The 56216-nt window shown below is 63.2% G+C and carries 56 protein-coding genes (2 of these 56 running past the window's edge); 13 read left to right on the top strand and 43 right to left on the bottom strand.

The genetic code is table 11. The features are described 5' to 3' along the window. Nucleotides 1-231: the 3' portion of a lysine--tRNA ligase gene (gene lysS, locus AT984_RS02040; protein WP_058718684.1), read on the top strand. Its footprint begins 1293 nt before the window's first position; the window shows 231 of its 1524 coding nt (coding positions 1294-1524); its start codon lies off the left edge, out of view; the stop codon is at nt 229-231. Between the two features lie 131 nt (nt 232-362). Here the strand turns inward: lysS and AT984_RS02035 are convergent, their stop codons facing one another. From AT984_RS02035 to AT984_RS02010, 6 genes are all read right to left on the bottom strand, one after another. Beyond that, nucleotides 363-1157: an enoyl-CoA hydratase gene (locus AT984_RS02035; protein WP_058718683.1), complete on the bottom strand. Its 795-nt coding sequence runs from the start codon at nt 1155-1157 to the stop codon at nt 363-365. 36 nt (nt 1158-1193) lie between these two features. Next, complete coding sequence (locus AT984_RS02030) at nt 1194-2225, bottom strand: DUF3108 domain-containing protein (protein WP_197418219.1); 1032 nt, start codon at nt 2223-2225, stop codon at nt 1194-1196. A 32-nt stretch (nt 2226-2257) separates the two neighbouring features. Beyond that, nucleotides 2258-4036: a M61 family metallopeptidase gene (locus AT984_RS02025; RefSeq protein ID WP_058718681.1), complete on the bottom strand. Its 1779-nt coding sequence runs from the start codon at nt 4034-4036 to the stop codon at nt 2258-2260. A gap of 3 nt (nt 4037-4039) precedes the next feature. Further along, complete coding sequence (locus AT984_RS02020) at nt 4040-4510, bottom strand: DUF3429 domain-containing protein (protein ID WP_058722021.1); 471 nt, start codon at nt 4508-4510, stop codon at nt 4040-4042. 82 nt (nt 4511-4592) lie between these two features. After that, nucleotides 4593-5318: a DsbC family protein gene (locus tag AT984_RS02015; protein ID WP_058718680.1), complete on the bottom strand. Its 726-nt coding sequence runs from the start codon at nt 5316-5318 to the stop codon at nt 4593-4595. Between the two features lie 53 nt (nt 5319-5371). Continuing rightward, nucleotides 5372-6481: an FAD-dependent monooxygenase gene (locus AT984_RS02010; RefSeq protein ID WP_058718679.1), complete on the bottom strand. Its 1110-nt coding sequence runs from the start codon at nt 6479-6481 to the stop codon at nt 5372-5374. A gap of 114 nt (nt 6482-6595) precedes the next feature. Between AT984_RS02010 and ychF the strand changes: the two genes are divergently transcribed. Beyond that, the gene (ychF, locus tag AT984_RS02005) at nt 6596-7687 is read left to right on the top strand and encodes a redox-regulated ATPase YchF (RefSeq protein WP_058718678.1); all 1092 of its coding nucleotides are present in this window, start codon (nt 6596-6598) and stop codon (nt 7685-7687) included. Between the two features lie 59 nt (nt 7688-7746). Here ychF and AT984_RS02000 read toward each other — a convergent pair whose 3' ends face one another. Continuing rightward, complete coding sequence (locus AT984_RS02000; protein ID WP_058718677.1) at nt 7747-8652, bottom strand: TIGR01777 family oxidoreductase; 906 nt, start codon at nt 8650-8652, stop codon at nt 7747-7749. Between the two features lie 49 nt (nt 8653-8701). After that, nucleotides 8702-9211: a lipocalin family protein gene (locus AT984_RS01995; protein ID WP_082679709.1), complete on the bottom strand. Its 510-nt coding sequence runs from the start codon at nt 9209-9211 to the stop codon at nt 8702-8704. A 514-nt stretch (nt 9212-9725) separates the two neighbouring features. On the opposite strand from AT984_RS01995, the gene AT984_RS01990 reads away from it, so the two are divergent. Continuing rightward, nucleotides 9726-10235, top strand: a complete 510-nt coding sequence (locus tag AT984_RS01990; RefSeq protein ID WP_058718676.1) for a chemotaxis protein CheW — start codon at nt 9726-9728, stop codon at nt 10233-10235. Nucleotides 10236-10430: 195 nt separating this feature from the next. Further along, the gene (rpoH, locus tag AT984_RS01985) at nt 10431-11357 is read left to right on the top strand and encodes an RNA polymerase sigma factor RpoH (protein ID WP_058718675.1); all 927 of its coding nucleotides are present in this window, start codon (nt 10431-10433) and stop codon (nt 11355-11357) included. A 106-nt stretch (nt 11358-11463) separates the two neighbouring features. On the opposite strand, the gene AT984_RS01980 is transcribed toward rpoH, so the two are convergent. From AT984_RS01980 to AT984_RS01960, 5 genes are read right to left on the bottom strand one after another with little or no spacing between them, the layout of a single operon-like run. Further along, on the bottom strand, nt 11464-12093 hold the full coding sequence (locus AT984_RS01980) for an SCO family protein (protein ID WP_058718674.1): 630 nt from the start codon (nt 12091-12093) through the stop codon (nt 11464-11466). Next, a complete protein-coding gene (gene cyoE, locus AT984_RS01975; protein WP_058718673.1) occupies nt 12094-13017 on the bottom strand; it encodes a heme o synthase in 924 nt (307 codons plus the stop codon). 43 nt (nt 13018-13060) lie between these two features. Continuing rightward, entirely contained in the window at nt 13061-14185 is a 1125-nt protein-coding gene (locus AT984_RS01970; protein WP_082679708.1) for a COX15/CtaA family protein, read from the bottom strand. A 7-nt stretch (nt 14186-14192) separates the two neighbouring features. Beyond that, nucleotides 14193-14855 carry an SCO family protein gene (locus AT984_RS01965; protein WP_231741502.1) on the bottom strand — a complete coding sequence of 221 codons (663 nt, stop codon included), beginning with the start codon at nt 14853-14855 and terminating at the stop codon, nt 14193-14195. Next, complete coding sequence (locus AT984_RS01960) at nt 14845-15594, bottom strand: SURF1 family protein (RefSeq protein WP_058718671.1); 750 nt, start codon at nt 15592-15594, stop codon at nt 14845-14847. Before AT984_RS01960 ends, AT984_RS01965 begins: the two co-directional genes overlap by 11 nt. Nucleotides 15595-15660: 66 nt before the next feature. On the opposite strand from AT984_RS01960, the gene AT984_RS01955 reads away from it, so the two are divergent. Next, entirely contained in the window at nt 15661-15900 is a 240-nt protein-coding gene (locus AT984_RS01955) for a DUF2909 domain-containing protein (protein ID WP_058718670.1), read from the top strand. Nucleotides 15901-15987: 87 nt separating this feature from the next. Here AT984_RS01955 and AT984_RS01950 read toward each other — a convergent pair whose 3' ends face one another. The 7 genes from AT984_RS01950 to AT984_RS01925 all read right to left on the bottom strand — a co-directional run bounded on the left by AT984_RS01950 (nt 15988) and on the right by AT984_RS01925 (nt 22047). Beyond that, entirely contained in the window at nt 15988-16872 is an 885-nt protein-coding gene (locus tag AT984_RS01950) for a cytochrome c oxidase subunit 3 (RefSeq protein ID WP_058718669.1), read from the bottom strand. A 60-nt stretch (nt 16873-16932) separates the two neighbouring features. Beyond that, nucleotides 16933-17115 (bottom strand): DUF2970 domain-containing protein, encoded by a 183-nt coding sequence (locus AT984_RS01945; protein ID WP_058722018.1) that lies wholly within the window; start codon nt 17113-17115, stop codon nt 16933-16935. A 74-nt stretch (nt 17116-17189) separates the two neighbouring features. Continuing rightward, the gene (locus AT984_RS01940) at nt 17190-17825 is read right to left on the bottom strand and encodes a cytochrome c oxidase assembly protein (protein ID WP_058718668.1); all 636 of its coding nucleotides are present in this window, start codon (nt 17823-17825) and stop codon (nt 17190-17192) included. A gap of 9 nt (nt 17826-17834) precedes the next feature. Then, on the bottom strand, nt 17835-17951 hold the full coding sequence (locus AT984_RS23380; RefSeq protein WP_231741501.1) for a cytochrome oxidase small assembly protein: 117 nt from the start codon (nt 17949-17951) through the stop codon (nt 17835-17837). 4 nt (nt 17952-17955) lie between these two features. Continuing rightward, on the bottom strand, nt 17956-19602 hold the full coding sequence (ctaD, locus tag AT984_RS01935; protein WP_058718667.1) for a cytochrome c oxidase subunit I: 1647 nt from the start codon (nt 19600-19602) through the stop codon (nt 17956-17958). 127 nt (nt 19603-19729) lie between these two features. Beyond that, entirely contained in the window at nt 19730-20935 is a 1206-nt protein-coding gene (gene coxB / locus AT984_RS01930) for a cytochrome c oxidase subunit II (RefSeq protein WP_082679707.1), read from the bottom strand. A 260-nt stretch (nt 20936-21195) separates the two neighbouring features. After that, entirely contained in the window at nt 21196-22047 is an 852-nt protein-coding gene (locus AT984_RS01925) for a methyltransferase domain-containing protein (protein ID WP_058718666.1), read from the bottom strand. A 314-nt stretch (nt 22048-22361) separates the two neighbouring features. On the opposite strand from AT984_RS01925, the gene AT984_RS01920 reads away from it, so the two are divergent. Next, complete coding sequence (locus AT984_RS01920; RefSeq protein ID WP_231741500.1) at nt 22362-22931, top strand: ComF family protein; 570 nt, start codon at nt 22362-22364, stop codon at nt 22929-22931. A gap of 21 nt (nt 22932-22952) precedes the next feature. Further along, nucleotides 22953-23423 carry a tRNA (uridine(34)/cytosine(34)/5-carboxymethylaminomethyluridine(34)-2'-O)-methyltransferase TrmL gene (gene trmL / locus AT984_RS01915; RefSeq protein WP_058718664.1) on the top strand — a complete coding sequence of 157 codons (471 nt, stop codon included), beginning with the start codon at nt 22953-22955 and terminating at the stop codon, nt 23421-23423. 36 nt (nt 23424-23459) lie between these two features. Here the strand turns inward: trmL and AT984_RS01910 are convergent, their stop codons facing one another. The 8 genes from AT984_RS01910 to AT984_RS01875 all read right to left on the bottom strand — a co-directional run bounded on the left by AT984_RS01910 (nt 23460) and on the right by AT984_RS01875 (nt 30367). Next, entirely contained in the window at nt 23460-24440 is a 981-nt protein-coding gene (locus tag AT984_RS01910) for a Bug family tripartite tricarboxylate transporter substrate binding protein (RefSeq protein ID WP_058718663.1), read from the bottom strand. A 9-nt stretch (nt 24441-24449) separates the two neighbouring features. Then, nucleotides 24450-25472: an NAD(P)H-dependent glycerol-3-phosphate dehydrogenase gene (locus AT984_RS01905; protein WP_058718662.1), complete on the bottom strand. Its 1023-nt coding sequence runs from the start codon at nt 25470-25472 to the stop codon at nt 24450-24452. Nucleotides 25473-25549: 77 nt separating this feature from the next. Next, nucleotides 25550-26011, bottom strand: coding sequence for a protein-export chaperone SecB (gene secB / locus AT984_RS01900; RefSeq protein WP_058718661.1), 462 nt, complete (start codon nt 26009-26011; stop codon nt 25550-25552). Nucleotides 26012-26155: 144 nt separating this feature from the next. After that, nucleotides 26156-26416 carry a glutaredoxin 3 gene (gene grxC, locus AT984_RS01895; protein WP_058722016.1) on the bottom strand — a complete coding sequence of 87 codons (261 nt, stop codon included), beginning with the start codon at nt 26414-26416 and terminating at the stop codon, nt 26156-26158. Between the two features lie 119 nt (nt 26417-26535). Continuing rightward, entirely contained in the window at nt 26536-26946 is a 411-nt protein-coding gene (locus AT984_RS01890) for a rhodanese-like domain-containing protein (RefSeq protein WP_058718660.1), read from the bottom strand. Nucleotides 26947-27108: 162 nt separating this feature from the next. Further along, nucleotides 27109-28620: a methyl-accepting chemotaxis protein gene (locus tag AT984_RS23815; RefSeq protein ID WP_058718659.1), complete on the bottom strand. Its 1512-nt coding sequence runs from the start codon at nt 28618-28620 to the stop codon at nt 27109-27111. Between the two features lie 60 nt (nt 28621-28680). After that, complete coding sequence (locus AT984_RS01880) at nt 28681-29106, bottom strand: hypothetical protein (protein WP_058718658.1); 426 nt, start codon at nt 29104-29106, stop codon at nt 28681-28683. A 28-nt stretch (nt 29107-29134) separates the two neighbouring features. After that, nucleotides 29135-30367, bottom strand: coding sequence for a porin (locus AT984_RS01875; RefSeq protein ID WP_156421853.1), 1233 nt, complete (start codon nt 30365-30367; stop codon nt 29135-29137). A 253-nt stretch (nt 30368-30620) separates the two neighbouring features. Here AT984_RS01875 and gpmA point away from each other — a divergent pair, with 253 nt between their 5' ends. Beyond that, nucleotides 30621-31364 carry a 2,3-diphosphoglycerate-dependent phosphoglycerate mutase gene (gpmA, locus tag AT984_RS01870; RefSeq protein ID WP_058718656.1) on the top strand — a complete coding sequence of 248 codons (744 nt, stop codon included), beginning with the start codon at nt 30621-30623 and terminating at the stop codon, nt 31362-31364. Nucleotides 31365-31456: 92 nt separating this feature from the next. Here gpmA and AT984_RS01865 read toward each other — a convergent pair whose 3' ends face one another. Genes AT984_RS01865 through AT984_RS01835 form a run of 7 tightly spaced genes read right to left on the bottom strand, consistent with a single transcriptional unit; the run spans nt 31457 to nt 36892 of the window. Continuing rightward, nucleotides 31457-32344, bottom strand: a complete 888-nt coding sequence (locus AT984_RS01865; protein ID WP_058718655.1) for a ribose-phosphate diphosphokinase — start codon at nt 32342-32344, stop codon at nt 31457-31459. Nucleotides 32345-32361: 17 nt separating this feature from the next. After that, nucleotides 32362-33099 carry a lysophospholipid acyltransferase family protein gene (locus AT984_RS01860; RefSeq protein ID WP_058718654.1) on the bottom strand — a complete coding sequence of 246 codons (738 nt, stop codon included), beginning with the start codon at nt 33097-33099 and terminating at the stop codon, nt 32362-32364. 5 nt (nt 33100-33104) lie between these two features. Continuing rightward, nucleotides 33105-34439, bottom strand: coding sequence for a dihydroorotase (locus tag AT984_RS01855; RefSeq protein ID WP_058718653.1), 1335 nt, complete (start codon nt 34437-34439; stop codon nt 33105-33107). Then, nucleotides 34436-35398 carry an aspartate carbamoyltransferase catalytic subunit gene (locus tag AT984_RS01850; RefSeq protein ID WP_058718652.1) on the bottom strand — a complete coding sequence of 321 codons (963 nt, stop codon included), beginning with the start codon at nt 35396-35398 and terminating at the stop codon, nt 34436-34438. Before AT984_RS01850 ends, AT984_RS01855 begins: the two co-directional genes overlap by 4 nt. Before the next feature lie 11 nt (nt 35399-35409). Further along, nucleotides 35410-35910 carry a bifunctional pyr operon transcriptional regulator/uracil phosphoribosyltransferase PyrR gene (gene pyrR / locus AT984_RS01845; RefSeq protein WP_058718651.1) on the bottom strand — a complete coding sequence of 167 codons (501 nt, stop codon included), beginning with the start codon at nt 35908-35910 and terminating at the stop codon, nt 35410-35412. Further along, the gene (gene ruvX, locus AT984_RS01840) at nt 35907-36314 is read right to left on the bottom strand and encodes a Holliday junction resolvase RuvX (protein ID WP_058722015.1); all 408 of its coding nucleotides are present in this window, start codon (nt 36312-36314) and stop codon (nt 35907-35909) included. Before ruvX ends, pyrR begins: the two co-directional genes overlap by 4 nt. Beyond that, nucleotides 36314-36892 (bottom strand): YqgE/AlgH family protein, encoded by a 579-nt coding sequence (locus AT984_RS01835; RefSeq protein WP_058718650.1) that lies wholly within the window; start codon nt 36890-36892, stop codon nt 36314-36316. Before AT984_RS01835 ends, ruvX begins: the two co-directional genes overlap by 1 nt. A gap of 33 nt (nt 36893-36925) precedes the next feature. On the opposite strand from AT984_RS01835, the gene AT984_RS01830 reads away from it, so the two are divergent. Then, nucleotides 36926-38392: a cryptochrome/photolyase family protein gene (locus AT984_RS01830; protein WP_058718649.1), complete on the top strand. Its 1467-nt coding sequence runs from the start codon at nt 36926-36928 to the stop codon at nt 38390-38392. On the opposite strand, the gene AT984_RS01825 is transcribed toward AT984_RS01830, so the two are convergent. The 8 genes from AT984_RS01825 to AT984_RS01790 form a co-directional block, all read right to left on the bottom strand. Beyond that, a complete protein-coding gene (locus AT984_RS01825) occupies nt 38364-39437 on the bottom strand; it encodes an alpha/beta hydrolase family protein (RefSeq protein WP_082679705.1) in 1074 nt (357 codons plus the stop codon). The two genes, AT984_RS01830 and AT984_RS01825, sit on opposite strands and share 29 nt — an antisense overlap. Before the next feature lie 148 nt (nt 39438-39585). Continuing rightward, on the bottom strand, nt 39586-40623 hold the full coding sequence (locus AT984_RS01820; protein ID WP_058718647.1) for a GGDEF domain-containing protein: 1038 nt from the start codon (nt 40621-40623) through the stop codon (nt 39586-39588). Nucleotides 40624-40760: 137 nt separating this feature from the next. Beyond that, nucleotides 40761-47312: a hybrid sensor histidine kinase/response regulator gene (locus tag AT984_RS01815; protein ID WP_231741499.1), complete on the bottom strand. Its 6552-nt coding sequence runs from the start codon at nt 47310-47312 to the stop codon at nt 40761-40763. 23 nt (nt 47313-47335) lie between these two features. Next, nucleotides 47336-49672, bottom strand: coding sequence for a methyl-accepting chemotaxis protein (locus AT984_RS01810; protein WP_058718645.1), 2337 nt, complete (start codon nt 49670-49672; stop codon nt 47336-47338). 177 nt (nt 49673-49849) lie between these two features. Continuing rightward, the gene (locus AT984_RS01805; protein ID WP_058718644.1) at nt 49850-50428 is read right to left on the bottom strand and encodes a chemotaxis protein CheW; all 579 of its coding nucleotides are present in this window, start codon (nt 50426-50428) and stop codon (nt 49850-49852) included. Further along, nucleotides 50425-50796 carry a response regulator gene (locus AT984_RS01800; RefSeq protein ID WP_058718643.1) on the bottom strand — a complete coding sequence of 124 codons (372 nt, stop codon included), beginning with the start codon at nt 50794-50796 and terminating at the stop codon, nt 50425-50427. The genes AT984_RS01805 and AT984_RS01800 overlap by 4 nt, the downstream gene beginning before the upstream one ends. Before the next feature lie 69 nt (nt 50797-50865). After that, nucleotides 50866-51285 (bottom strand): response regulator, encoded by a 420-nt coding sequence (locus AT984_RS01795; RefSeq protein WP_058718642.1) that lies wholly within the window; start codon nt 51283-51285, stop codon nt 50866-50868. 102 nt (nt 51286-51387) lie between these two features. Continuing rightward, nucleotides 51388-51540: a rubredoxin gene (locus tag AT984_RS01790; protein WP_058722014.1), complete on the bottom strand. Its 153-nt coding sequence runs from the start codon at nt 51538-51540 to the stop codon at nt 51388-51390. Nucleotides 51541-51784: 244 nt separating this feature from the next. On the opposite strand from AT984_RS01790, the gene thiD reads away from it, so the two are divergent. The 4 genes from thiD to mpl form a co-directional block, all read left to right on the top strand. Continuing rightward, complete coding sequence (thiD, locus tag AT984_RS01785) at nt 51785-52777, top strand: bifunctional hydroxymethylpyrimidine kinase/phosphomethylpyrimidine kinase (RefSeq protein WP_058718641.1); 993 nt, start codon at nt 51785-51787, stop codon at nt 52775-52777. Between the two features lie 83 nt (nt 52778-52860). Continuing rightward, a complete protein-coding gene (gene hemL, locus AT984_RS01780) occupies nt 52861-54147 on the top strand; it encodes a glutamate-1-semialdehyde 2,1-aminomutase (protein WP_058718640.1) in 1287 nt (428 codons plus the stop codon). 20 nt (nt 54148-54167) lie between these two features. Beyond that, a complete protein-coding gene (locus AT984_RS01775) occupies nt 54168-54842 on the top strand; it encodes an HAD family hydrolase (protein WP_058718639.1) in 675 nt (224 codons plus the stop codon). Nucleotides 54843-54879: 37 nt separating this feature from the next. Next, nucleotides 54880-56216: the 5' portion of a UDP-N-acetylmuramate:L-alanyl-gamma-D-glutamyl-meso-diaminopimelate ligase gene (gene mpl, locus AT984_RS01770; RefSeq protein ID WP_058718638.1), read on the top strand. Its footprint extends 37 nt past the window's final position; only the first 1337 of its 1374 coding nucleotides appear in the window; it begins with the start codon at nt 54880-54882; its stop codon lies off the right edge, out of view.

The following is a 56216-nucleotide window of genomic DNA, read 5'->3' as shown; positions in this document are numbered from 1 at the left end:
TTGAACGACGCCGAAGACCAGGCCGCGCGCTTCCAATCGCAAGTGGCCAATAAGGACGCCGGCGACGAAGAAGCCATGTTCTATGACGCCGACTTCATCCGCGCACTGGAATACGGCATGCCCCCCACCGGCGGCTGCGGCATCGGCATTGACCGCTTGATGATGTTGATCACCGACAGCCCGTCGATTCGCGACGTGATTCTGTTCCCGGCCTTGCGCCGCGAGGCTTAAGCCCTTCAATGCCCGCCGACCCCGAGTGGCTCGGGGGGCTGGCGCAGCGAGGTAAAGGAGGAGGCGAAGCCGGGGGACACGAGCTGAGCCTGCCGCCCGAGTCGCTCGGCCGCGGCAGACTAGCCCGGCCTTTAACGCTTACCGTGCTTGAACACCGGCGCACGCTTGTTCAAGAAGGCATCCATGCCTTCGCGCTGATCGTCGGTGCCGAACATGGCGTGGAAGACGCGGCGCTCTGAGCTGACGCTTTCCTTCAAGCCGCTCTCGAAGCTGCGATTCACCAACTCTTTGATCAGCTGCAGCGCCGGGGCGCTGAAACCGTTGATGGTTTCGGCGGCGGCCAGGGCCTCCTCAATCAGCTTGTCCGCCGGCACCACACGCGACACCAAGCCGCTGCGCTCGGCCTCAGTGGCATCCATCATGCGGGAGGTCAGCAGCAGGTCCATGGCCTTGCTTTTGCCCACCGCGCGCGGCAGGCGCTGGGTACCGCCGGCACCGGGGATGACGCCGAGCTTGATCTCGGGCTGGCCAAACTTGGCGCTGTCGGCAGCGATGATGAAATCGCACATCATGGCCAGCTCACAGCCGCCGCCGAGGGCGAATCCGGCCACGGCCGCGATCACCGGCTTTTTCACATGCAGGATGGTTTCCCAGTTGCGCGTGATCATGTCGGTGCGCACGGCGCTTTGGAAATCTTGCTGCATCAGCGTGGGGATGTCGGCCCCGGCCGCGAAGGCGCGCTCCGAGCCGGTCAGCACGATGCAGCCGATGCAGTCGTCGCCATCAAAGGCCAGCAAGGCATCGCCCAACTCGTCAAACAGCGGGTCGCTCAAGGCATTGAGTTGCTTGGGGCGATTCAGCGTGATCAGTCCGGTCTTGCGCGGGCCTTCGCCGTGCACGCTGGTGATGATGCATTCGTAGCTCATGAAAAAACTCCTTTTGCGATGGGTAGGTCGGTCAGCTTAGTGAGAGGAAGTATCGGCGGCAGCCTGCAGCGCCGGGCTTTTCAACATCAGGTCAACAAAGGTCTGCGCATCTTGCCGAATACGGAGCCGCACCGGCAGATATTGCAGGCTGGGCGCCAGCCAGACTTCGGCCGTCATATCGCCGCCGGTGGCCAAGGCACTGGGGCGCAGATGCCAGGTGTTCAGCGGCCCCATGGGGGTCTGCAATTCCACTTGCCCGATGACCTCGTAACGCCAGCGGTACTGGCGCCGCGGCAGGGCCAGCGGAATCTCCACCACCAAGCCCGGGCGCAGCGTCTCACGGCCGGTGAGGAAGAGCCAGGTCAGCTGCACAAACTGGCTGGCGGCGTCTTGCACACCAGCGGGCGCGACTTCGCTGCGGCCATCGGCCAGGGTCACCTGGCCAAGGTCGAATTGCACTGTGGCGCGTCGCCGCTGGCTGAGCACCACGCGGGTGTCTTCGTCATAGCGCTTGGGCGCAATGCCGGCACCGTCCAAAAAGCCATCGCTGCTCATGCGGCGCACCATCAAGGGCGCGATGCTGGGGCCCACGCTGACATCCAGATGCATTTGGTAATGGCTGCCCTGGCGCAGCCACTCCACCTGCGCCTCGCCGTAAACGGCACCGCGGTAGTTGCCGGTGAGGTCGTAGCTGAGCCGGGTTGAGGGCGGCCATTCGGGCGCAACTTCATCAGACTGCGCCTCATTCAGCGCCAGCTCTGGCGCTGGCGCGACTTCCTCGGCATTCAAAACCTCAGCAGGCGCAGGCAGGGGCTGAAGTGCGGGGCCTGCCGCCAAGGGCTCGGTCTGCCAGACCTTGGGCGCGGCGCTGCGCCGGCTGTGGGACCGGGCTTGCTCGACGGGCTTGACCGGCGGTGGCGCCAATTCAAGCGGCTTCAACTCACGCACAAAACTGGTCTGCAGGCGTGGCGGCATGGGCGTGGCTTGCTGCCAGAAATCGACCAGCGTGCGCAACTCAAGACTCAGCCAGACATGCATCAGCACGACCGGCAGGGCAAGGATGTCCAAGCCCCAGCGGCGAAAAAAAACTGCCCGGTTCTTCAGGCCGCCAGCCATGCCCGGCGCAGGGCGGTGACCCGCACAGCGGCCTTGTCCGCAGGGCTCAGCAGCACCGCCGCCCCTGCTACCTTGCTGGCAGCCGACAAGGCCGGCAGGTCCAGGCTCAGCTCCAGCACGCGTTGATCACGGGCGATCAGCAAGCGCAGCTTGAGCTGCTGCGGCGCCAAGCTCAGCAAGGCATCTTCCAGGCGACGCAAGCGCCAGCCATTGCAGGCCAGCAATTCATCACCCGGACTCAGACCCGCTTGCTGCGCGAGCGAATCGGCCAGCACCTGCTTGATCTGCACGCCGGCAACGGCCGATTCGCTGACCCGCAGTCCCAGGCGTTGGGCCAAGGTGGGCTTGTCACTGCTCCACTGCACGCCGAAGCGTTCCAGCAAGAAGGGCAAGGGCAGATCGCCGGTGCCATGCACCCAGTGGGCGGCTTCCCGACTCAGCTCTGGGCCACCCAAGTCGGCCAGCAGCGCCATGATCTGCGACTCATCGATGCCGCCACCCTGGCTTTGCTGCCACAGGCCGCGCATCAACGCATCCAGGCTGGAAACCGGCCCCGCGCCACCGCTGCCACTGCGCAGGCTCAGATCCAGCGCCAGCGCCAGCAAGGCACCCTTGCCGTAATAGCTGATGGTGGCGTTCGGCGTGTTTTCGTCCGGCCGGTAGTACTTGGTCCAGGCATCAAAGCTGGCTTGCGCCAGGCTCTGCACCATGCGCCCTGGCGTTGCCAGCACGCCGCTGACGGTGGCGGCCAGCAGCTTGAGGTAACGGGTCTCGTCGATCAGGCCGCTGCGCACCAGCATCAGGTCGTCGTAATAAGACGTGAAGCCCTCGAAGAACCACAGCAGCTCGGTGTAGTTCTCCTGCGCGTAGTCCAGGCGCATGAACTCAGCCGGCTTCATGCGCTTGACGTTCCAGGTGTGGAAATACTCGTGGCTGATCAAGCCCAGCAGTTGCACATAGCCATCGCTGGTTTCTGCTTGACCCAGACGCGGCAAATTGCGGCGCGGGGCGATCAGGGCCGTGCTGGCGCGATGTTCCAGCCCGCCGTAGCCTTCGTCCACGCAATTGAGCAAGAAGACATAACGCCCAAACGGCAGGGCTTCGACCCGCTTGGCCGCCGGGCCGTGCCAGAACTCGATCTGAGCCGCGCAGATTTTTTGCGCATCGCGCAAGAGCCGCTCACCGTCAAAGCCAGGCCATGCACCGCTGACCACCACGGCGTGCGTGGCGCCACCGGCCTCAAAGCTGCCCTGCCAGAACTGGCCCAGCTCGAAGGGGTGGTCCAGCAACTCGTCGTAATCGGCCGCCAGATAGCTGCCGGGCGCAGGATTGGGCATGGCGCTGGCGATCTGCCAGCCGGCGGGCAAGACGCCAAATTCGATGCCATGCGAAGCCTGCTCACGGCCATGGACCCGCAAGCACAAGCTGGTGCCGTTGAAGAAGCCGCGCTGCGCGTCCAGGAAGGCAGTGCGCACCGAGCTGTCAAAGGCATAGACCCGGTAACGCACAACCAGCGCCTGGCGGCCGCTGCAGCGCACCTGCCAGCGGCTTTTGTCGAGCTGTTCCACCGCCACGTCGCGGCTGCCTTGTGAGGCCTTCATGCCACTCAGGTGGCGGGCGAATTCGCGCAGCAAATAGCTGCCCGGAATCCAGCTCGGCAAGCTCAGCTCCTGCACCGCGGCGGGTGCGGGCACAGTCAGTGTGATGTCGAAGTAATGGGTGTGCGGCTGGGCCAGCTCGATGCGGTAGCTGATATCGGCCATGGTTCAGCTTCCCGCCGCGGCCAGGAAGCAGCACAGTGCCGCGACAGCGCTGAGGCGAAAGCGCAGGGTCAGCCAGCCCGCAGCACCCAGCAGGGGGTATAGGCGGCGGTCCACCAAATAACAGACGATCAGCATTGCGCCATGCAGGGCCAGGCCGGCATAGGGCGGCATCATCACGCCGACCCAAGCCACCGCGCTCGGCACGATGCCCCAAACAAAGGCACGCGGCATATCGACCGGCTGCACAAAGGCCAGGCCCCAGTAAATGCCACCCAAGAAGGTGATGATCAGACCGGCGTAGGTGGACAGGCCGACGCTCACGTAATAGTGCGCATCAAGATTGCGGCCACCGAACAACCACACCAGCAAGGCGCCGACGACAAAAGGCAACAAACCCAGATGGCCAAGGCGGTGGGCAAGTGGGTGCAAGGCCACGGTCTTCAGCGTGCTGGGCTGAACTTCGGCAGGAGGCATGGTCAAGGGATCCGTTTGCGGAGTAAGGGGCTGACGATCAAAGACGGCTGCGCCGCGAAGGCGCTCAAGCTAAAGCGCAGACTCAGGAAGACTTGCCCACGCTTTGCAGACGCTTTTCCAACTGGTCGGCGCTGATGGCCCCCGGCGCGCGGCTGCCGTCTTCAAAAATGATGGCCGGCGTGCCGTTGACATGATGGCGGCGCGACAGGGCCAGATTGCGCTCAATCGCGGCGTCATCGCAAGCACCCATGGGCTTGACCGGCGCCTTGCCGTCCAGCATCCAGGACTGCCAGCTGCTGGACGAATCTTTCGCGCACCAGATGGAGCGCGACTTTTCAGCCGAGTCGCCGCCCAAAATGGGGATCAGGAAGGTGTAGACGGTGACGTCCTTGACGTCTTGCAGGCTGCGCTCGAAGCGCTTGCAATAGCCGCAGTTGGGGTCGGCAAACACGGCGATGCGGCGCTTGCCATTGCCGCTCTTCCAGACGATGGCGTCTTTCAAGGGAAGCGAAGCGAAGTCGATGGCATTGATCTTGGCCAGGCGCTCTTCGGTCAGGTTCTTGCGGCTCTTCAAATCGATCAGCTCGCCTTCGATCCAGAAGCTGCCACTGGCATCGGTGTAGCGCAGCTCATTGCCGATGCGCACTTCCCACAGCCCGGCCATGGGGCTTTGGCGGACTTCTTCAATCTTGGGCAAACCCGTCAGGCGCTCGGCCAGGGCCTTGCGGATCACGGCTTCGTTGGCATTGGCCGCCAGAGGCAGCACGGCGGCGAGCAAGAGGCTCAACTTTAGGATCGAGGGGAACATGATTTAGGAGCCTTCAGCAAGAGCAAAAATGAGTCGTGCAATCGGGTGGTCGATCAGCCCAGCGCGCGGCCGATCAACCATTGTTTGAGGGGCGGCAAAGCGTTCAAAACGTTCATGCCGGTATTGCGCAAAGTGCGCAGTGGCGCCGCTTCACTAGCAAACATGCGCAGCAGGCCATCGGTCAATTCACCCATGGCAAAGGTGTCGGCCTGGCGCGCCCGCACATAGCGGCGCAGCAGCTTTTCATCACCCAACGCACGCCAGCTTTCGCGCTGGCGAATCACTTCGGCCAGCGCCGCCACATCGGCCAGGCCCAGATTCAGACCCTGGCCTGCCAAGGGGTGAACCAGATGCGCCGCGTCGCCGGCCAAGGCCCAGCCCGGCCCGATCAAGGGCTCAGCCCGCGCCAGGGCCAAGGGCCAGGCGCAGCGCTCACCAGCCAGACGCAAGGCGCCGGCCTCACCCTGGCTGGCTTCATTCAAAGCGGTTTCAAATTCGGCCCCACTGGCGGCCAGCAACTCAGCGGCACGCGCCTCGGGCAAAGACCAGACCAGGCCGTAAGACGCGCCCGGTGCGGGTTTGTCAATCGGCAGCAAGGCCAGGATGTCGGGCGAGCGGAACCACTGGCGCGCCACGCCTTGATGAGCTTGATCTGCCACTAGGCGCGCGGCAATCGCACGGTGGCCGTAAGCATGCTTTTCGAACTTGACGCCCAAATCGGCCCGCGCGGCGGAATCGCGCCCTTCGCACAGCACGGTCAGCTGCGCCGGCACGGCAGCGTTGACCATCTGCACATGCGGGGCGAACTTCAGGGCGGCGGCGAGTTGCTGCTCCAGCACGCCCGCGTCGACGATGAAGGCCAACTCGGCCACGCCCTGGCTCCAGCTGGAAAACTCCAGCAAGGCACCGGCGGCATCGCCCTTGATCTTCATATCGAAAACCGGGGTGACGGCGTCGGCCGGCATGGCATCCCATACCTTGAGTTCACGCAGCAAGCGCACCGAAGCGGCATTGAGCGCATAGCTGCGCACATCCTCGCGTTGGGCTTGGCTGGCTTCGGCGCTGCCCAACAGGGCGACGCGCAAGCCCTGCGCGCTCAACGCCAGAGCCAGGCTGCGACCCACGCAGCCGCTTCCACGAACCAAGACCTCACAGTTTTGCATCCGGGCATTGTAGGCAGGCTTGTGTGAATCGTTTGACAGCGGCGGGCGCTGCGCGGCTGCAGGCGACTAAAATCCCATCTTTGCGTCAAGCACTCCAAAGCCAGAAAGTCATCCATGAGTCTCAAATGCGGCATCGTTGGCCTGCCCAATGTCGGCAAGTCCACCCTCTTCAACGCGCTGACCAAGGCCGGTATCGCCGCTGAGAACTATCCGTTCTGCACCATCGAGCCCAATGTGGGCGTGGTCGAGCTGCCCGACCCGCGCCTGGACGCGCTGGCCGAAATCGTCAAGCCCGAACGCATCCTGCCCGCGGTGGTGGAGTTTGTGGACATCGCCGGCTTGGTGGCTGGCGCCTCCAAGGGCGAAGGCCTGGGCAATAAATTCCTCTCGCACATCCGCGAAACCGACGCCATCGTCAATGTGGTGCGCTGCTTTGAAGACGGCAATGTGGTGCACGTCAACGGCAAGGTGGACCCGATCTCCGACATCGAGGTGATCCAGACCGAACTCTGCCTGGCCGATATGGGCACGGTAGAAAAGAGCCTGCACCGCTACAACAAGGTGGCCCGCGCGGGCGATAAGGAAGCCATCGCCCTGGTCAAGGTGCTTGAGAAGTGCGAAGCCGCGCTGAACGAAGCCAAGCCGGTGCGCACGATTGATTTCAGCAAGGAAGAGCTGGTGCTGCTCAAGCCCCTGTGCCTGATCACCGCCAAGCCGGCCATGTTCGTGGCCAATGTCTCGGAAGATGGTTTCGAGAACAACCCCTTCCTGGACCGCCTGAAGGAATACGCCGCCGCCCAGAACGGCCCCGTGGTGGCCATCTGCGCCAAGACGGAAGCCGAGCTGAGCGAGATGGAAGACGAGGACCGCAAGATGTTCTTGGCCGAGATGGGCCAGGATGAGCCGGGCCTGAACCGCCTGATCCGCGCCGGCTTCAGCCTGCTGGGCTTGCAAACCTATTTCACCGCTGGCGTGAAGGAAGTACGCGCCTGGACCATCCACAAGGGCGACACCGGCCCGCAAGCCGCCGGCGTGATCCACACCGACTTTGAACGCGGCTATATCCGCGCCCAGACCATCGCCTATGAAGACTTCATCACCTACAAGGGTGAGCAAGGCGCCAAAGACGCCGGCAAGATGCGCGCCGAAGGCAAGGAATACGTCGTCAAGGACGGCGACGTGCTGAACTTCTTGTTCAACGTCTAAGCCTTATCGACTGAGCATCAAGGGCTGAGTCTCAAACTCAGCCCTTTTTTTGCGCCCTTTTACATTGACCGCTTCAAGAGCTGAGCCAAGGCCGGCCCCAGGGCCGGATAGCGAAAGCGAAAGCCCTGCGCCAGGGCCCGCTGAGGCACGGCGCGCTGGCCGCCCAGCAGCAAGACCGACATTTCGCCCAGCGCCATCCGCAGCGCCCAGGCCGGTGCCGGCAATACCGCAGGCCGCTTCAGCACCGCCGCCAAGGCCTGCGTGAAATCGGCATTGCGCGCCGGCTCTGGCGCACAGGCGTTGAAGGCGCCCCGGCATTCGGTGTGATTGAGCAAGAAATCAATCAGCGCAATTTCATCGTCGAGATGAATCCACGGCATCCACTGCTGGCCGCTGCCCAGGCGGCCACCCAGCCCTAAGCTAAAGGGCAGACGCAGGCGCGCCAGCATGCCGCCACTCGCGGCCAGGACCGGCGCGGTGCGCAGCAGCACGACGCGAATGCCTTGCGGCTCGGCCTGCTGGGCCGCTTGCTCCCAGGCTTGGCACAACTGAGCACCAAAATCGGCCGAACCCGGCGGGCTGCTTTCATCGAGCTGGCGCTCGCCCCTATCGCCATACCAACCCACGGCCGAGCCGGAGATCAAGACCTCCGGCTTGTGCGCCAACTGGGCCAGATAGGCCACCAACTCCTGCGTTAAATCAACCCGGCTGCGCCACAGGATCTGGCGCCGTGCGGCGGTCCAGGGCCGATCAGCAATCGGCGCGCCGGCCAAATTGACGACAGCGTCCAGCGGCCCGGCGTCCGCCAACTCATGCAAATGCGCAATGCCACGGGCACCGCTGCACAAGGCAGGCACCCGCTCAGGCTGCCGGCTCCAGACAATCACTTCGTGCCCGGCCGAGCGCCAGTGGCTGCACAGGGCCCGGCCAATCAGGCCGGTGCCGCCCGTCATCAGAATGCGCATATGGGGATGTCCTTTGTATGCCTCAATGCAAGCACGGCCTTTGCGCGCCTCAAGGCGCCGGGTCCTGGCGCGTCTGCGAAACCCAAATCAGATCCGACGTTTCGACCCCGAGCGCCTTGGCCCGTGCCGTGATGGCCTCGCGCTGCGCCGGATCCAGCACTTTGTCACGCGACAGAATCCAGCAATAGCTGAAGTCAGGGCCCAGCACCAAGGCCCAGCGGTAGTCGGGATCCAAGGCGGCGACGTGATAGCCGCCGTAGAACGGGCCAAAGAAAGACACTTTGAGTGAGCCGGTGGTCGGCTCACCAATGAATAAAGCCCGGCCCACCGCCTCACGCCATTGGCCGGTTGCAACATCAAAGCCCCGGTTCAGCACCCGCACACTGCCATCGGTTTGGGCGCTGTAAGTGGCGGACACATCCGTCATGCCGCGCTCAAAGCGGTGATCCAGGCGCGCCACCTCAAACCAGCGGCCCTGGTAGCGCGCCAAATCAAAGGGCTGGACGGCGGTGACGCCGGGCGGCGGGCTGGTGGACATACAGCCCGCCAAGACACCCATACCGGCAAGTGCCAGCGCCAAGGCGCCACTGCGCAATGCACGCCCGCGTGAGCGCGCAGGCCCTTGCGGCGCGGTGTTTCCAAGGATGTCGATAGGCACAGGGATATTCCTTTAAGGAGTCTGAGGCATACACGCCAGCAGGGTTTGTGCGCACCAGCAATATGCGCCGAATTGAGGCTGACGCGAGCGCCCAACATCTAAAGTGCAAACAAGCGCACCAAGCGAGGCTTTTGCGCTTGTCAATGATCAAGCCAGGCCAGACAGCCTACGCATCCTGTGCGAACATTGCCGGGCGGACTGGCTAAGGGCCTACGAAAGAATAGCCCTTTGGGAGGCGAAAAAAGTGCCCGCTCACCTCTTTGTGCATCTCGCTGATACCTGCCCGCGCGAACACCGAACTTTTCCGGGCTAGATCGCAGGATGCGCAAGGACAAGATTTGCGAAAATAGCAGCGGTTGATTCAGCAAACGAATCAACCCGTCCGATTTACCTGACTCAGACCTCGACACCCTACATGAGCGCCTCCACCGATCTGGTCCCCCAATCCGGCTCCCAAGCTCTGCAAACCACAGGGCAAGCCCGGGCCGATAGCAAGCAGTTCCTGACCTTTCGCGTTGGCGAAGAGGAATACGGCATGGACATCCTGCGCGTGCAGGAGATCCGTTCCTACGAAGCCCCGACCCGCGTCGCCAATGCGCCCCAATTCATCAAGGGCGTGACCAATCTGCGCGGTGTGATCGTCCCCATCGTCGATTTGCGCATGCGCCTGGGCCAAAGCGCCGAGTACACCAGCTTCACCGTCACCATCGTCCTCAACGTTTGCCAGCGCATCGTCGGCATCGTGGTGGATTCGGTGTCCGATGTGCTGGAACTGACGGCTGATCAGATCAAGCCCCGCCCCGAGGTGGCCGCGGCGCTGGACGCCCGCTTCATCACCGGTCTGGGCAAGATCGGCGAGCGCATGCTGATCCTGCTGGACATTGATGCCATGGTGGCCAGCCCCGATTTCGGGCTGATCGACTAAAGCCGCGGCTGGCGAATCCCGCTTGCTACGGGGGTCGGGCCCAGTTGGCCCACCCGTCCGCCGAGCCCGAGAATCGCCCTGCCCTGCGCACAATTCATACACAAATCGCCCACGCCCTTACCATTGGCACTCTCTTTCGTAGAGTGCTAATATGGAATTCATCGAACCACTCAAGTTCGTAATGCGAAGGACGTAATGATGACAATGTTGACCCCTGCTGCTGCACTGACCGTCCGTGACCCCTGGTCACTGGTACCGTCGCTCGGCAATCTGGACGCCTACATTTCCGCCGTGAACCGCCTGCCCCTGCTGACCCCGGAAGAGGAAAGCTCGGCCGCTCGTCGCCTGCGCGATAGCGGTGATCTTGAGGCCGCCGGCCGCTTGGTGCTCTCGCATCTGCGCTTGGTGGTGTCCATTTCGCGCCAGTACATGGGCTACGGCCTGCCGCAAGGCGATCTGATTCAAGAAGGCAATGTCGGCCTGATGAAGGCCGTCAAGCGCTACGACCCGGATCAGGGCGTGCGCTTGGTCAGCTACGCCATGCACTGGATCAAGGCTGAGATTCACGAATACGTGCTGCGCAACTGGCGCATGGTCAAGGTCGCCACGACCAAGGCACAGCGCAAGCTTTTCTTCAATCTGCGCTCGATGAAGCACAGCATGAAGGAAGAGCAAAGCGACGACCTGACCCACCGCATGAGCCTGACCGAGGCGCAGTTGGATCATGTGGCCAAGGAATTGAACGTCAAGCGCGAAGAAGTGCTGGAGATGGAAACCCGCATGTCCGGCGGTGACGTGGCCCTGGAGCCGCTGACCGACGACGACGGTGAAGCCTACGCCCCCATCGCCTATCTGGCCGATGAGACGCAAGAACCGACCCGCGTCCTCGAAGCACAGGCGCGCGACTCGCTCGCCAGCGACGGCATCAACCGCGCCCTGGAGGCCCTGGACGAGCGCAGCCGCCGCATCGTGGAAGAGCGCTGGCTCAAGGTCAACGACGACTCCACCGGCGGCATGACCCTGCATGAACTGGCCGCCGAGTACGGCGTCAGCGCCGAGCGGATTCGCCAGATCGAGGTTGCCGCGATGAAGAAGATGCGCAAGACCCTCACGCCGGCCTGAGTCGGCTAGGCCGGGCCTCACGAGGCTCACACAAAAAAGCCCCTGCGGATTCGCCGGGGCTTTTTTTCGTCTGGCCCTGGCTCAACTCAGGGCGACACAGTTCGACTTACGGGCGCTCGGCCAGCAAGAGCTTGATGTCATCGGCCAAGGCCTGCGCGCCCGAGCCGTAGCGGGAGAACACCCGCACGCGGCCCTGGGGGTCAAAGATGAAGCTGGCCGCCGTGTGGTCCATGGTGTAGCTCTCTGGCGTCTTGCCGGGCACCTTGGCGTAGAAGACCTTGAATTCCTTGGCCACGGCCTTGGTTTGCTCTTCGCTACCGCGCAGAGCCACAAATGTCGGGTCAAAGCTATTCAGATAGGCCTTGAGCAGCGGCGCGGTGTCGCGCTCGGGATCCACGGTGACGAAGATGCCCTGCACTTTTTCGCCATCCTGGCCCAGCATGCGTTTGACTTCCGCCAATTCGGCCAGCGTGGTGGGGCAAACATCTGGGCATTGGGTGTAGCCGAAGAAGACCACCACCACCTTGCCCTTGAACTCGGCCAGGGAGCGGCTGCGGCCGTCTTGGTCGCTCAGACTGATGCTGCGCGCGTACTCCGCGCCCGTCAGATCCACCCCCTTGAACGCCGGCTTCGCGGAGCCGCCAAACCCGAGCTGATCACAGCCCGCCAAACCTAGGCTCAAGCCCAACACGAGGGCCGCAGCCCAGCCAATCGATCGTCTCTTCGTCATCATCATTCAACGCGTCCAGGGCAAGAGGTAATGGTCCACCAGCAGGGCCGCAAACAGCAGGGACAAATGCAGGATGGAGAACCGGAAAGTGGCGCGCGCCAACTCATCGGAATACTGACGCCAGAGTTGCCAGGCATAGGTACAAAAGCCTAGGCCCAGCGCCAGCGCGCTGACCAGATAAATCCAGCCACTCATGCCGGTCAAGAAGGGGAGCAAGGTGGCGGCCAGCAAGATCCAGGTATAGAGAAAGATCTGCAAACGCGTGTACTCGGAGCCATGCGTCACCGGCAGCATGGGCAGGCCGGCCTTGCGATATTCCTCGGTGCGATACAAAGCGAGCGCCCAAAAATGTGGCGGCGTCCACAGGAAGATGATCAGGCACAGCAGCATGGCCTCAGGCCCCACCTCACCGCGCAGCGCGGCCCAGCCCAAGACTGGAGGCATGGCGCCGGAGGCGCCACCGATGACGATGTTCTGCGGCGTCATGGGCTTGAGCACCACGGTGTAGATGACGGCGTAGCCAATGAAGGTGGCGAAGGTCAGCCACATGGTCAAGGGGTTGACCCAGAACCACAGAATCGCCATGCCCAGGCCGCACAGCACGGCCGAGAAGCTCAGCGTTTGTGCGCGGCTGAGCTGGCCCTTGGCGGTAGCCCGCCAAGCGGTGCGCTTCATCTTGGCGTCGATTTGCTGCTCGATCAGGCAATTGAAGGCCGCTGCTGCTCCAGCCACCAGCCAGATGCCCACCGTGGCGGCCAGGATGGCGCCCCACTGTGCGCCCGCCGGCAAACCCGGAATCGCCAGCGCCATGCCAATGACCGCGCAGAACACGATCAGCTGCACCACGCGCGGCTTGGTCAGCTGGTAATACTGCTGCCAGCGCGAGCTGGGGGCCGGGGACGCGGCCGGGACGGAAGGATTGGATGACATAGGACTCTAAAAACGACAACGACAAGGACAGCGACAGTGCACTTCAAGCGGCCGGCAATGCGGCCCGGCCTTGGCAGATTTGGGCCAATAAAAAACTCATGATCATTAGCAGCATGGCAGCACCCGCGGTGTGCGCAAGCGCGGCGACGATGGGCCAGTCCAACACCACATTCGACAAGCCGCTGACGAACTGCCAAGCCGCTGCCCACAGCAATCGCTGCGCCCACAAGCGGCCGCTCGGCTGCGGCGCACGCCACAAGGCCCAGGCGAACAGTAACAGCAGCGTGAAAACCAGCAAGGCGCCCAGGCGGTGCGTCATGTGAATGGCGGTCAGCGCCTCAAACGGCAGCCAGCCACCATCGGCGCCCACGCCCAACTCACGCCAGATCGTAAAACCATGCGTGAAGTCCATCGCCGGCCACCACTGGCCCGCTTGGCAGCTGGGGAACTCCGAACAGGCCAGCACCGCGTAATTGGTGCTCACCCAAGCACCCAGCGCCACTTGCACAATCAACAAGACGAGCAAGCCCCAAGCCGCGCGGCGCAGGCCGGGGCTCAACGGCAAGGGCTTGGGCTCATAGGCCTGAGCCTGCCAAGCCAAGAGCATCAACAAGCCCATGCCACCCAATAAATGCAGGGTGACGATGGCGGGAAACAGCTTCATCGTCACCGTCAGCGCACCGAATGCGCCCTGCATGCAGACCCAGAACAGCGTCAGCGTGCTCCACCAAGGCGAGACCAGCTTAGCCGCTGCCTGCGTTTTCCGCGCCAGCCGCCAACTCGACACGCACAGCACCAGAATCAGCACACCAACCGCGCTGGCCAGGTAACGGTGAATCATCTCCACCCAGGCTTTGCCGTGGGTGACTGGGCCGGTGGGCATGGCGGCCTGGGCGGCGGCGATATCGGCATGCGCGCCAATCGGGCTGCCTTGGCCATAACAGCCTGGCCAATCGGGGCAGCCCAGGCCGGAGTCGGTCAGGCGGGTGAAGGCGCCAAAAATGATCAGATCAAAGGTCAGAAACAGCGTCAGCACCGTCAAGGCGCGCAAGCGTGCCGTCGGCGTCGCCGCCGTCGAGCGCAGACGCAGCCACAGCAGTGGGCCGGCCGCCAGGGCAGCACCCAGGGCGGCCAGCTGGGCCAAGGCAATCCAGTCGTCGTGATTCATACGCGCATCAACGGCCGGGCTTGTCCCAGCCCGCATTGGCCTTGAGCAAGCGGTTCAGGTCGCCCTTGACCTTGCTGGGGTCGGGCTGCACGGGGGAGCGCCACATCCAACGGCCCATCGGGTCGATGATGAAAAGATGGTCATTGAGGCCTTGGCCGGCGCCGGCTTTCAAAAAGGCATCGAGCTGTGCCCGCGGCGCACGCAGAATCGTCACCGGAATGCCGGTGGTCAGCGCCTGCTGCAGCTCGGGGCGCAGGGGGGCGTCATCGGCGATCAGCAAGAGCTTGTCGACCTTGTCGCGCTCCTTGCCCATCATTTCGCGCAACTGGCGCTGCATGAACAGCAGGTCTTCGCAGACCTTGTTGCAGTCGGCGTTTTGCACCAGGGTCAGCAGCCACTGGCCTTTCAGGCTTTCCACGCTGACCGGTTGGCCGGCCAAATCGCGCAGGCTCAGCTGGGCTGGCAAATCCACCGTCGGCACGATCAGCTCACCATAGGCACGGCCTTGCGGCTTGATGACGTAGAAGGTGAAGTAGGACGCGATGACAGGCGCCGCACAGGCCGCCAGAACCAGCAACATGCGCAGGCGGCCACTGCGTAGCTGCGCGGCGTTGACCTGGCTCGGATCGGGCAGGCTATGCACACTCAGATTGAGCGGCTCACTGCTCATGGCTGGATGGGCGCTGTGCGCGGGCGGGACGGATGAATTGGAACCAGACATAAAGACCCAGGAGCAGCGCCGAAAGCGCAAACCATTGAAAGGCGTAACCGTAATGTTTTTGCAGCCCCAGATCGGGTGCCGCCCAATCACGCGGCATCTCATCCGCGAGTTTGGGCCCTGTTTGCAGCACGGTCAGGGGCAGCAACTCTTGCTTTGTTTCTTGCGCATAAGCCGCCGCATCGAGATTTTGCCGGATCGCGCCGCTGTGCGCCGCGCTGAACTCATACACACGTGACGGTGCCAGGGCCAATCGCCCCTGCACTTCAACCTCGCCCTCGCTGAGTTCTGCGGCTGGCAACTGCGGCAGCTGGCTGCGCTCCAGCGCATTGCGCGGCAGCCAGCCGCGTTGCACCAGAATGGCCTCGCTACGCCCTTGCAAGCGCAGCGGCGTGACGATGAAAAAGCCCACCCGTCCGGCCATCGGCCGGTTGTCCAAAAATACGGTTTGCGCGTGCAGCCAATGGCCGCGCAGCAGCACCGGCAGGTGCACTTGGGCGGCCGCATCCTCGGGTTTGCGGCTCAAGCCCTGTGCGCTCAGCGGCGCTTGCAGCGCACGCGAGTTGATGGACTGCTGCAGCGCCAGCTTCTGGGCCGCACGATCCAGCTGCCAGAAGCCCAGGCTGGCGGTCAGACCAATGCCGGCCACGGCCAGCAGGCCCAGCAAGAGGCGACGCAGGCTTGGCTTCATGACGAAGCTCCTCGCACATTGGCTTGCGCCTTCGCGTGCTTGTGGCCCAGCGCATAATCGGCAGCCATGAAATTCGTCTTCCTGCTCGCCTTCATCGGCATCCTCGGCGCACTGGGTGCAGCCGGCTTGTTCATGCTCAAGAACGGTAAGTCTGCAGACCAGCAAGACGACAGCAGCCAGCGCAGTTCCAGAATGGCACGTGCCCTGGCCCTGCGGGTGGGTTTGTCGGTGGCCTTGTTCCTGTTCATCTTGCTGAGCTATCTGATGGGATGGATTGAGCCGACGGGGCTGCCGCTGCAGCGGTGATCAATGAGCGACGAGCCTGAAGCCCAGGCACCGTCTGACAAGTAAAAAGCGCCGCTAGCGCGGCGCTTGAATGCGGCGGATGAATCCTTACATCCAGTACACGATCACGTACAGGCCCAACCACACCACGTCCACAAAGTGCCAGTACCAGGCCGCGCCTTCGAAGCCGAAGTGGCGGTCCTTAGTGAAATGGCCTTTTTGCAGACGCAGGGTGATGAACAGCAGCATCAGCATGCCCACGAAAACGTGGAAGCCGTGGAAGCCGGTCAGCATGAAGAAGGTGGAGCCGAAGATGCCGGAGCTGAGCTTGAGGTTCAGCTCGGCGTAGGCGTGGTGATACTCATAGCCCTGCACGCACAAGAAGGTGATGCCAAGCAACACCGTCATCCACATGAAGGCAATCGTCCTGGCACGGTTGCCAGCGATCAAGGCGTGGTGAGCCACTGTCAGCGTCAGGCCGGAGGTCAAAAGCAGCGCCGTGTTGATGGTCGGCAGCGGCCAAGGGCCCATGGTGGCAAAGGGTTCCACCGTACCGGCTGGCGAGGCAGTGAAGCCGGCCGCAGCACTTGGCCAGATGGCCTTGAAATCGGGCCACAGCAGATTGTTCTCCAGGCTGCCCAGCACCGGCACCGAGTGCACACGGGCCCAGTACAGCGCGCCGAAGAAGGCAGCGAAGAACATCACTTCGGAGAAGATGAACCAGCCCATGCTCCAGCGGAAGGACAGGTCGATGCGGTCGCTGTACTGGCCGCTCTCGCTTTCGGCGATGGCTTCAGCAAACCACTGCTTCAGCACCACGGCGAACCACAGCAGGCCGAAGGCCAGCGAGTACTTGCCCCAGTCATGGTCATTGATCCACTGCCCTGCACCCAGGATCACGAAGAACAGACCGATGGCGGCCATCACCGGATGCCGTGAAGGCCCGGGTACGAAGTAATAAGGGGCTTTGCCCGTGGAAGTCGCTGCCGACATTTTTCTTCTCCTCGAACTAGATTTCAGTCCAGATTCACAAGCTTGAATTTCACGACCTGCTTACTGGCCACTGGCCACGCCGCTGCCAATGACCCATTGAACCAGCAGCACCAGCGCCAATACGAACAACAGCGCAGCAATCACTCCAGCGATGATCACATGCACGGGGTTGAGCCGCGCCACATCTTTCTCGTACTCGGCGCCACGACGCACGCCGAAAAATGACCAAGCCACTGCCTGCATCGTCCGCAGAAAAGACAGCGGGCGCTTGGTCACATCCTTCTCGTCCTTCACTTCACTCGAACCTTGATCCGCGCTCACAGCTGCACCTTGGCCGCAGGCACTGCGGCGACCGGCGCCGGCGGCGTGCCCGGCAACTTCTTCTGTCCCTTGCCCGCCACCTCGAAGAAGGTGTAGGACAAGGTGATGGTCTTCACATCCTTGGGCAGCTTGGGGTCGATCACAAAGACCACCGGCCATTGCTTCTTCTCACCCGGCTGCAAGGTGTATTCGTTGAAACAAAAACACTCCAGCTTGTTGAAATGCGCCGTCGCTTGCTTGGGCGCATAGCTGGGAATGGCTTGCGCCGACATGACCCGGTTCTGCACGTTCTGGAATTCGTACATCACGGTGACCAACTCGCCCGGATGCACGGTCAAGTTAGACACCGCGGGCTTGAATTCCCAAGGGCCGCGGGCATTGGCATCAAACTCCACCGAGATGGAGCGGCTGCGGTCGACCTGCGTGTTCTTCACATCCTCGGCGCGCACCGCATGCTGGCGCTCCGCCAAGGACAGAACATTAATGCCCAAGGCCGTGCACACCGCTTTGTAGAGCGGCACCAAGGCATAGCCGAAGCCAAACATCAGTGCCGTCACCACCACCAGCTTGGCGACCAAGTGCAGGTTGTCCCTGCGCAGCGCGCTTGCCAGTGACCAGGTCTTATCAGCCATAGCGCCGGTTCAGAAGCCGAGAACGGCGATCTTGGTCATGAAGCCGACAAAGAACACCACCGCCACCGAGGCCAGGATCAGGGCCAGGCGCTTATTGCTTTTGCGCTGCTCAGGGCTCTGTGCCATGGTCTTAGCCGATCACTTTGTTGGCGGCGGCATTGAGCTTGGGCGGCTCTTCAAACGTGTGGAAGGGCGCCGGCGACGGCACTTCCCACTCCAGACCTTCAGCACCCTTGCCATCGGCGTCATTCCAGGGACGCTGAGGCGCCTTGGCACCCTTGCCGCGCATCATCGGGATGACCACGAACAAGAAGAAGTAGACCTGCATCAGACCGAACCAGAAGGCGCCCACCGAGGCGATCATATTGAAGTCGGTGAACTGGATCGGGTAGTCGGCATAGCGACGCGGCATGCCGGCCAAGCCCAGGAAGTGCATGGGGAAGAAGGTGACGTTGAAGGCAATCAGCGAACCCCAGAAGTGGATCTTGCCGCGCGTCTCATTGAACATCACACCGGTCCACTTCGGCGCCCAGTAGTAGTAACCGGCGAACAAAGCGTACAGCGAGCCGGCCACCAGCACATAGTGGAAGTGGGCGACGACGTAGTAGGTGTCTTGGATCTGGATGTCGATCGGCGCCATCGCGCAGATCAGGCCGGTGAATCCACCCATGGTGAACACGAAGATGAAGCCCACTGCCCACAGCATCGGCACTTCAAAGGTCATGGAACCGCGCCACATCGTGGCCAGCCAGTTGAAGATCTTCACGCCCGTGGGCACGGCGATCAGCATGGTGGCGTACATGAAGAAGAGCTGACCCGTCACCGGCATGCCAGTGGCGAACATGTGGTGAGCCCACACGATGAAGGACAGGATGGCAATCGAAGCCGTGGCGTACACCATGGAGGCGTAGCCGAACAGGCGCTTGCGAGCAAAAGCCGGCACGATCTGGCTGACGATGCCGAAAGCCGGCAAGATCATGATGTAGACCTCGGGGTGACCGAAGAACCAGAAGATGTGCTGGTACATCACCGGGTCACCGCCGCCGGCGGGGCTGAAGAAGCTGGTGCCGAAATGACGGTCAGTCAGCGTCATGGTGATGGCGCCAGCCAGCACGGGCATGACGGCGATCAGCAGATAAGCCGTGATCAGCCAGGTCCAGGCAAACATCGGCATCTTCATCAAGGTCATGCCAGGCGCGCGCATGTTCAGGATGGTGACGATGATGTTGATCGAACCCATGATGGACGAAGCACCCATGATGTGCATGGCGAAAATGCCAGCGTCCATCGAGGGGCCCATCTGCAGGGTCAGCGGCGCATACAGCGTCCAGCCGGCAGCGGGTGCGCCGCCAGGCATGAAGAAAGACGCCACCAGCATGACGGCGGCCGGAATCAACAGCCAGAAGCTGAAGTTATTCATGCGCGCAAAGGCCATGTCCGATGCACCGATCTGCAGCGGAATCATCCAGTTCGCAAAGCCCACAAAGGCCGGCATGATGGCGCCGAACACCATGATCAGGCCGTGCATGGTGGTGAACTGGTTGAACAGTTCCGGATTGAAGAACTGCAAGCCCGGCTGGAACAACTCGGCGCGGATGCACAGCGCCAAAATGCCGCCCACCATCAGCATGGTGAAGGAGAACAGCAGGTAGAGCGTCCCGATGTCTTTGTGATTGGTGGCGAAAACCCAGCGCCGCCAGCCGGTGGGGGCATGGTGGTCGTGGTGGTCGTCGTGGCCATGACTGGCGTGACCGTGGTTGTCGAGCACTGCACTCATTTACTTTTCCTTTGCTAGACGTTCATCTAGTCAGTTGGGGACAGAGCTAAGGCTGATCTGTCGCGCAGAAATTCTTGGTCAGTTGGAAGTCGGCGCTAGCCTTGCGGCGCTGCCCGACCCCGCAGAATTATTGTTTTCGCGCTGCCACGACTTCGGCAGGCTGCACCAATTGGCCAGTCTTGTTCGACCAGCTGTTCTTGGTGTAGGTGATGACAGCGGCGATCTCGGTGTCGGACAACTGCTTCCACGCTGGCATCGCGCCATTGTTCTGGCCATTGAGCAGCACCGCGACTTGCTTGAGCTTGTCCTCGTTCAGCACCACGGCCGAGCCATCCAGGGGCTTGATCGGGCCGGCGCCCTTGCCGTCGGGTCGGTGGCAAACCGCGCAGTTGGCGGCATAGACCTTCTCGCCACGGGCGACCAGAGCCGCCTGATCCCAGACCTTGCTTGGATCATCAGCCTTGGCGGCGATTTCCTTCTTCTTGCCATCCACCCAGGCGCTGTAGTCAGCCGCCGACACCACCTTCACGTGGATGGGCATATAGGCATGTTCCTTGCCGCACAACTCGGCGCACTGGCCGTAGTAGTTACCGATCTTCTCGGCCTTGAACCAGGTGTCTCGCACAAAGCCAGGGATGGCATCTTGCTTGACGCCAAAGGCCGGCACCATCCAGGCGTGGATGACGTCGTTGGCGGTGGTGATGATGCGCACCTTCTTGTTGACCGGCACGACCAGCGGGTTGTCGACCTTGAGCAGGTAGTCATCGCCAGCCGGCTTGCCGGCGTCGGACATTTCGCGCTGCGCGGTATCCAAGGTAGCCAGGAAACCAATGCCCTCGCCTTCACCCTTGATGTAGTCGTAACCCCATTTCCACTGGTAGCCGGTGGCCTTGATGGTCAGGTCAGCATTGGTGGTGTCCTTCATGGCCACCACCACCTTGGTGGCCGGCAGGGCCATCAAGATCACGATGATGAAAGGCACGATGGTCCAGGCGATCTCGACCTTGACGCTTTCGTGGAAGTTGGCCGACACCGCGCCCTTGGACTTGCGGTGCTTGAAGATGGAATAGAACATCACGCCGAAAACGGCGACGAAGATCACCAGGCAGATGACCATCATGAAGTTGTGCAACCACATCTGATCCTCGGCAATGCGAGTGACAGGAGGATGCAAATTGATCTGATTGACCGCCGGGCCGCCGGGGAGATCGTTCACGGCGAAAGCCGCTTGTGCGGCCAAACCAGCCACCGAGGCCGTTGCCAACTGCGCCAAGCGCCCTAGCCGACTGGCCCCATTTTTGGCCTGATGCAGTCCTGCGCTCATCGTCTTCATGGTCGTCACTCTTGTCTCCAATTCATCCGTTGGATGTCCTGCCGCCCCGCACTCAAGCAAGGCCGCATCCATGCCATCAAACCGAGATCCAGCAATCCCTCGGAAGGGCAAATGCAGAAAAACAGCTTTGCCCCAATGACTTTTCTTGAGTTAACGCAAGGCCAAAGACATGACCTGACACTAAACTCAGCTGCCACAATTTGTATCAGCGGGCAGTTTAGCTCAGCCCTCGCACAGACAGAGCCGGTGCTTGCCCTGACTCACCTTGTCTTTTGGATCATGGCCCGCATCTGGTCGAGGCTCAAACTCGCCTCCGGCGTGACGCGCAAGTTCGGCACCGGCTTGATGGCGTGGCCGTAGACCAGCTCCACCGTCAGCTTCAGGCGGCCATCAGGGCCACGTAAATCTTCCAAGGCCAGCAGCAAGTCACGCTGCCACGCCCGCCCCCGACAGCCCGCAAACCGCATGGGCGCGATGTTTCCGCCCAAAGCGCGCAAATCTTTCAGCATCGCCTGCGGCTCGGCCCAGGTCAGCGTGAGGCGCTCCTGATCCATCACCGGCTCGGCAAAACCGGCCTGCACCATCAGATCGCCGATGTCATGCATATCCCACCACTCGGGCCCCGGACGCGACCAAGAGCGCGCCGCATAGAGCTGGCGCAGCTCGACAAAACTGTCCGGACCGAGGCAAGAAAACATCACAAAGCCGTCCGTCGCTAAACCCCTATGCCAAAGCGCGAGGATTTGTGGCAGGTCTGCATAGGCATGCAAAGCCATATTGGCCCACAGCAGATCAAACTGCTGATCAGCCGCCAGCGCCTCGGGCGCCAAGACCTGCACCGGCTTGCCACGGGCCAAGACCTGCCACCACGGTTTTTTGTGCTGCTGCAGGCTGCGCAGCAGCAAATCTGCATGCGGCTCCACGCAAACCTGTTGCGCCTGCGGATAGATTTGCGCCAAGGCCGCCGCGCCGCCCCCCAAAAAGGCCGACCATTGCAAGACGCTTTTGGGCTGCATTTTGATGAAGCTGAGGCGTTCGGCCATGCGCTTGGCCACTTCCTCATGCAACCAGGGTGCCCCTTCGGCTTGGGCCAGACGCCGCACTTGGCGCATCACAGCGGTGTTGTCGACCGCTTGGGCCCGTTGGGATGTTTGGCTTCCCTGGTTTCCCTGGATTAAGGGCTCTTGTTCGGTCGTCATGGAAAAGTCTCAGCGCACATGTCCGGCAGTATATTGAGGCCATGGATGCGCGTCTGAGCCGCCCCAGCAAGCCCGTTGCCGGCGCGCGGCTGCTGGCACCATGCCGCAGCCAATGTGCGATCTGCAGACATTGGGCCAGGCAGGCGATCTGCGCCGATTGCCTGCAGCGTTACGCACAGCCAGCCATCCGCTGCTGGACCTGCGCCACGCGCCTACCACCCGGCCTCGTGGCCACGCCTCAGCCCCGCTGCGGACGCTGCCTGCAGCAGCCGCCGCCACTGGACCGCTGCATCGCGGCCCTGGACTACGGCTTTCCCTGGGATGGCCTGCTGCAGCGTTTCAAGTTTCACCAGGGTCTCGAGCTGGGTGCCTGCCTGGTGGATCGCTTGGACGAGGCATTGAGCAGCGCGCAGGCCGCGCGCGCCGACTGGCTGCTGCCCGTACCTTTGACCCCGCAACGCCTGTGCGAACGCGGCTACAACCAAAGCTATGAGTTGGCGCGCCGCCTAGCCCGGCGACAGCGGCTAAAGTGCGAACCCGACTTGCTGCTACGGGTACGCCATACCGAACAACAAGCGCGCCTGAGTTTGCAAGAGCGCGCCGCCAATGTGCGCCGCGCCTTTGCCATCGAACCGCAGCGCGCCAAGGATTTGCACGGCCAGCACATTGCTTTGCTAGATGATGTGATGACCAGCGGCGCCACGCTCTTTGAATTGGCGCGCGTTTTGCGCCAAGCCGGCGCCAGCCATGTGCAAGCCTGGGTACTGGCCCGTACACCCGAACCCGATCAACCCTGATTTTTTGCCCGCCCCACCGCCATGTTCCACATCGTTCTGGTCCACCCGGAAATCCCCCCCAATACCGGCAACATCATTCGCCTGGCTGCCAATACCGGCTGCACCCTGCACCTGATCGAGCCCTTGGGTTTTGCGATGGAGGACAAGCTGCTGCAACGCGCCGGGCTGGACTATCACGAGTACACCGCCGTGCTTCGTCATGCCAGCTGGGAGGCCTTTCTGGCCCAGGCCAAGCCGCAAGCGGACCGACTTTTCGCCTTCACCACCAAGGGCAGCAGGCCCTTCGCGGAAGTGGCCTGGCAGCCGGGCGACTTTCTGGTGTTCGGCTCAGAAACAGCCGGCTTACCGCCGCTGCTGCGCGATCAATTTGCACTGAGCCAGCGGGTGCGCCTGCCCATGCGGCCCGAGCAGCGCAGCCTCAACCTCAGCAATAGCGTGGCAGTGGCGGTGTTTGAGGCCTGGCGGCAGAACGGCTACGCCGGCGGCGCCTGAGGGTCAGTTCACGGCCGCGGCGATTCACGCAGCAATTCATTCAGGCTTGAGGCCAATGGCCTTGATGATCTGCCCCCAATGCTGGCGATCCGAGCGCATTTGCTGCGCCAGGCCTTCCGGCGAGCTGCCGATGGCGCTGAAGTAATGCGTCAGCAGGCGGTTGCGGAACTCATCGCTGCGGATGATGGTTTGCAAGGCCGCGGCCAGCTTCTCGACAATGGCAGCCGGTGTCTTGGCCGGCGCCAGCACGGCTTGCCAGGAAATCGCCTCAAAGCCGGCAAAGCCCTGCTCGGCCAGGGTCGGTAATTCGGCCAAGGCCGCCACACGGCCCAGGCTGCTGACACCCAGCGCCTTCAAGCGCCCTGCCCGCACTTGCGGCATGGCAAGACCTGGCACCATGAAGGCCGCCTGCACCTCGCCATTCAAAATCGCCTGCACCACCTGGGCGAAGCCGGCATAGGGCACATGGCTCAGCGCAATGCCCGCGCGCGATTTGAAAGACTCCATCGCCAGATGGGCCGCACTGCCCAAGCCGACGCTGCCGTAGTTAAGCCCGCCCTTGGCCTGCTTGGCCACGCGTACAAAAGCCGCCAAGTCGCTGGCGCCCAGCTTGGGGTCCACCACCAGCACATTGGGCGAAGAGGCCACCAGGCTGACAGGCAACAGATCCCGCTGCTGCTCATAGGGCAGGCGCAAATTCAACAAGGGCGCGGTGACCAGCGGCCCTTGAATCGTGAACAAAAAAGTGCTGCCGTCGGGCGGTGCAAAGGCTGCCGCCGCCGTGCCGATATTGCCGCCGGCGCCGGGCCGATTGTCGATGATCACCGTCTGATTCAAGGCTTTGGACAGCGGATCGGCCAAGGCGCGGGCCACGATGTCCGGCGAGCTGCCGCCGGGGAATGGCACGATCAGCTTGATCGGCCGGCTTGGCCAGGCCGCTGAAGCTGCAGCAGCCGCAGCCATACTCGGCGAAGCAACTGCGCCAAGACCAGCGAGCAAGAGTTCACGGCGCAGCATGGCTCAGGCTCAAACTTCGGCGCGCGATTGCCGGCTCATCAGCTGATCCACCGCCTCGGCTGGGCTCAAGCGCCCTTCCAGAACGGCCACCACGGCCGCGGCGATGGGCATATCCACGCCTTTGGCCTGGGCGCGCGCCAGCACGGTGGGCGCACTGTAAACACCTTCGGCCACATGGCCCAAGTCGCGCAGAATCTGCGCCAAGGGCAGACCCTCGGCCAACAGCAAACCCACACGGCGGTTGCGGGACAAATCACCGGTTGCCGTCAGCACCAGGTCACCCATGCCCGACAGCCCCATAAAGGTCTCGGCCCGCGCGCCGAGCGCCAAGCCCAGACGCAGCATCTCGGCCAGGCCGCGAGTGATCAGCGCCGCGCGCGCATTCAGGCCCGGCGCCTGGCTGACGTCGCCGCGGCCCTCGGCCAGCAAGCGCAGGCCATCGGCCGTGCCCACCGCGATGGCCATGACGTTCTTGACCGCCCCACCCACCTCCACCCCGACCGGGTCATTGGAGGTGTAGACGCGCAAACGCTCGCTGTGAAAGGCCGCCACGGCGGCTTGCGCCAAAGCCTCGTCTTCGCTGGCGGCGACCAGCGCGGTGGGCTGACCAGCGGCCACTTCCTGGGCAAAACTGGGGCCCGACAAGATGCCAACCCGCAGGCGCGGTTGCACCTCACGCGCAATTTCATGACCCAGCAGGCCGGTGCCTGCCTCAAAGCCTTTGCACACCCACAGCACCTGCGCGCCATCGGGCAAGCCAGCCAACATGCTGCGCAAGGCGGCCATGGGCGTGGCGATGATGATCAAGCCCTGCTGCTGAACGGCATGAGCCACAGCCAAACCCAGATCGGCTTCGATCTGCAAAGCCTCAGGCAGCGCGGCCTCGGGCAGGTAATGCACATTGCAGCGCTGGCTGCGCATCTCGGCCACGGCAGCCGGGTCGCGCGCCCACAACACCACCTCGTGGCGGGCGGCAGCTTGAATCGCCAGGGCCGTGCCCCATGCACCGGCGCCAAGAACTGTGATCTTCATGCAGAGAGATTCAAGAGTAAAAACGCCCCAGGCGCGCAAAGCGACATGGGGCGTGACACACGCAAGCGGGTGTGAACTTAGTTGATGGTCGGTGCGGCAGCCGCTGCTTCGCGCTGGGCTTGCTGAGCTTCGAACATGGCTTGGAAGTTAACTTCCGTCAGCAGCACGGGCGGGAAGCCGGCGCGGGTGCAGACGTCCGACACGATGGCGCGCAGATAGGGGTAAATCATCTGCGGGCAGACGATGCCCAGAATGCCTTCGACCTGCTCTTGCGGCACATGGCGAATCTCGAAGATACCGGCTTGCTTGGCTTCGATCAGGAACAGAGTCTTCTCGCCCACCTTGGTGGTGACGGTGGCGGTCACGCAGACCTCGAACACGCCGTCAGCGACTGGCTCGGCCGACAGGGCCAGATTGATGTCAACCTGGGGTTGCGACTGCTCCAGCAGGATTTGCGGTGCATTGGGTTGCTCCAGCGACAGATCCTTCAGATACATGCGCTGAATCTGGAATACGGGGGTGTTGTTCTCGTCGGCCATGGTGTTTGTCCAAAAATAAAAAGGCCCGCAAACTCCTGCTGCGGGCAGCGGCGCTGATTATGGCCCAGGGTTTATGACGCCCGCGCGGGGGTCTTCACCCTCTTGAGAATTCGGGGAAGCGCCCCAGCCTCAAGTGCCCCAGCATCAAGCGGCTTGCAGCAAAGACTGCAGGCCACCCTTCTGATCCAGCGCGATCAAATCATCGCAACCACCGACATGAGTGTCGCCAATGAAGATTTGCGGCACGGTGCGGCGGCCGGTCAAGGCCATCATGGCCTCGCGCGCGCTGGGGTCCAGGTCGATGCGGATCTCTTCAATCTGCTCCACGCCGCGCTGCTTCAGCAAGGACTTGGCCCGCACGCAGTAGGGGCAGACCTGGGTGGTGTACATCTTCACGGCAGCCATCGTCATCATTCCTCAATCACAGTTCATTCAAGCCGGCTTCACGGCGGGCAAATAGGCGTCTCGCCGGGCGTTCAGAACGCCGGCCCGAAGGGGGCCTTTGGCGAACAGCCCTTCGCCGTTTACGCGGACTTCTCGACCGGCAAATTGGCTTCGCGCCAGGCGTTCAGGCCGCCGGCCAAAGGCTGGGCGTTCTCATAGCCCAGCTTGCGCAGCATGCCAGCTGCGCGGTTGGCGCGTGCGCCGCTTTGGCACACCAACACCAAGGGCAGGGCCTTGTTGCTGGGCAAAGACTTATGGCCTTCCAAGCTGCTAAGCGGAATATTACGGGCGCCCGCCACATGCGACTTGGCGTATTCCTCGGGCTCGCACACATCGATCAGCACCGCTTTCTCGCGGTTGACCAGGCGCACGGCCTCTTGGGTGGAAAGAGCAGCGCCTTGGCCGCCCTTGGCCAGCGCGGGCCAAAGCAAGAGGCCACCAGACGTCACAGCGGCCAAGACCAGAATCCAGTTTTCGAGCAAGAAGTTCAAGGGGTGCGTCCGATTGAGAAAAGACTTCGATTATAGAAAGCTGCGGCAGCTCGGCGAGCGGCGCAAGAAAAAGCCCGTCGGCGGAACCGACGGGCTTGATGCTTGATTGCGAAACCGCCGCAGGCCAAAGCTACCAGCGGGCCGTGCTGACGACCCTGCGATTTAGAGCTTGAAGGTCGCCACCGAGGCTTGCAAGCTAGTGGCCTGCTGTTCCAGGCTGCTGGCCGCAGCTGCAGCCTGCTCCACCAGGGCGGCATTCTGCTGAGTCATTTGATCCAGCTGAACGATGGACTGATTGACCAGCCCGATGCCCTGGCTTTGCTCGCCCGACGCGGCGGTCACCTCGCTGATGATGTCGGAAACCCGCTGCACGCTGGCGACGATCTCATCCATGGTGCTGCCGGCGTTTTGCACCAAGCGGCTGCCCGACTCCACCCGTTCGACGCTGGCGCCGATCAAGGTTTTGATTTCCTTCGCCGCCTCGGCCGAGCGTTGCGCCAGCGAGCGCACTTCCGCCGCCACCACCGCAAAACCACGCCCCTGCTCACCCGCCCGCGCGGCTTCCACCGCGGCGTTCAAGGCCAGGATATTGGTCTGGAAGGCAATGCCATCGATCACGCCAATGATGTCGCTGATCTTCTTGGAGCTGGTGTTGATCTCTTCCATCGTCACCACCACCTGGCTGACCACTTCACCACCGCGGCGTGCCACAGCCGCTGCCGAGCCTGCCAGCTGATTGGCCTGGGCTGCCGACTCAGCGCTGTGACGCACGGTGTCGGTCAGGGTCTGCATATTGCCGCTGGTTTGTTCCAGCGAGGTGGCCTGCTTCTCGGTGCGTACCGAGAGGTCATGGTTGCCCACAGCGATCTCACGCGAGGCGACCGACATCGAGTCAGTGCCTTGACGCACTTCCGACACGATAGACGCCAAGCCTTGCGACATGGCCCGCACCGCAGCCAGCAAGCTGGCATCGGCACCGGGCGCCACCACAATGTTTTGCGACAAATCACCATCAGCCATCTGACGCATCACATCGCGGGCGTATTCAGGCTCGCCGCCCAGCTGGCGCCAGACGCTGCCAATCACCAGGAATGAACCCACGCCCAAGGCCACCACCACCAGCAAACCAGCGATCAGGATGGCCATCAGGCTCGAGGAAACACCGGCATCCGCCTTGGCCAAGCCGCTGTCAAAGCCTTCGACCGCACGGGTGCGAGCGCTCTTCACATCATCATCAAGCGCTTTCAGCGCGGCCTGCATCTTCGGAATGGCACCGGCCTGATCACCCTGCTTGATGCCCAGGAACAATTCGGCCGTGTCCACCGAGGCCGCGAAGTAAGCCTCGAAGCCTTTCTTGAGCTTGGCGCCTGACTCGGCCTGGCCTTCGATCTTCTCGATCGAATCCAACAATTTGCGAATGCTTGTGGCTCGCTCTTTGGCTTCATCAAGACGCTTTTTCTCGCCCTCGGCCACGGCGCTTTGAATCGTGGCGCCCAGAGCTTCCAATTGCGAGGCGAGTTGTGTGGTGGCATCCACCAAGGGATAGTGCACCTCGCCGACCGCAGTGATGGCCGAGGAGGTGCGGGCCGAAAAGCCCCACACCACGGCAATGCCGACAGCGAAGATCAGGGCCGCGAATACCGGCAAGAGCCAGATTCTGGTCTTTACATTCATTCTTAAGCCTCCATATCGGTTGCGCTGCCTGGACAGCGCAACCATGTCTACCCCCGCGGATCAATCCACCGTCAAAACTGCCTTGACCGTGCCGTCCACCGCCGACTTTTCGATGTAGCCGATCGCGTCAGGGTTGGCTGCGACGAACTTCTTCACCTCGGCCGAGCTGGCCATTTCCTTGGGCGGCGTGGCCTTGCCCGAGAACACCAGGCGCGACCAAGCGGCCTTCACTTGGGCGGCTTGCTTGCCGGTGACCTTGGTGTAGAACTGCTCGCGCACTGCAGCCGACTCAGGCTGATCCAGAGCCATGGCCGATGCACCGCTGGGCAGCGTATTGGACTTACCCAAAAAGATGTTGGCGACCTGATCCGCCGTCATGCTGGCGGTCGGGCTCTTGGCATTGACGATCACTGCCACTTGCGCCTGCGTCACACCAGCGCAGCACACGCCCATTGCCAGCACGAACACGCGAAGTCCCGTTGTCATAGTTGTTTTCATAGTCTTTGCTCGCCTTTTAGAAAACCATATCCACAGCCAAGCTGTAGACATTGACAGGCGTATTGCCGAAGGCCGCGGTGGTGCTGCCGAACAAGCCAGGGCCGTCCGGCGTGATGCGCTCATACTGGAACTTCAGGTCGGTATTGCGATAGAAATCCCAACGCACGCCAGCGGCCTTGGTCTTCTGACGCGTGCTCTGGCTTTGCAGCACACCGTCGATCAGCTTGCGCAGATCAGGCGCCAAGCCCGGAACCGGCACGCCAGCCGGGATCACGCTGGTGTTCACATTGCTGCTGTCCTGATGCAACTCCGACAAGGTCACATAAGGCGTGAACTTGCCAAGGCGATAGCCGACCGTCGCAAACCAGCCGGTGGTGCTGGGCACGTAAGAGTCGGTCTTGCGGCGGGTGTATTCCAGCAGCGCCAGCACATTGCCCTGGTCGTAGCCCAGGCCCAGGCCGGTGAAGGTGGCGTGCTTTTTAGTGGCATCCATCTCCTGGCCAACGCTGGCGAACGGAGTCTTGGACAAAGCGGTCACCAAGCCACCCAAGCTGGCATTTTCAACGGTGAGCTTGCCTTGCACATGACCCAGGCGAATGCTGAAACCACCATCCAACTCGGCGGTCGCGTTCAAGCCCACCATGCTGTCGAGCTTGACCTTGCTGCCGGTCACCACCGAGTCAGACTTGCCACCATAGAGCTGGAAAGTCAGCGTGGAGCTGCCCAGCGCCACTTGGTAGTTGGCGTCCGCGCCGTCGAAATGGCTCAGCGGCACCTGGCCGTAAACATCTTGCGGGGGACGCAGCCAGGTGTTGGCATAACCCACGTCACGGAAGTCAGACACGGCAAACAAGGGCGCGCCCATGCGGCCGACCCGCACGCTCAGGGAAGGCGAGAACTGCGCCTTGGCGAAGGCCCATTCAACGGCGGGCTGATAGCTGCCGTAGCCGTTTTGCTTGCTCAGCACCTGTACGGTGGCTGAGAACATCGGGCTGAACTTGGCGCCGACCTGCACGCCGATCTTGGTATCCACATCGGCGCTAACCTCAGTGGTGGCACCTCGCGGCTGACCTGTCAGGCGATAGCGAGCTTCATCGGTGTCGGTTTTCACCACACCCAAAGTGCCGAAGCCTGAGAGGCTGAAGATGGACTCACCCGGTGCCTTGTCTTGGGCTTGCGCCTGCGCACCGATCATGAGAATTCCCAGGGCCAAGGCCGTGGGGCGGAAACGATATGTTGTGGACAACATTTTTTGGGGTTCCTGGTTTACATCAGAGATGGCGGCAGGCATGAGGGGAGTGATTCGCCTGTCGCCCTTTTTCTATCGACTAACGGACCTACAACTTGAACTTCGATTAGACGACTTTCCCCGCCCAATTCCCTGTTTTCCTGGGGTCAACCCGCGTATTTATGCGCGTTCGGCGCTCATTTGCGGCCTATTAGTCAATAGCCCCTAAAATCCGCGCAGCCCGAACCGGGCGGCCTCGAACCCTAACTAGTCCATGTACAAACTCGTGCTCATTCGCCATGGCGAATCCACCTGGAACCTCGAAAACCGCTTTACGGGCTGGACCGATGTCGATCTGACCCCCACTGGCGTCGAACAGGCCAAGCAAGCCGGCCGCTTGCTCAAGGAAGCCGGCTTCGACTTCGACATTACCTACACCTCCGTGCTCAAGCGCGCCATCTGGACGCTGTGGCACACCCTGGACCAGATGGACCGCACCTGGTTGCCGGTGGTGCACAGCTGGCGCCTCAACGAGCGCCACTATGGCGGCCTGCAAGGCCTCAACAAGGCCGAAACTGCCAAGCAGTATGGCGACGACCAAGTGCTGGTCTGGCGCCGCAGCTACGACACCCCGCCGCCAGCGCTGGAGGCCACCGATCCGCGCAGCGAGCGCGGCGATCTGCGCTACGCCAAGATGAACCCACAAGACATTCCGCTGACCGAATGCCTGAAGGACACCGTCGAGCGCGTGCTGCCCTTCTGGAACGACAGCGTGGCGCCAGCCATCAAGCTGGGCAAGCGCGTCGTCATCGCCGCCCACGGCAATAGCATCCGTGCGCTGGTGAAGTATTTGGACAATATCGCGGACGACGCCATCGTCGGCGTCAACATCCCCAACGGCATCCCGCTGGTCTACGAGTTGGACGCCGACCTGAAGCCGATCCGCAGCTACTACCTGGGTGACGCCGACGCGGCAGCCAAGGCGGCAGCGGCCGTGGCCAGCCAGGGCAAGGCCTAAGTCAGGCTCAGTGCTGGCCTAGTGCAGGTCTGATTCAGGCCCGATTCAGGCCAAAGGGTGGGTCTCACGACCCGCCCCGCCCTGCCAGCGTTTTACACAAAGCGACGCAAGGTTTCAGCCAGCAGCGGCACGATGCTGACCGCATTGCTGGCATGCGGCACGCTATTGCTGCTCCACACATGGCGCACGCCGGCAGCGTGCAGATCGGCCACCGCTGCGCCATTGAAGAGGGCATGCGTCACGGCCACATCCACCGTGCGGGCACCACGCGCCAGCAGGCCCTGGGCCGCGCCGATCAGGGTGCGGCCGGTACTGGCCATATCGTCCAGCAAGACCAAGGCGCGGCCGTCCACAGGCACATCCGGCAAGGCCAGACTGACTTGGGCGTCGCCATGGCGCACCTTGCTGCCGATGGCGTGATCCAGACCCGCGGCATGCGCCGCCTCACGCACCCATTGGCCCGATTCTTCATCCGGCCCTAACAGCAAGGCACCTGGCACCTGCTCGGCCACCCAGCGCCCCAGCAAGCCAGCAGCCGAGAGGGCCAGCCCTGCTCCGGCAGGCATCACCTCGTCCAGATGGTTGATGCGGTGCAGATGCGGGTCAATCGTCAGCACATGGTCGAAGAACTGGCTCAGCAGGCGCGCGATATGGCGCTGGCTGACGGCTTCGCCGGGCGTGAATTCCATGTCCTGGCGCATATAGGCCAGATAGGGCGCAATCAGCAACAGGCGCTGCGCGCCTAGGTCGCGAGCGGTAGGCGCCGCGATCATCAACTCGGTCAGCTTTTCATTCGGCTGCTGCAGGCCGCGCAGCAGCAACACGGTGGGCGGCAAGGGCGTGGGCAGCACCAAGCGGAACTCACCATCGGGAAAGCGGTGACGGCGGATGAACTTCAAAGGCAGGCCCAGGCCCTGCGCCAATTCATCGGCAAGAATGGCTTCCTCCTCGAAAGCCAACAAAACTGCATTTGGATTCATGGCCTGACTTTAGCCCGTCAATGCCGCGCCATGCCTTGCATGATCTCATCGCGCACATGCTCGGCCAGCGCGCGGCGGTCGGCATGGCTGGTGCTCATGGACATCAGCACATCAACGCGCACGCTCAAGCCCCGCGCCTTCAGCACCGCCCACAGGCTTTGAACCAAGGTGGTGCCACCGATGAACTGAGCCGCCGTGCTGAAGCGCATGCCGGGCTCCGACCAGCGCAAGGCCAAGGGCTGCAAGGGCACATCGGTCGAGATGGCGGCCTGCAGCAGATTGCCGTGGAAGCCCAAAGGCTCGGGGCCAGGCCCGGTCGTGCCCTCCGGGAACACCGCCACCGTGTCACCATTCTTGAGCGCCTCGGCCATCTGGTGCACCACCCGTAGGGCGTCGCGTTTGCTGGCGCGCTCGATGAACAAAGTGCCCACGCCGTCCACCATCAAACCGACCACCGGCCAATCACGCACATCGGCTTTGGAGACAAAGCGCGCCTCCGGCACCACCGCGTGCACGGCCGCAATGTCCAGCCAGGACACATGGTTGGCAACGATCAATTTGGCCCCAGGCCGAGGTGTGCCGCTGGTTTCCAGGCTGACGCCCAGAATGCGCAGCATCTCGCCCGACCAACGCTTGACCTCCACATGACGGCGCGCCGTACTCAAGGTGGCGAAGCGCAGCCGGATCAGAACCACGCCCCAGAGCAAATGCAGGCACAAACGAAATAGGCGCCCCAGGGCGACAAGGGTGCGCATCAGGTTCAGGCGTGGCCGGCCGCAGAGCCAAGCACATGGCCAGCTTCAAAGGCGATATGCCCCGCCACCACCGTCATGCGCACCTGAGCCGGCAGCTCGAAGCCGCTGGTCTCAAACGCGAACGGAGTGTGCTTGCCCTGGCTGCTCAAGGCATCGGGCGTCACCGCCCAGCTGGCCTTGTCGTCAAACACGCAGACATCGGCCACACCACCCACCACCAGGCGGCCAGCGCTGGCGGCCAGCGAACCCAGGGCATCGCCCAGCACGCTCACTGGCTTGGCGGTGATCACGCCCAGCGCCTGGCTCAAAGGCAAGCCGCCGTCCTGAGCCCAACGCAGAGCCAGGCTCAAGAGCAGTTCCAGCCCGGTCGCACCCGGCGTGGCTTCGGCGAAAGGCACATTCTTTTCATCCGCCGCGACCGGCATATGGTCGCTGACCAAAGCGTCCAGCGTGCCATCGGCCAGGCCGGCGCGCAGCGCGTCGCGGTCACGGCCCTGGCGCAGCGGCGGCGTCAGGCGCATGGCGGGATTGAAGTAGCCAATGTCCACATCGGTGAGATGCAGGGAGTTGATGGACACATCGGCCGTCACCGCCAGGCCTTCCTTCTTGGCCGCGCGAATCAGGGCCACGCCGGCGGCGCTGGAAATGCGGCAGAGGTGGACGCGGGCGCCGGTGGCGCGCATCAGCTCAAAAATGGTGTGCAGGGCCACGGTCTCGGCCATCACCGGCACGCCGGACAGGCCCAAGCGCGTGGCCACCGCGCCGCTGGCCGCCACGCCGTTGCCGAGGTAGGCGTCATGCGGGCGCAGCCAGACCGTGTAGCCGTAGGTGGCGGCATACATCAGGGCACGGTTCAGCACCAAGGTGTCGCGCACCGGGGACTCGGCCTGCGAGAAGCCGATGCAACCTGCCTCGGTCAGCTCGGCCATTTCGGTCAGCGAATCACCGCGCAGATCTTTGGTTAGTGCGCCAAGAGGAAACAGCCGGCAGCGGCTCAGCTTGCGGGCGCGGAACTTGAGCATCTCCACCAGGCCGGGCTCGTCCAGCACCGGGTCGGTGTCGGGCGGGCAGACCAGGCTGGTGACACCGCCGGCCGCTGCTGCGGCCAACTCGCTCTCCAACATGCCCTCGTGCTCATGGCCGGGCTCGCGCAGGCGCGCGGCCAGATCAACCAGGCCGGGGGCGACGATCAGGCCGCTGGCATCGACGATGCGGTCAGCAGCGAACTCGGTCGGCTCACCCAGGGCAACGATGCGGCCGGCCGCGATGGCCAGATCACCAACACGGTCCAGGCCGGAGGCGGGGTCGATAAGGCGACCACCCTTGATCAAAATCTTCATGCTTCGTTTCCAGCGAGGATGGACATCACGGCCATGCGAACGGCGATGCCGAAGGTCACCTGCGGCAAGATCACGCTCTGCAAGCCATCGGCCACGGTGGAGGCGATTTCTACGCCACGATTGATGGGGCCCGGGTGCATGACGATGGCGTCAGGCTTGGCCAGCGCCAGCTTCTCGGGCGTGAGGCCAAAGTTCTTGAAGAACTCGCCGGCGCTGGGCAGCATGGCGCCGCTCATGCGCTCGTTCTGCAGGCGCAGCATGATGATCACATCGGCGCCGCGCACACCTTCGGCCATATCGTGGCAAACGCGCACGCCCATCTCGCGCAAATCACCCGGCACCAAGGTCTTGGGGCCAACGGCACGGATCTCGGGCACACCCAGAATATTCAGCGCATGAATGTCGGAGCGAGCCACGCGCGAATGCACGATGTCGCCGACGATGGCCACGGTGAGGTTCTTGAAGTCTTTCTTGAAATGCCGGATCGTGTACATGTCCAGCAAGCCCTGCGTCGGGTGCGCGTGGCGGCCGTCACCGGCGTTGACCACATGCACATGCGGCGCGCAATGCTGGGCGATCAGATAGGGCGCGCCCGACTCGCTGTGGCGCACCACGAACATATCGGCATGCATGGCCGAAAGATTGGCCACCGTGTCCAGCAAGGTCTCGCCCTTGGCGGTGCTGGAGCGGGCGATGTCCAGATTCAGCACATCGGCTGACAGGCGCTTGGCCGCGATTTCGAAGGTGGTGCGGGTGCGGGTGCTGTTCTCGAAGAACAGATTGAACACCGACTTGCCGCGCAGCAAGGGCACTTTCTTGACCTCGCGGTCATTCACCGACAGGAATGTGCCGGCGGTGTCAAGGATCTGGTGAATGATGGCCTGGGGCAGACCTTCAACGGAGAGCAGGTGAACCAGCTCGCCGTGCTTGTTGAGTTGCGGATTTCGCTTGGACAACACGATGAATCCCCTTATTTGATGTCGAAACTGAAGCGGCCGGTCTCATCCTTGGCCAGGCGCAGGCGCTGGGCCGCGTCCAGATGGATGCGGGCGGCGGAAAAGGCCGGCTCGATCGGCAGCTCGCGCCCGCCCCGGTCCACCAGCACGGCCAGGGTGACGCTGGCCGGGCGGCCGAAATCAAACAGCTCGTTGATCACCGCCCGCGTGGTGCGGCCGGTGAACAGCACATCGTCCACCAAGATCAGCGGGCGGCCATTCACATCGAAAGGCAGCTTGGTGTGGTCAGCGCTGGCCGCCATGCCTTTGGAGCCGAAATCATCGCGGTGCAGGCTGCTGGAAATCACGCCGGCGGTGCCCACCAGGCCCAGATCTTTTTGCAAACGCTCGGCCAACCAAGCGCCACCGGACCAGATGCCCACCAAGGCACTGTCGGGCTTGCTCAGCAGCAGTTTTTGCACGCCGCGCAACAGGTCGGCGTAAAGCGCCTCGGCATCGAGAAGTAAGGTCGTCACGAGGTCTCCCGGAAAAATTGTTCAAGAATCAAAGCAGCAGCGGCGGCGTCGACATCGCGCACGCCATAACTTTCCGCTTCAACAGATGTGTAGCGCTCGTCCACCTCGTGGACGGCCAGACGGAAGCGGCTTTTCAGCTGGCGGCCGAATTTGCGCGCGCGCAGGGTCATCTCATGCTCGGCGCCGTCGGGGTGACGCGGCACGCCGATCACCAGGGCGTCGGGCTGCCATTCTTTGATCAGCCTGTCGATCGCCAGCATGCGGGCCTCGCCCTCCAGCGCCAGGCTTTTCAAGGGCTCGGCGGTCTGCGTGAAGCGGCTGCCGGTGGCAACACCGGTGCGCTTGGTGCCGAAATCAAAGGCCAGAAAGGTCTGTTGCTGCTGTGGCGCTGGGGTAGCGCTCATCATGCGTGGCCGGCCTCTTGGCTCAGCATGCGCGGATCAACACCCAACAGGCCCAGGGCGCGCTCGTAGCGCAGCTCCACCGGCGTGTCGAAGATGATGTCCGGCGAGGCATCCACGGTCAGCCAACCATTGCGACCGATTTCTTCTTCCAACTGGCCGGCGGCCCAGCCGCTATAGCCCAGCGTGACCAGAATGCGCTTGGGGCCGGCGCCGTTGGACAAGGCCTCCAGCACATCGCGGCTGGTGGTCATCTCCAAGCCACCTGGCACGGCCAGGGTGGCGTTGTAATGCCCGCCCTTGGCGTCCAACGGCTCGTGTAGCACAAAGCCGCGCTCGGTCTGCACCGGGCCACCGTAAAAAACAGGGGTATCGGCCAAGGCTTGTTGCGGCGGGCTCAGTTCCACCTTTTCGAACAAACTGCCCAGCGTCAGGGCGATGGGCTTGTTGATCACCAGACCCAGGGCGCCCTTCTCGTTGTGCTCGCACATATAGATGACGCTGCCGGCAAAAGCGTCGTCAGCCATGCCGGGCATGGCAATCAGGAATTGGTTTGCGAGGTCTATCCGGTCTTGGCTCATGCAGCTATTTTATTCGTCGGCGACACTGCTGCCATGATGAATCGTTTGGATCGCGTTTTACTCTGGTTCCGGCGTGACTTGCGTGTCGAAGATCAAGCCGCCCTCTATCACGCTTGCCGCGCCGGCAAGGCAGTGTTTTGCGTCTTCGTGCTGGACCAAGACATCCTCGCCGCCCTGCCCCGCAGCGACCGCCGTGTGGTCTTCATCCTGGAGTCCTTGCGGGTACTGGATGCGCAGCTGCGCGAGCTCTGCCCGGGCGCCGGCCTGATCGTGCGGCATGGCTCGGCCTCGGAAGAAGTGCCGAAGCTGGCGGCCGAATTGGGCGTGCAGGCGGTGTTCTGCAACCACGATGACGAGCCGGCAGCGCTGGCCCGCGACGCCCTGGTGGCCCAGCGCCTGGCCAGCTTTGCCTGTGGCTTCGAGACCTTCAAAGACCATGTGATCTTCGAGCGCAGCGAGGTGCTGACCGCACAGGGCAAGCCTTACGGCGTGTTCACGCCCTACAAAAACGCCTGGCTGCGCAAGCTCAATGATTTCTACCTGCGCGCTTATCCGGTGGCGCGCCATGCCGCTGCACTGGCCGCCACACCGCTGGCCAAAGGCGTTCCCACCTTGGCCGAGATTGGCTTTGAGCCGGCCGAACTCAACCCGATCTTGATGCGAGGCAGCCTGGGCGCCGCCGATTTGTTCGATGAATTTCTGGAGCGCATCGAACGCTATGACCGTAGCCGCGACTTCCCCGCCATCAAAGGCCCCAGCTACCTCAGCGTGCATCTGCGCTTTGGCACGATTTCAATCCGGCAATTGGCCCGCGCGGCCTGGGCGCGCATGCAAGCGGGTGAGAAAGGGGCCGAGATCTGGCTGGCCGAGCTGATCTGGCGCGATTTCTATCACCAGCTGATGCACCACCACCCGCATGCCATGCACGCCGCCTTCCGCGCCGAATACGACGCGATTGCCTGGGAGGCCGGCCCCAACGCCGACAGCCGCTTCGCCGCCTGGTGCGAAGGCCGCACCGGCTACCCGCTGGTGGATGCGGCCATGCTGCAACTTAATCAAACCGGCTATATGCACAACCGCCTGCGCATGGTGACGGCGAGCTTTTTGATCAAAGACTTGGGCATCAGCTGGCAACGCGGCGAGGCCTACTTTGCCGAACAACTGCTGGACTTTGACCTCGCCGCCAACAATGGCGGTTGGCAATGGGCGGCCTCCAGCGGCTGCGATGCGCAGCCCTGGTTCCGCATCTTCAACCCGGTCACGCAGAGCGAAAAGTTCGACGCCGAGGGCCGCTTCATCACCCGCTATCTGCCGCAATTGACCAAACTGCCTGCCAAGCTGCGGCATGCGCCCTGGACCGCCAAGCCGCTGGAATTGCAGGCTTGCGGCTTGGTGCTGGGGCGCGACTATCCAGCTCCCATCGTCGACCACGCCGAGGCCAGGGAGCAGACCCTGGCGCGTTACGCCGTGGTCAAGAGCCGGGCATTGCCGCCAGGCTAGCCGTCGCGGGCTTCAGGGCCACGGCCGGGGCGCTGAACTGGCCGTAGGGCGATTGCCAGCGCGCCAGAATGTCCTGGTATTGCGCACTCCAGTGGCGCAAGCCATCTGGCTTGCCATCCAGCACATCATTCAGAAAGGCCAAGGCTAGCTCCTGGGTGGCTTGCTTGGCGCGGGGGTTGAGCGCGGTGCCGCCGGTGATGCCACGGTCGGTGAACATGCTGTGCGAGCCGCCTTCAAACACGGCCAACACCTTGCGCGCATCGTGCCCGGTAGCATCAAACAAGGCCAGGCGGTCGCTGGCGTCCGAGAAGTAGCCGGGGACGCGGATCACATCCTCGGTCGCGGTGATGTGCAGGGTCGGAATGGCGATCGGCCCAGTGATGGGGCGCACATCACCATCGCCGTAGAAAGGCGGTGCCGAGATCACGATGGCCGCTTTGAAGCGCGGATCGCGCAGATCCAGCGTGTGGCCCTGGCGCGTCACCTGGGCACCGGCCAGCAGCAAAGTGGTGTTGGCACCGTAGGAATGACCGGCTGCGACGATGCGCTCGGGGTCGATCAGCGCGGCGCGCTCGCTGTGCAGCAACGTGTCCAGCGCGAATTTCACATCCGCCACCCGGCTGATGGCCTCGCCCTCTTGCGCCGCCGCCTGCAGGCGCGACACCAGTTGCAGCGGATTGCCCATCCAGACCTGCTGGCGGTCACTGCCGATATGTTGCACATGCAAGCTGGCATAACCCTGGCGCGCGAAGTAGGCGCCCAGATAGCTGTAGCCACGGCGCGAGCCGCCAATGCCGTGCGAATACACTACCAGCGGCACCGCTTGCCCCGCCACGGCCTGGGCGGGCCAGTACAGGCGCACCGGCACATCGCGCTGGCGGCTCTCATCACGCCAGTCCATCTCTATCACTTGGGCGCCTTCGGCCACTGCCGTCTGCGCATAGCTGCTCAGTGTGTCCGTCGGCCCGATCGCCGTCGGCGTGGTGTTGCAACCCGCCAGCAGCAAGCTCGCCGCCAACAGGCATGTCAAACCAGATCTCAGCATGTCCCGATCCTTCCCAGCAAGCTCGAAAGAGAGCAGCTGGGGTCAGACTAACGCAGATTCAAGGGCAGCGCTGCCCCGAACAGGGTAGCGAAACATTGCGAAACACAAGCTGAGTTCGCAACGCGAGCGAGCCAGAGAGTTCAGGCGCTCAGAACAGCTCCACCGCGCTGGCACGAGATTCTTCTTGCAGATGCCCGGCCTGCACCAGGTCGGCATGGCTATTGACCTGGTTGCGCCCGGCTTGCTTGGAGAAATACACCGCCTTGTCGGCTCGGTCAAAGGCCGAGCTGGGCGAATCCCCCGGCTTCACCAGGGTGAAGCCCACGCTGACCGTGATGTGGCCGACTTGCGGAAAGAGATAGTTTTCGGTGTTCTGGCGCAGGCGCTCGAAAGCCTGGGCTGCATCTTGCGGATCGTCGCAACGCATCAGGGCCACAAACTCCTCGCCGCCGAAGCGATAGAGCAGATCATGGAAGCGGAAGCTGCTGCGCATCAGGCGCGACAGCAGCAGCAAGACCTCATCGCCGATCAAGTGGCCGAAGTTGTCGTTGACGCGCTTGAAATGGTCGATGTCGATCACGCCCAGGTAATGCTGGGGGTGCGGCCCATCATGGCGGCGCCCGTCATCCGGCTGGGCGCTGTGCTTGAGCGAGGGCGCCTCGCTAACGGCCTTGAGAAAGCTGTCCTCGAAGGTCTTGCGGTTGAGCAGACCGGTCAGGGTGTCACGCTCGCTGTAGTCCAGCAAGCCTTGGAAATTGTGATAAATGCGCAGCACGCCGCCGACGATGCGCTGCAAATTAGGCGCTAAGGCCTCGCTGGTTTCGATTTCCACCACGCCCACCACTTCGCGGTCGGTGGCAATCGGAAACAGAGCCAGCCAATGGTTGCCAGCGGGCAGCTGCAGCATCTTGCGGTTGTGCAAGCATTCCAGCCGGGCCGGGAAGTCAGATGCCAAAGGCAGGCGCGCGCTTTCGGCCCACAGCGGGTCGGCGGTGGGGACCGCATCACCTTGTGCCAAGCGAGCACGAGTCAACCAGCGCTCTTCACCAGGCTCGCCCACACAGCGGTAAATGGCAACCGACAAGGGCTCCAGCAACTCGCGCAGCGCCGTGACCAGCGTGACGTCCATCACATCGCGATCGCGAAACCCCGTCATTTCCGCCAGATGATCTACGACTTCGGACATGGTGTTCCCTGCCTCATGGTTGAGGCTTCAGCAGCGTTTCCCCCTGTGCGCCGGCGTTCTTAGACCCCTGGCACCCCCAAGCCGGCTGCCCGAGGGCAAACGGTACTGGCCGGCACGGGCCGCCGGCCAGCACGAACTCAGTGCTGCAGCGGCGCCGTCTCTCCTAGCGCAGAAGCGGAAGTGTAACCAGCGATTAGTTGTAACAAAAGTTCTTCGTCATAGGGTTTGCCGAGGTAGTGGCTAACACCCAACTCTGCCGCGTAGTCCTTGTGCTTTTGCGCAATGCGCGAAGTGATCATGATCACCGGCAAGCTGCTCAGGCGGCTATCAGCGCGCATATTGCGAACCAAGTCGAAGCCGTCCATGCGTGGCATCTCGATGTCGCTGAGCACCAGGGCCGGCAATTCCTCGGCGGCCAGGCACTCCATCGCATCCAGACCGTCCTTGGCCAACTGCACCCGGTAGCCCTCGCGTTCCAGCAAGCGCTGGGTGACGCGGCGCACGGTCAGCGAGTCGTCCACCACCAGCACCAGCGGCGCCAGCGCTTCTTGCGGTTCCTCGACCAGCTCCACCGGCGCACCGCTGGCCAGCTGGGCCTGCTGTTCGCGCAAGCGCTGTTGCGCCTGTTCGCCGTAGCAAGTGGCCAGGGCATGCGGGTTGTAGATCAGCGCCACATCGCCGGAAGCGAGCAAGCTGATGCCGGCCAGTCCGGGCACACGGTTGAGTTGCGGGCCGAGGTTTTTGACCACCACTTCCTGGTTGCCCATCACCTCGTCCACATGCAAGGCCAGACGTTGCTGGGAATTGCGCAGCAGCACGATGGACGCCGTCTTGCCGTGAGCCTGGCCATGACCGGCCTGGCCGAGCAAGCTGCCCAGCCAGAAGAAGGGCTGCGTGTGGCCAGCCAAGTTCAGCTTGCCACTGGCGTAAGCGCCTTCCAGCTGGTCCAGCGGCAGGCGCTGCACCGAATCCATCAGCGCCGCCGGCACTGCCACCGTTTGATCACCACAGCGCAGCAACACCACCTGGGTCAAGGCCGTGGTCAGGGGCAGGCGCAGCGTGAAGCGGCTGCCCTGGCCCGGCTCGGTATGGGTGTCGATGCTGCCGCCCAGCGTCGCCACTTCGGCGCGCACCACGTCCATGCCCACACCGCGACCCGAGGTTTCGGTGATTTGGCTGGCCGTGGAGAAGCCGGGGGTGAAGATCAGCTGGGTCAGCTCGGCTACGCTCAGCTCAGGCGCGTCGGGCTTGATCAAACCCAGTTGCTCGCCACGCTGGCGGATACGGGGCAGATCCAGGCCGGCGCCGTCGTCACTGAAGCTCAGCAGAACTTCGTTGCCTTCTTGTTGCAGCGTCAGGGTCAGCTGGCCGGTGGCATCTTTGCCTGCAGCCACACGGGCTTCGCTGGCTTCAATGCCGTGGCCCACGCTATTGCGCAGCAAATGCTCGAAAGCACCGGCCATGCGCTCCAGCACGCTGCGGTCCAACTCGGTCTGGCCGCCGACGATGTTGAGCTGCGCCTGCTTGCCGGTATCACGCGCTGCTTGGCGCACCACCCGGTGCATACGCTCGGACAAGCTGTCGAACTCCACCATGCGAGTGCGCAGCAAATCGTCCTGCAACTCACGTGTCAGACGCGATTGCGCTGCCAACTCGTCTTCACCGAGCTGCACATTGCGCTGCAAAGAGCGCTGCACGGTGGCCACGTCACCCACCGATTCGGTGAGCATCTTGGTCAGTTCCTGGAAGCGGGTGTAACGGTCGAATTCCAGCGGGTCGAAATGCTCGGACGCGCGGCTGAGCTGATCTTGCTGCGAACCCATCTGGGCCTCGGCTTGCAATTCCAACTCACGCATCTGGGCGCGCAAACGCTCCAAGTTGTCGTCCAAATCCAGCAAGGCCGACTTCATCTGCGCCAGCTCAGACTCCAAGCGGGTGCGGCGAATACTCACCTCGCCGGCCTGGGCTGCCATGCGCTCGAGCAAGCTGCCGCGCACACGCACCATGGCTTGCGGGCCGATGGGACCCAGCTCGCCGGCGTTCTCGTCCAGCGGGTTTTCGACAAAGCGCGACCAGTCGATGCGCTCAACCGGCGCGGCTGGTTCTGCCGCCACGGCGGTCGGCTCAAGGCCGGTGAGCTCGGTGGGCGCAAGCGCCTCGACCGTCTCGGCAACAGCAGGAACAAAGGCTGCCACCTGCTCAGCCGCCAGCGGCTGCACCGTAGTGGCCGCAAAGGCCGTGGGCGCCGCCTCCGCTGGCGCCGCCGGTGCCACCGGTACCGCCGGTACCGCCAAATGGCCGGCGCGCAAGGCATCCATGCTGGCAGCCAGGGCGTCGCCGCCGGCCTGCAAGCTCAGCAGCTCAGCCTGGCTAGGCGCGCCGCCGTCAGCGTGCTGATGCAGAACGCGCTCGACCTCGGTTTCCAAGCGGTGGGCTTGCTCACCCAAGCGCATGGCGCCACTCAGGCGGGCACCGCCCTTGAAGGTGTGCAGGGCGCGCATGCAGGCCGCCCCTTGGCTGCGGTCTTGCGGCGCTTGCAGCCAAGCGCGCAAGGCACCGTGCAGCTGACCCAGCAATTCCTGCGCTTCTTCGTCAAAGATATCAAACAGCTCGGGCTCGATGGCATCGGGCAAACCGGGCTCGACTTCGTCCTCATGGGCAGCTGGTGTCAGCAGCAGCGGATCGATGGCAGCTTCAGCAGTCGCCAGCGATGGCTCGGCTTGTTCCTCAACCTCAACAGCGTCATCGGCCACATCGGCAAACGCAGCCATATCCGGCTCAGCCGCCTGATCGCCCTTCTCCTTGATCAAGGCATCCAGGCCCATGGACAGCGAATCCAGCTCGGACTCGAAGTCCGCGTCATGCTCCGGCTGATAAGCCTGCAAGGCGGCCAAGGTGGCGGGATCCAGCGGCTTGAGGAAGCCGGCAGCGAACTGATGCAGCAGATGGCGAATTTCGTCGGCCGCCTGCACAAACATCTGCGCCTCGGCCTCGCTATAGCGACGCGTGCGTTGGGCACGGCCCAGGGCGTGTTCCAGCGCGCGGGCCAGGATCGACAGATCTTCAAACTGCACGGCCGCCGCATTGCCGGCCAGCGCATGCGCCAGTGGCTCGCAATTGGCGGGCACCGGGCCATTCAGCTCCAGCGCCCATTCGGCTAGGCTGGTGCCCAGGCGGCGCGACAACTCATCGGCCTCGTTGAGGAAGATATTGAACAGCGTGATGCTGACCCGGATCGGGCCGATGACCTTGACGCTATCGTCTTCCGCCTGCTCAGCCGCGGCTTGCTCGGCGTCTTCGTCCTGCGCGTCGCGGGCCGGGCTGCGAACCAATTCCAGCGTCGGTGCTTGGTGTTGGGGCAACTCGAGGGGCTCGGCGGGCTCAATGAGCTCAACAGCTTCGGCGGGCCCAACAGATTCAACCCCCTCTGCGACCAGCTCAGGCGTTTCCGTTTCCGTTTCCGTTTCCACTTGGGCTTCGGCTGGCTCGGCGTCCGCCAAGTCAGGCGGCAGCAGCAACTCGGTGTCGGCCAGTGGAGCCGCGTATTCGGGCACAGCTTCACGGTGAATCTGCGCCAGGGCGGCGATCAACTCATCGTCATTCAGTGCGCCGGCTTCGGCCACCGGCAGAGCCGCTTCTTCACCCAGGTCGAGCTTGAGCTCGAACTCGGGCAGCTCAAATTCTTCGGTGCTCGCGGCTGGCAAATCAGCCCGCAGGCTGTTGAACTCCAGCACAAAGGGCAAGTCTTGCTCTGGCGTCTGCGGCTCGACTGCGGCGACAACGTCCGCAGGCAAGGCCGGCAAATCACTGTCGCTGTCACTATCGTTTTCGCTCGCCACTTCGCCTTCGGTGTGGCTTGGGGGCTGCTGCTCGTCACTGGCCAAATCAGGCTCAGCCGCAGGCAGGCTGGCGTCATCAAGGCCATCAATGGACTCGATCTCGGGCAGCACAAACTCTTCAGGTTGTGACGCTTCTACCGCAGCAGCGGGCTGCGCCGGCAGGTCCAGCAACTCGGACACCTCGGTGGGCGCAAACTCGTTGAAGGTCGTGGGTTCAAAGCCGGCCAATTCCGGTGCGGCAGCAGCAGCCACAGCCGGCTCATACGAGACAGTCACCGGCAGCGCTTCGACCTCCGGCAGCGTGACAAAACTCAGCTCGGGCATAGGCTCGGGCTGGGCTTCGGACGCTGGCACTGCTTCGACTGTCAGCTCAGGTTCTTGCACAGACTCGGCCGGTGCCAGTTCCGGCGCAGCGGCAGCGGCAGGTTCCGCTTGCACTTCAGCCACATGAACTTCAGGCGCAGGTACGGGAACGGGTGCCGGTGCGGGCGCTGCCGCTGGAACTGCCGCCAGGGGACGCAGTCGCAAGGCATCTGCCTTCTCGCGCAGCGGCTCGGGCGTCAGCGTCGGTGTTTGAGCCGAGGCAATCTGTTCGCACCAGCGGCCCAGGTAATCCAAGGCTTCTTCGCTGAATTCGAGCAAGGCGGCATCCGCCTTGGGCGTGGCCTCGGCCAAGCGGGCATTGAACAACTGCTCGCAGCTCCAGGCGCCTTCGCCGAATTGCTCCAGCCCGACCATGCGCGAGCTGCCCTTGAGGGTGTGGAAGGCGCGGCGCATCACCGTCAGCTGCGGCGTGCTTTCCGAATCCGCGCGCAAGCCCGCCAAGGCCTCGCGGGCATTGCCCAGCACTTCGGCGGCTTCTTCCAGGAAAATCTCGCGCATTTCCGGGTCGTGCGCCGGCAACAAGCGGGTGTCTTCGGCGGGGCGCTGCGCGGCCTCCACCAAAGCCGGCGGCAGAGGCGGCAAATTGGGCATGATGGGCGCAGGCGGCGCGGCATGCGCATCACCACTGCGACCCATCAGCGAGCTCAGGCGGCCTGTGCTTTCGTCAAACACAAACATGCGCTTGGCCAAGGCCGGCTGCACGCCCAGCATGTCGATCATGAAACCGAGCGCGCCCAGATTGTTGGCCAGGCGATCGAACAGCTCACGCGGGGCGGCACGCTCGACATCCACCTCGGTATTGGCCAGGCGATCCACCTCATCGCGCATACGCACGCAAGCCAATGCGGCTTGATCCAGGCCCAGCACGGTCAAGACGCCACGCATCGAGGACAGCTGCCCCGGCACCGGGATCAGACGTTCGCGCTGGCTCGGGTCACGGAAATACTCATCGGCCTGACGCTCCACCTCGGCCAGGCTGCTGCGCAATTCATGCACCACGCTGCCCAGCGTCTGGCGATCAGAGACACGCCGATACAAATCTTCCATCCAGCCTTCGAGCGGCTCAGGCGCCTCGCCACGACCCACCGCAGCGATACGGGCGGCCAGGCGTTTAACGCGGTCAGCCTGCTCGGGCTGGTCAAAGACGGCCTCATCCAGCGCCGCTTCGACGTACAACAAACTGGTGGCCAATTCCATCGCCAGCGCGGGTGGCGGGGCTTTGGCCGAACGCACCGTGCTGACCACGGCGCGCTGCAGCATTTCGCCCAGCACCGCGCCGCTTGGGAACAAGCGGTGCAGAGATTCAGCCAGGCTGGCGAACTGTTCGTCCAGCACCGGCATGCGATGCGTTTCGCCCTCGGCCACCGTGCCCCAAGATTCTTTGGCAGCACTGACGCGGCGCTTGGCCTGGCTCACCCAGGCCGGGTCGATGCGACCCAGGCTTTCGTCTTCATAGTCGCCCAAGGGCTGGTTGGCCAGGCCATAGGCTTCCCGCACCGCCGCCAGGCGAGGTGCTTCGGCGGGGCTGGACAATGAACCACTTTGGGCGCAGAAGAACAACAGGTCTTGCGCCAAGCGTTGCTTGGCATCGAGATCGCCGGCATCGCCTAGCCCGACCACGCGCAGCTGGGACAACAAGCGCGAGCCCAGGCGTTTGACAAAGCTATCCAGCGGCAGCAAGCCCAAGGACTGCGCCTCGAACATGGCCGCGGCCAGTTGCCACAGGGTCTTGGTCTTGGGCGCATGCTGCAAGCCGCCCACCAGGCCGGCACACAGATCACTCAGCTTGGCGGCGTAGGCGCGTGCCGCAACAGCATGCGGCTCCCGCATCTGCTTGAGCAAGGTTGACTCGAAGGCCGGGCGCACCGTCTCCAGTGCTTGCACAGGCACCTTGCCGTCGACAGGCAGATCACGCCATTGCCATTCAAACTGCCACAGATCGGCCGGATGAACACGCTCGGCGCCGTTCAAGGCCTGCAGATCGCGATAGCTCGGAAACAGGCTCAGGCTGGAAATGGCCGCCGAGGGCGCACCCGCGCCCAACATGCGAGACACCAGCGAGAGCAGTGCGAAATCGGCACGCTCGATGACTTCGACCCGCGCCAATTCGATATTGGCGGGATGCTGGGCCAGGTCAGCGACGGCCTGCTCGGCCGCGCGCAAGACAATGGCACCGGCCGGCAAGCCGACCAAGTCCAGCACACCGGCCACCTGATGCAACTGGGCGGCGGCAGCTTGCAGCGCCGGCAGCGGCTGACTATCAGCACCCAAGGCGGAATAGCCCGTCATGCGGCCATCGCCATCGCGCAAGAGGCGGCGCAGGGATTTGTGCACCGACTCCAGCGAGCGGCGCAACTCTTCCTGCACCCAGGCCAGCGGGCTCAGGTCGGCAGGAAATTCGGAATCCTGCGCGTCCCGCATATCGCGCGGTTCCGGCTGGGGCCGGGACTGGCTCGTATTGGACATGAGATCCATCCTAGCCCCTTGCCTCAGGCAACCTTGAATCGGGCGACCGAGGCCTTCAAGGCATCGGCGGAACGCGACAACTCATGCACCATCAGGGCGGTGGAACGTGTGCCCTCACTGGTCTGCTCGGTCACCGCAAAAATGTGCTGAATGTTCTCGGCCACCTCATTGGCGGAAGCGGCTTCGCGCAGCGCTTGGGTGGAAATCTCAGCGATCAGGCCGTCCAGACGACGCGACACGGTGTCGATCTCTTCCAGCGCCTTACCGGCCGCGTCAGACAAGCGCGTACCTTGCACCACACCGAGTGTGGAGCGCTCCATCGCGGCCACGGCGTCATGCGTGTCGGTCTGAATGGTCTTGACCAGGGCGGCGATTCGGCGTGTGGCATCGCCCGAGCGTTCGGCCAGACGTTGCACTTCTTCCGCCACCACCGAGAAGCCGCGACCGGCTTCACCGGCCGAGGCGGCCTGGATGGCCGCGTTCAGCGCCAGCACGTTGGTCTGTTCGGTAATGTCAGAAATCAGCTCGGTGATCTCACCAATTTCCTGCGAAGACTCGCCCAGACGCTTGATGCGCTTGGAGGTTTCCTGAATGTGGTCGCGGATGGAATTCATACCGCTGATATTGTTCTGCATCGCCTGCAAGCCCGACTCAGCGGCCTCACGCGACTGGCGCGCCACCGTGGCCGTGGCCTGCGCTTGGGTGGACACCTCATTGATTCGGCCCGCCATCTGCAGCACCGCTTCACCGGTGGAGCGAATCTCATGCAGCTGCTCTTTCGAAGCGGCCAGCAGGTCGGTCGAAGTCTGGTCAACTTGGCCAGTCGTGTCGGTCACGCGAGCGGCCGTGGTCTGCACCTGGCTCACCAGATTGCGCAGCTCTTCCACCGTGTAGTTCACCGAGTCAGCGATGGCGCCGGTAATGTCTTCCGTCACCGTGGCTTGTTGGGTCAAGTCACCCTCAGCCACCGTCTGCAACTCGTTCATCAAACGCAAAATAGCGGCCTGGTTGGCGTCGTTGACGCGCTTGGCTTCACGCTCTTGCGTTTCAGCTTCTTGCTTTTGCGACTCGGCCATGGCGGCACGTTGGGTCTGGCCGGCCACATAGAGGCGCAGGAAACCCAAGGCACCCACCACCAGCGCCGCCAAGGCGGTCACCATCAGGGCAATCAGACCCAGATTGGCACCACCGGCAGATTCCAGTTCCTGCGCGACTTGTTCCAGGCCTTTGCGCAGCGGCTCGGCATCGGCCAGGATGCTGGTCTGCGCTTCACGCGCGGCCACCAGGCCTTGCAAACTACTCAGAATCACCTGGGCTTGGCTACGGGTCAGCTCATACTGTTTCAGCAGGGTCACCAGACGCGCCTTCAGTGCGGCGTCTTTGACGCTATTGAGGTGCAACTCAGGGTTGCCGTTGATCAGCGCTTCGGTGATCAGCTTGAAGGAGTTCAAGTCCTTGCCCAGCAAGAACACGGCCTCGGGGCTCACGCCTTCTTGCGTTTGGAATTCATTGGCGCTCTTGCCGATGCGCTGGGTCAACATCACCAGCTGACCGGCGGCGGCGATTTCCGCCGTCGAAGCACCTTGCTGCAAGGCATCGGCCGCCACGGTTTCCGCGCTTTCCAGCAGGTCACCGCTTTGCTTATTGATTTGGCGCAGGGCTTGGCCCACTTCGATCAGCGCCTTCTCCTGCGACTGCACCATTTGGCCGCTTTGCTCGGCGCGCTGCACCAGCGGCAAAATTGCATCCAGGCTGGCCGTCACACTGGCCGGCGCGGCAGCCAAGCTGCCTTCACCGGAGCGCAGGTCTTTCACCACGCTGGCCATGCTGCCCACGCTCTCACGCAATTCAACGAATGCTTCGGGCTTACCCACCAAGGCGGATGTGACCGACTTGGCCATACGCTGCGACTGCATCAAGGCCTGGCCGGTGGCGCGCACCTGAGCGGCGCTGCGCGAGCTTTGCAAAATGGTCACACCGACCGTCGCCGCCGTACCCAGCAAGCCCACCGCCACCATCGCGGTAAACAGCGCTTGCTTGCGGCTGCTGGCGGCCTTGCCTGCCAACGCGCCGTCGGCCTGATCCATGGCCGCCGTCGTGGTGCTGGAGAAATTAGTCGTGGCCGGGAACTCAGCGCTGCTGAACTCGGTCGGCGTCGCCTCCGAAATGATCGAAGAGATGGGTGCAGAGGCTGCGGTGTCCGCACCTTGGCGGTCGCCGTCGATGTCCAGACGGCCCGTGGCGCCCTGGGCAGTGGCCAGGCCGTTTGTGCCCGTCATGCCCGCCAATTCAGCCGCCCCAGTGGCAGCCTGGTCGGATTCGTTCTTGCCCAGCTTTTTGATCTTGTCCAGGAAGCTCATCTCACCCTCTTGCTCTCGAAAATTTCGCCGATCTTGACTGGCATCGGACTCAAAACTGTTGTCTATCGGCCAAACTGGCCGTCAAATTTTTAGGCAACTCGCCTAGCCACACAGCCAGCCACGGGTCGCCACAAATGCATTCAGGCCTTCGCAAAGGCCTGATCTCGTCGCCTGAAATCAGACCACGACTTGCAAAAACTGTTCATGTTTAGAAAGGGCATCCAAATGCACTTGTTGCCACGATCGCCCTGCCTCGTCCAGCATGCGTGGGCCGGCAAAACGCGGTCGGCGCTGGCCTTCAGCACCCACTTGGCTCGCTGGATCAGAGGTATCCAAGCGCAGCTGGTCATCACCGCGCAGGCCGGCCAAACGGTCCACCAACAAAGCGCAGTTGCAATTCAGTTCAGGATTCAGCGACACCAGGCGGGCCTGGCTGGCTTCCGCCCGCGCTTCGCCGCGCTGCTCGGCCAAGGGCGTCTGCGCATCGCGCAAGCCCAGAAACACCGCCAAATCCACCACCGTGAACAGGCCACCGCGCAGATTGGCGAGTCCTGCCATCCAGGGCTTGGCATAAGGCAAAGGCTTGAGCGGCACGGGCGCGAAAATTTCCGCCGCATGCTTGAGCGAGAACAGCAAGCCATAGCCCGCACATTCCACCGCCAGCCAGCTGGCACCGGTGCCGGTCTGCTCACGCGCCTGCTGCATGCGGTGAGCTAGGCGGTGCTGCAGTTCGCGCAGCGCTTCTTTATTACTCATGCACCACCGAGGGCACGAATCTTGGCCAGCAACTCCTCGGCCTTGACGGGTTTGACGACGTAATCACTCGCACCCTGGCGCATACCCCAGACCTTGTCGGTTTCCTGGTTCTTGCTGGTGCACATGATCACCGGGATGCCGGCATAGCGCTCATCGCGGGTGATGGCGCGGGTCAGTTGAAAACCGTTCTGGCCGGGCATCACCACATCCATCAGGATCAGGTCGGGCTTTTCTTCGCCCAGGCGCTTGAGCGCCTCTTCGCCGTTTTCAGCCGTACGGACTTGGTAGCCACGCTTGCCGAGCAATTCACTCAGCACATGCAATTCGGTTTTCGAATCGTCAACCAACAAGATTTTCATAATGGTCATAGGTCCTCCTCAGGCCGCTCTGCCGAGCAAGGTGTCAATATCAAATGGGATCCGCGCTCGATGCAGGCATCAAGCGCCACGGCGGTGCTGCTGCACGGCCTTCAGCAACTGGTCTTTGGTGAAAGGTTTGGTGAGGTAGTCTTGCGAGCCCACCATGCGGCCGCGTGCCTTATCGAACAAGCCGTCCTTGGAGGACAGCATGATCACCGGCACGGCCGCAAACTGCGGATTGCGTTTGATGATGGCGCAGGTTTGATAGCCATCGAGCCGCGGCATCAGGATGTCGCAGAACACCAGATCGGGCCGGAAGTCGCTGAGCTTGGCCAGCGCATCAAAGCCATCTTCGGCCAGGACGATGTCATGGCCAGCCTGTTTCAGGAAAATCTCGGCACTGCGCCGGATTGTGTTGCTGTCATCAATGACCAGCACTCGTGCTGCAGCAGCAGGAGTACCGCTGTCAAGACCGGTAGGACCATCAGGAACTTGCACGCCAAGCCTCACTCTTCAAAGCCAAACGGTTCAGGGCAAAAGCCCGGCAGCATAGCCAGCAAAGTTACTGACCGGCAGCTAGTCAACCCTTAGCAGATCGACTTAGATACGCACCATTTCAAAGTCATCCTTGCGCGCGCCGCACTCAGGGCAGGTCCAATTCATATCCACATCGGCCCACAGCGTTCCCGGCGCGATGCCGTGTTCAGGATCGCCCGCGGCCTCGTCGTAAATCCAGCCGCAGATCAGGCACATCCAGGTACTTGCTTCGCTCACGGTGTATATCTTTTTGCTCACTACAATGTAAAGATTGTAGCCACGCAGGCCCCAGCAACTTCGTGACGAAATAGGCAGTGATGCAGAGGCAATTCTCCGGATTTGCCCCAAAGCAAGCCCGAATTGCAACTGCTTGTAATAACGCCCACGTTCGCTGAACCCGCGTGTTCTAAATCGCCTGCGGCCAGCCGCTTTGCCCGACCCTGACCTTGCGCCGCAAACTATGAGCAAAATCGATTCCAAAGTCCCACCGGCGGGTGCCGTTGATGGGGTACTCAGCGAAGACGAGCAAGCTGCCCAAGCCCCCGCCTGTGTGATGTGCTTCAACGCCAGCGAGGCCAGCGGTGCCAGCGGCCTGGGCGGCGACATCGCCACCATCGCCGCCATGGGCGCGCACTGCCTGCCCATCGTCACCGCCATCATCTTGCGCGACACCGCCGAAGTGTTTGAGCACCAGACCCTGGACACCGACACCATCTCCGAACAGGCCCGCCTGATTCTGGAAGACATTCCTATTACCGCCTGGAAGGTGGGCTTCCTGGGCAGCGCCGAGGGTGTCAGTGCGGTGGCCGAAGTGCTGTCCGACTACCCGGACGTGCCCCTGGTGGCCTATCTGCCCAATGTGGCCTGGCTGGATGAAGAACAGCAGCAAAGCTATCTGGATTCCTTCCGCGAGCTGATCCTGCCGCAGACCCATGTGCTGGTGGGCAATCACAAGACCCTCACCGACTTCCTTCTGCCCGACTGGGACAACGACCGCCCCGCCTCGCCGCGCGAGCTGGCCGTGGCCGCCGCTCAGCATGGCGCCGCCCATGTGCTGGTCAGTGGCATCAATCTGCCCAATCAATTTGTCGACAACGTGCTGGCCACCTCGCAAGGCCCGATCACGGGCGAGAAGTTCGAGCGCTTCGACATCAATTTCGTCGGCGCCGGTGACACCCTCTCGGCCGCACTGGCCGCCTTGTTGGCGGTGGGCGCTGATATTCACGCCGCGGTGGGCGAGGCCCTGTCCTTTCTTGACCAAGCGCTGGATGGCGGCTTTCGCCCCGGCATGGGCAATGCGATCCCTGACCGCTTCTTCTGGGCCTTGCCGCCTAATGAAGAAGAGGAAGCCGCGGCCGCCGCCGAAGCTGCCGCCGCCGCGCTGGACGAACCCGGCAGCCTCAGCCTGGACGATGCCCTGCCCAGCAGCCGCCCGCCCAAGCGCATGCACTGATTAATTGACGCCTTAACTGTTTGACCGCCTGCCCTGTTCTGAACACAGGCCAGCAATCCTCCCCATTTGCAATTCTTCTAGCCATGTCGAAAAACCAAGTCCTGTTCGAACGCGCTCAGCGCGTCATCCCTGGCGGCGTCAACTCCCCCGTGCGCGCTTTCCGCGCCATCGGCGGCACACCGCGCTTCATCACCCGTGGTGAAGGCGCTTACATCATTGACGCTGATGGCAAACGCTATATCGACTACATCGGCTCCTGGGGCCCGATGATTCTGGGCCACGGCCATCCGGCCGTGCTGGAAGCCGTGACCAAGGCCGCGCAAGAAGGCTTCTCCTTCGGCGCGCCGACCGAGCGCGAGATTGAGCTGGCCGAAGAAATTCTGAAGCTGGTGCCCAGCATGGAGCAGGTGCGCCTGGTATCTTCAGGTACCGAAGCCACCATGAGCGCCATCCGCCTGGCGCGCGGCGCCACCGGCCGCAGCAAATTCATCAAGTTTGAAGGCTGCTACCACGGCCATACCGACGCGCTGTTGGTCAAGGCAGGGTCAGGTCTTGCCACCTTCGGCCACCCCACCAGCGCCGGCGTGCCGGCTGAAGTGGCGCAGCACACCCTGGTGCTGGAGTTCAACCACCTGGCCCAGTTGGAAGAAGCTTTTGCCCTGCACGGCAAGGAGCTGGCCTGCGTCATCATCGAGCCGATCGCCGGCAATATGAATTTTGTGCGCACCCAGACCGCTTATATGAAGCGACTGCGTGAGCTGTGCACCGAGTACGGCGCCCTGCTGGTGCTGGACGAGGTGATGACCGGCTTCCGCGTCGGGCTGCACAGCGCACAAGGCATGTACGCCGAGCTGATCCCCGGCTTTAAGCCCGATATCAGCGTGTTCGGCAAGGTGATCGGCGGCGGCATGCCGCTGGCCGCCTTCGGCGCCAGCCGCGAGATCATGAAGCACCTGGCCCCGCTGGGCGGCGTCTACCAAGCCGGCACCCTGAGCGGCAACCCGGTCGCCACCGCCTGCGGCCTGGCCACGCTGCGCGAGATCCAGAAGCCCGGCTTCTTCGAAGACCTGTCCGCCAAGACGCGTCGCCTGGTCGACGGCTTGGCGGCCGTTGCCAAAGAGAACGGCGTGCCTTTCAGCGTGGACTGCCAAGGCGGCATGTTCGGCTTCTTCCTGATGGATCAGTTGCCGCAGGAATACCAGACCGTGATGACAACCGACAAGGAGCGCTTCAACCGCTTCTTCCACGCCATGCTGGACGCCGGCGTCTACCTGGCCCCGGCGCTGTATGAAGCCGGCTTTGTCTCGGCCGCCCACAGCGAGGCCGACATCCAGGCCACGCTGGACGCCGCCCGCCACGCCCTGCGCTAAAACTCGCGCCACCACCCGCCATGCCGCACACCGGCCGCCGCTTCACCGCGGCCATCTTTGATATGGATGGCCTGCTGCTTGACTCCGAGCGGCCCATCCGTGATGCCTGGCTGCGCCAGAGCGCGGCGGCGGGCACACCGCTCAGCGAGGCCTACTATCTGCTGACGGTGGGCATCAATCGCCGCGACTGCCTGGCCGTGCTGGCCGACAAGCTGGGCTCGCATGCGCAGGCCGAGGCCATGTACGAGGCAGTGGACCGCGAAGTTGAAGCGCAGTTCCAGGGCCAAGGCTTTGCCCTGCGCCCCGGCGCCCTGGCCTTGCTGCAGGCCTTGCAATCAAGGGGAGTGCCCTGCGCCGTGGCCTCCTCAACTCGCCACGCCGAGGTGCGGCGCCGCCTGGGCCTGGCTGACTTGCTGGGCTTTTTCGGCCCCATCCACGGTGGCGATCAAGTCGCACGCGGCAAGCCCCACCCCGATCTTTTCGAGCTGGCCGCACGCAGCCTGGGCCACGCGCCCGAACAGACCCTGGTGTTTGAAGATTCCAGCTACGGCGCCCAGGGTGCGTTGGCGGCTGGGGCCGGCGTGGTGCTGGTGCCCGACCTCAAATCCCCCGACCCGGCGACCGCGCCGCGCTGTCTGGTGCTGAACTCGCTCGACGCCGCCCTGCCCCTGGCCGGTCTGTGGTTCGCTGCCTGAGCGAGCACCCTCCCGTTTCTGAAGATTGACGACGACCATGCACATCCACATCCTCGGCATTTGCGGCACTTTCATGGGTGGCCTGGCCGCGCTGGCACGTGAGGCGGGCCACCGCGTCACCGGCTGCGACGCCAATGTCTACCCGCCCATGAGCGATCAGCTGCAAGCCCTGGGCATTGAGCTGACCAGCGGTTTTGGCGCCGAACAGCTGGCCCTGGCGCCCGATATGTTCGTGATCGGCAATGTGGTCACGCGCGGCGAGAAGTTCCCGTTGATGGAAGCGATTCTGGATGCCGGCCTGCCCTACACCAGCGGCCCGCAGTGGCTGGCCCAGCATGTGCTGCAAGGCCGCCATGTGCTGGCCGTGGCCGGCACACATGGCAAGACCACCACCACCTCCATGCTGGCCTGGATTCTTGAACATGCCGGACAGCAACCCGGCTTTCTGGTCGGCGGCGTGCCGCAGAATTTCGGCGTCAGCGCCAAGCTGGGCAGTGGCAAGGCCTTTGTGATTGAAGCGGATGAGTACGACACCGCCTTCTTCGACAAGCGCAGCAAATTCGTGCACTACCGCCCGCGCACGGCCGTATTGAACAACCTCGAGTTCGACCACGCCGACATCTTTGCCGACCTCGGCGCCATCGAAACCCAGTTTCATCATCTGGTGCGCACCGTGCCGGCCAATGGCCGCTTGGTCGTCAATGCCCGCGAGGATGCACTGCAGCGCGTGCTCGGGCGCGGCTGCTGGAGCGAGGTGGTGCGCTTCGGCGGCCGCAAGGAAGAGACCGGCGTGCTGCGCGCGCGCGGTGAGCCACAGAGCTTTGATGTGCTGCGCGGCAGCCTCAAAGTGGCGCGGGTGGAGTGGGCTCTGTTCGGCGAGCACAACCAGCTCAACGCCCTGGCAGCCATCGCCGCCGCCGAGCATGTGGGCGTGGCGCCTGAGCAATCCGCCGCCGCCCTGGCCGAATTCCAGAATGTACGCCGCCGCATGGAACTGCGCGGCGAGGTGGGCGGCGTCAAGGTCTACGACGACTTTGCCCACCACCCCACCGCCATGCGCACGACCGTGGGCGGCCTGCGCCGCCGCATCAAACCGGACGAGCGCATCCTGGCCATTTTTGAGCCCCGCTCCAACACCATGAAGCTGGGCACCATGAAGGCCCAGCTGCCCTGGGCGCTGGAAGAAGCCGACCTGAGCTTTTGCAACCAACAAGGCCTGGCCTGGGACGCCAAGGAGGCGCTAGCGCCCATGGGCACCCAAGCCCACGTTGGCGCCGACGTTGACGCTCTGGTCAGCGCCGTGCTGAACGCTGTCAAACCCGGCGACCATTTGCTGTGCATGAGCAATGGCGGATTTGGCGGCATTCATGAGAA

The sequence above is a fragment of the Paucibacter sp. KCTC 42545 genome, assembly GCF_001477625.1.
GTDB lineage: Bacteria > Pseudomonadota > Gammaproteobacteria > Burkholderiales > Burkholderiaceae_C > Paucibacter_A.
This window is presented reverse-complemented; position numbering and strand designations above follow the sequence as displayed.

Excerpts from the sequence above, each read along its gene's own strand:
- AT984_RS02035 (WP_058718683.1), bottom strand. The coding sequence starts at position 1,157 with ATGAGCTACGAATGCATCATCACCAGCGTGCACGGCGAAGGCCCGCGC.
- AT984_RS02025 (WP_058718681.1), bottom strand. The coding sequence starts at position 4,036 with ATGGCCGATATCAGCTACCGCATCGAGCTGGCCCAGCCGCACACCCAT.
- AT984_RS02020 (WP_058722021.1), bottom strand. The coding sequence starts at position 4,510 with ATGCCTCCTGCCGAAGTTCAGCCCAGCACGCTGAAGACCGTGGCCTTG.
- AT984_RS02015 (WP_058718680.1), bottom strand. The coding sequence starts at position 5,318 with ATGTTCCCCTCGATCCTAAAGTTGAGCCTCTTGCTCGCCGCCGTGCTG.
- AT984_RS02010 (WP_058718679.1), bottom strand. The coding sequence starts at position 6,481 with ATGCAAAACTGTGAGGTCTTGGTTCGTGGAAGCGGCTGCGTGGGTCGC.
- ychF (WP_058718678.1), top strand. The coding sequence starts at position 6,596 with ATGAGTCTCAAATGCGGCATCGTTGGCCTGCCCAATGTCGGCAAGTCC.
- AT984_RS02000 (WP_058718677.1), bottom strand. The coding sequence starts at position 8,652 with ATGCGCATTCTGATGACGGGCGGCACCGGCCTGATTGGCCGGGCCCTG.
- AT984_RS01995 (WP_082679709.1), bottom strand. The coding sequence starts at position 9,211 with ATGGGTGTCTTGGCGGGCTGTATGTCCACCAGCCCGCCGCCCGGCGTC.
- AT984_RS01990 (WP_058718676.1), top strand. The coding sequence starts at position 9,726 with ATGAGCGCCTCCACCGATCTGGTCCCCCAATCCGGCTCCCAAGCTCTG.
- rpoH (WP_058718675.1), top strand. The coding sequence starts at position 10,431 with ATGATGACAATGTTGACCCCTGCTGCTGCACTGACCGTCCGTGACCCC.
- AT984_RS01980 (WP_058718674.1), bottom strand. The coding sequence starts at position 12,093 with ATGATGATGACGAAGAGACGATCGATTGGCTGGGCTGCGGCCCTCGTG.
- cyoE (WP_058718673.1), bottom strand. The coding sequence starts at position 13,017 with ATGTCATCCAATCCTTCCGTCCCGGCCGCGTCCCCGGCCCCCAGCTCG.
- AT984_RS01970 (WP_082679708.1), bottom strand. The coding sequence starts at position 14,185 with ATGAATCACGACGACTGGATTGCCTTGGCCCAGCTGGCCGCCCTGGGT.
- AT984_RS01965 (WP_231741502.1), bottom strand. The coding sequence starts at position 14,855 with ATGAGCAGTGAGCCGCTCAATCTGAGTGTGCATAGCCTGCCCGATCCG.
- AT984_RS01960 (WP_058718671.1), bottom strand. The coding sequence starts at position 15,594 with ATGAAGCCAAGCCTGCGTCGCCTCTTGCTGGGCCTGCTGGCCGTGGCC.
- AT984_RS01955 (WP_058718670.1), top strand. The coding sequence starts at position 15,661 with ATGAAATTCGTCTTCCTGCTCGCCTTCATCGGCATCCTCGGCGCACTG.
- AT984_RS01950 (WP_058718669.1), bottom strand. The coding sequence starts at position 16,872 with ATGTCGGCAGCGACTTCCACGGGCAAAGCCCCTTATTACTTCGTACCC.
- AT984_RS01945 (WP_058722018.1), bottom strand. The coding sequence starts at position 17,115 with ATGCAGGCAGTGGCTTGGTCATTTTTCGGCGTGCGTCGTGGCGCCGAG.
- AT984_RS01940 (WP_058718668.1), bottom strand. The coding sequence starts at position 17,825 with ATGGCTGATAAGACCTGGTCACTGGCAAGCGCGCTGCGCAGGGACAAC.
- AT984_RS23380 (WP_231741501.1), bottom strand. The coding sequence starts at position 17,951 with ATGGCACAGAGCCCTGAGCAGCGCAAAAGCAATAAGCGCCTGGCCCTG.
- ctaD (WP_058718667.1), bottom strand. The coding sequence starts at position 19,602 with ATGAGTGCAGTGCTCGACAACCACGGTCACGCCAGTCATGGCCACGAC.
- coxB (WP_082679707.1), bottom strand. The coding sequence starts at position 20,935 with ATGAAGACGATGAGCGCAGGACTGCATCAGGCCAAAAATGGGGCCAGT.
- AT984_RS01925 (WP_058718666.1), bottom strand. The coding sequence starts at position 22,047 with ATGCGCCAAGTGCGGCGTCTGGCCCAAGCCGAAGGGGCACCCTGGTTG.
- trmL (WP_058718664.1), top strand. The coding sequence starts at position 22,953 with ATGTTCCACATCGTTCTGGTCCACCCGGAAATCCCCCCCAATACCGGC.
- AT984_RS01910 (WP_058718663.1), bottom strand. The coding sequence starts at position 24,440 with ATGCTGCGCCGTGAACTCTTGCTCGCTGGTCTTGGCGCAGTTGCTTCG.
- AT984_RS01905 (WP_058718662.1), bottom strand. The coding sequence starts at position 25,472 with ATGAAGATCACAGTTCTTGGCGCCGGTGCATGGGGCACGGCCCTGGCG.
- secB (WP_058718661.1), bottom strand. The coding sequence starts at position 26,011 with ATGGCCGACGAGAACAACACCCCCGTATTCCAGATTCAGCGCATGTAT.
- grxC (WP_058722016.1), bottom strand. The coding sequence starts at position 26,416 with ATGGCTGCCGTGAAGATGTACACCACCCAGGTCTGCCCCTACTGCGTG.
- AT984_RS23815 (WP_058718659.1), bottom strand. The coding sequence starts at position 28,620 with ATGAATGTAAAGACCAGAATCTGGCTCTTGCCGGTATTCGCGGCCCTG.
- AT984_RS01880 (WP_058718658.1), bottom strand. The coding sequence starts at position 29,106 with ATGACAACGGGACTTCGCGTGTTCGTGCTGGCAATGGGCGTGTGCTGC.
- AT984_RS01875 (WP_156421853.1), bottom strand. The coding sequence starts at position 30,367 with ATGTTGTCCACAACATATCGTTTCCGCCCCACGGCCTTGGCCCTGGGA.
- gpmA (WP_058718656.1), top strand. The coding sequence starts at position 30,621 with ATGTACAAACTCGTGCTCATTCGCCATGGCGAATCCACCTGGAACCTC.
- AT984_RS01865 (WP_058718655.1), bottom strand. The coding sequence starts at position 32,344 with ATGAATCCAAATGCAGTTTTGTTGGCTTTCGAGGAGGAAGCCATTCTT.
- AT984_RS01860 (WP_058718654.1), bottom strand. The coding sequence starts at position 33,099 with ATGCGCACCCTTGTCGCCCTGGGGCGCCTATTTCGTTTGTGCCTGCAT.
- AT984_RS01855 (WP_058718653.1), bottom strand. The coding sequence starts at position 34,439 with ATGAAGATTTTGATCAAGGGTGGTCGCCTTATCGACCCCGCCTCCGGC.
- ruvX (WP_058722015.1), bottom strand. The coding sequence starts at position 36,314 with ATGAGCGCTACCCCAGCGCCACAGCAGCAACAGACCTTTCTGGCCTTT.
- AT984_RS01835 (WP_058718650.1), bottom strand. The coding sequence starts at position 36,892 with ATGAGCCAAGACCGGATAGACCTCGCAAACCAATTCCTGATTGCCATG.
- AT984_RS01830 (WP_058718649.1), top strand. The coding sequence starts at position 36,926 with ATGATGAATCGTTTGGATCGCGTTTTACTCTGGTTCCGGCGTGACTTG.
- AT984_RS01825 (WP_082679705.1), bottom strand. The coding sequence starts at position 39,437 with ATGCTGAGATCTGGTTTGACATGCCTGTTGGCGGCGAGCTTGCTGCTG.
- AT984_RS01820 (WP_058718647.1), bottom strand. The coding sequence starts at position 40,623 with ATGTCCGAAGTCGTAGATCATCTGGCGGAAATGACGGGGTTTCGCGAT.
- AT984_RS01815 (WP_231741499.1), bottom strand. The coding sequence starts at position 47,312 with ATGTCCAATACGAGCCAGTCCCGGCCCCAGCCGGAACCGCGCGATATG.
- AT984_RS01810 (WP_058718645.1), bottom strand. The coding sequence starts at position 49,672 with ATGAGCTTCCTGGACAAGATCAAAAAGCTGGGCAAGAACGAATCCGAC.
- AT984_RS01805 (WP_058718644.1), bottom strand. The coding sequence starts at position 50,428 with ATGAGTAATAAAGAAGCGCTGCGCGAACTGCAGCACCGCCTAGCTCAC.
- AT984_RS01800 (WP_058718643.1), bottom strand. The coding sequence starts at position 50,796 with ATGACCATTATGAAAATCTTGTTGGTTGACGATTCGAAAACCGAATTG.
- AT984_RS01790 (WP_058722014.1), bottom strand. The coding sequence starts at position 51,540 with ATGTGCCTGATCTGCGGCTGGATTTACGACGAGGCCGCGGGCGATCCT.
- thiD (WP_058718641.1), top strand. The coding sequence starts at position 51,785 with ATGAGCAAAATCGATTCCAAAGTCCCACCGGCGGGTGCCGTTGATGGG.
- hemL (WP_058718640.1), top strand. The coding sequence starts at position 52,861 with ATGTCGAAAAACCAAGTCCTGTTCGAACGCGCTCAGCGCGTCATCCCT.
- AT984_RS01775 (WP_058718639.1), top strand. The coding sequence starts at position 54,168 with ATGCCGCACACCGGCCGCCGCTTCACCGCGGCCATCTTTGATATGGAT.